The sequence below is a fragment of the Virgisporangium aliadipatigenens genome, from assembly GCF_016863615.1.
Taxonomy (GTDB): Bacteria; Actinomycetota; Actinomycetes; order Mycobacteriales; family Micromonosporaceae; genus Virgisporangium; species Virgisporangium aliadipatigenens.
Window position 1 is genome coordinate 1 of sequence record NZ_BOPF01000047.1, and the last position, 57,671, is coordinate 57,671.

Below are 57,671 nucleotides of genomic sequence, written 5' to 3' on the forward strand. Positions count from 1 at the left end.
GGTGCGGCTCACCGACCACGACGTCGGCGAAGCCGCGCTGCGGGTCGCGCAAGGCGGCGAGCAGCAGACTTGCTTGTGGGCGGCGTTGCCACGGCAGCGAACGGCTTTGCCCGACGTCGAAGAACTCGGCCACGATCCGGCCGTCGTGCGGCTGGATCAGGGCGGTGGCGCGGTTGAGCTGCCACCGCCGCGACGACTCCGGATCCTGATTGTCCTCAGTGGACACACGGCCGTAGAAGGAGAAGCTGGGACCTGTTGGCTGGTTGGTCATGCGGTGTCCTCATCAGAACGGCGCCGGTCGAGGGTGTGCGACGCCTCGATCAGCACGGCCAGCAACGCCCGCGCCGCACGTGGCCCGAGCTCCGGCGGTCCACTCGGCACGATCACGCGCGGCATCGACGTGACGGCCGTGTCGGATCGCGACGACGTTGTCGATGAACGCTCCACTCGCGGCTCAAGGTCAAGCCCATCAGCACGAGGCGACGCCTCCACCGCGTCGACGCGCGACGGAGCGCCGCGGTCTTCGTCTCCGGTCGGCCGGTCAGCCATACGTCGCCACCCCACCAGCGACATCGGTCGGACAACGCCCGCCGGCCTGGAACCGGGAACCGAGGACCGCCGAACTCGGATCGATCGCCGGACACGTGCCGACGTTACGGGTGGAACGACAAGGCAGAACAAGGAATTGGGTAGTCAAGATCTTCTCTTCTTCCGTTTCAGGAGTACACAAAGAAGGCCGGACCGCCCTCACGGGCGGTCCGGCCTAACGGTTTTTGAATTTATGGTCGCTCGCTCGCGGCAATCAGCGGACGATGCGGCTACGCATCAATGGCAGAGGAAACTGTATAAGCGGGGAACGCATTACCGACCCGAGTGGTATTTTCGTTGAGACCGGCCAGTGAACGACGCATGGCACACCGATCAAACATGTCGATGTTCCAAAAATCGCGGTCGCCAGCCGTCCGGTTCGACGGGCCCCACTCCCAACGCTGGCGTCTGATCCGTAGTCAGCTACTTTCACCCGTTGTGAGGAAGGCGCGGAAGTGGCTGCGAGCGTACTGTTTCGCGCCACTTCATGATGGTGAACACGGTTAGCGTATCCGCTGGTCTACGGCTTGGGCAACCGAAAGTCGCTCAAAGGTGCATTCCCCGGTTGGGTCAACGTGCTGGAGCGGTTCGGGTAGTGCTCGTAGATTGCGCTACGTCCGATCACATTCGGAGCACGCGCCGGCTGCCACGTGTGGCCTCACGTGTCGGCACCCCCGTGGCCCGACCCGCAGACAGGGGGCGAGTCCGCGCTGCTCCGCCTGGGCATCGGAGAGCGGGACCTGGCGAAACGAACCGGGGATCAGCCAGTCCCACATCCCGAGCGATTAGCCGTTCAGAAGATCTAGGACCGCGAGACGCAGCGGCCCTTCCCATTCGGTGAATGGATTGTCCACGACGATGTCCGGTGAGATGGACGTCAGAGTTTGCACCACAGCGGCGGCTTCGTGGTGTGGCAGCGCTCCCGCTTGCCGTAGGGCGAGGGCGAAGAGGTGGGCCCGTTGCCTCGGCGCCATGTCCGGCCACTGCAGGGCGATGGGATCCTCTTCGATCTTGAACAGAGGAGTTTGGTGCGCGATACCCATGGGTTCGCGCACGGCGGTCTTGAAAGCTTCGACTCCGATCGCGTCCCGGCGCAGGCGCCGCATCAGGGGGTTGAGCAGGGTGGGGAGGAGATGCGTCATTCTGGAATGGCGGAAGCGTTCATGGACACGGAGGAAAATCACAGGAAGGTCCTGCGAAGGAGCAAGCGCGAGCGCCAACGCCAACGTGTCGTCCCACTCTCGAGGCGCGCGGTGGGCCTCGTCGTCGTCCCTGAACCATGCTTCGAGGTCGCGGAACGCGGTGCCGGAAACCGCATCGTCCGGGAAGAGCTCCGCGTAGGCGGCGAGCTTGGCCCCGTTGTACCACCGAGCGCCGGATGAGTCGGTGTGCTCGTCGTCGGTGAGCACCGCCTTGAAGGTGTCGTCGGGCACGGCCCAACTGTCTCTGTCGAGCACTGCTTCATGCACCTGGTTCGCCCAGCTCTGCCTGGTGGCACCCAGCTTGCCGGCCAGGGCACGGAGAACGTTTTCGTCGCCGCGGTTCTCCTGCTTGGCCCAAAGCAGAAAGTTCGGGTCTTCACGGAGATTCGGATCAGTGTCGGCCTCGTGGCGCAGGATCTCGGCGATGACCGGGAACCGGGCAGCTGTCGTCGCCAAGGCCGCCATGACGTCGTGCCGGCTTTCCGCAACACTCCTGGGGCGGTCGCTGGGGCTTCGGTCGAGGCGTTGGTACAGGTCGTCGCCGAAGTGCTCGCGTAGAAGGTCCCAATGTTCGGCGATGAGGTCGACCAAGATCTGGTCGATGTCGCCTTCGGGGAGTTTGGTGAGCTTGACGGCGACCGGCCGGGACTCGCCGATCCACTCGGTGATGCCGTCGATGAGGGTGATGTCACCGAGCATCAGCATGCCGGTCCATGCCAGCTGCCGTAGGTCGTCGAGGTCGGGGCCGTAAGCGCAGAGGTTAGTTTTGATCTTCTGTACCAACCACTGCATGTGGTTGGTGGTCACGTCCGTGCCTGCCGTCTGGTCGTGCGCTTTCTGGTGGCGCTTGATCGCTTGCACCAGACCGATGAAGGCAATGCGGCGGACTTCGGAGTCGGGCTCCTTCTCCCACTCGGAGAGCATCTCGACGAGTTCGTCAAGGGTGAGCGCGCTGCGGGTCAGTTCGAACGTCAGCACTTCGCGTAGTTCCGGTTCCACGTGCCCGAGTTGGGCCCATACCTTGGCGCAGAGGTCCCGTGACCTTGCGTCGTCTCGGGTGCAGTAGCTGCGGAGAATGGCGACCGGGATGGTGTCCGGGATGCCGGAGGTGAGTGGTCGGATATCGGCGATGAGCTGTCCGGCGAAGTCCTGTACAGCGGGCTGGGACGGCCATGCTTTGATAGCAGCGTCCACATGCCAGGTCAGCGGGTGGGCTTCGCCAGCTGTGCACAAGGCGGCCAGTTCGGCCGGGTCGTAGTCGGCGATGACAGGCGGCGGTGCTCCGGAGCCGAGTTCATCCTCGGCCGCCGTCAGACGGATCCATGCCTCGGCGACGGCTGCGGCAACAACGACGCGTTCCTCGCGGCGTCCGTCCTCGGCCGAGTGGCGCAGCAGCGAGACGAGGACAGCGAATCCTTCTTCGGGACCGAGCACATCAACGGCGACGCCGGCCAGGGGCGCCGCCTGCTTGTAGGGGCCGCGCAGCCTACCGGTCAGCGCCTCGCGGACGGTCTGGTCGTCGCTGTACTTATCGGCCAGGACGCGGGCCGCCCCGTACGGGCGCAAACCATCCAAGCCTCGCAGCAGCACCTTCGTGGCCTGCTCGGGCGGAAGCGCGGTGGCCAAACCAGCGCTGCCGAAAGCGGCAAGTTTCGTCAGGTCTTCTTGGACGCGCAGACGTAGGGCTTGGGCGAGGACCGGGTCGTCACTCCACTGCTTGGGGATCGCGCCGAGGTTGTAGAGGATCAGGCTGTGCTCGTCCTCGCTGGCCAGCTGTTCGGCGACCCAGCCTTTGAAGCGGGCATCATCGGCGAAGACCGTGCAGGCCAGATGCCACGCCAGACCACGATCACCCCGGGTCCTCCCATTAGTTTTGAGGGTTTCCAGCGCGAAGTCGGCGGCCTCGGTGTTCCCAGCGGCGCAGGCGGCGACCAGATCCGCGACTGTCCAAGGCCCCGAACTGAAGTCCTCGTGGTAGAGCATGGAGAGCAGCCAGGCACGCTCCTCCGTCCGGAACGCGGAGCTGTCTCGTGGCTCAGCGGCCTTGAAGACCAAGTTCAGCGCCACCAGCCGCAGCGCAGTGGACGGTTGGTGGCGGCCCCACTCGATCAGGCGCTGGGTGTTCGGATCATCCGGCCATCCTTCGCCAAGAGCATGGATAGCTGCCGCCTGGGTGGACGAGCTGGGCCCGGTCTCGGTGAGTGCTACCAGCGGCGGGACGAGGTGTGGCTGCCCACCGAGTCGTCGAGCGAGAGCTCCAGCCGCGTTGAGTTTCACCTCGTCGCTGGGATGCCGTAAGCCCCAGAGAAGATGCTTGGCGGCTTCTTCGTCGGCGATGGGCAGATCGCGCAGCGCCCACATGGTCGCAGATGGCTCGGGACGCGGCGCGGTGAGCCACCGTTTCATGACAGGCAACAACTGGCTACTAACGACGGGGCTCGCGAGCGTTGCGACCAGCGCGGTGATCAGATTGACTCTGTGCCAGATAGAGGGATGATTCTCCACCCGCTCCACGAGGTCCTTGGTGTGGGCGGCCTGAACGCGGGGGGTGAGTCTGACGCCGGCGGCCAGCGCCTCGGCCAGCAGCTCGTATCCATCGAGGTCCGCCCAGACGTGATCATCGACGTTCAGTGCCGCCGCGAGCAAGGGTTCGGTGGTGTGCGGGCTGACCTGAGCGCTGAGCAGGGCGAGCAACACGTCGCGCCAGGCAGGATCGTGAACGAACCGCCGGATAGCGTCGAGCTGGTCGTCGGGCGTCAGCATCGCCAGGTGCTGGCCGGCCAGGTGGTCGAGTACGACGCGGTGCAGGAATCCGTAGGAGCCGGCGCCGTGCGAGACGATCAGGCCGAATTCTTCTTCGGCCATCGCGAGGACTGCGTCGGCCATTCGTCGGGCTTCGGCAGGCTGGTATCCGAGGACCTCGTCATCGACCATTGACTCGACGATGAGCTTCCGCATGTCCTGTTTTGTGGCGACGCCAGCTGCGTCCTTGAGGCGCAGCCGGTAGGCGACTGCGGCGAACAGTTTGCTGGCGTCGGTGGCGGGGAGCGGGCCGCCGCGAGCGTGCGAGGCCCGCTGTCGCATCTGGGGATGCTTCTCGATCAGCAGCTCGACGAGACGAGTATAGATCTTGAATCTTTCACGGGGTAACGGCTCGCCCTGCCAGGTCGTCGCGAGCAGCGTGAGGAACAGCGGCGACCGTGACAGCTGAGCGAGGTCGGCGGAAACTTCGAGCTGGGCTAGGAATGCCTCCACGCCGGCGCCCCCGTGCAGCCATGGCTCTAGGTCAACCTCAGAAGCTGTGCCTCGCTGCAGAACCCCCGCAGCGATACTGCGGCGTTGCCCATCGGTCAGCGGCGTGATCTGGGCGTGGGCCCACGGACGCTGCCAATTGAGCCGGTCGACGGCGTAGGGGCGGGTGGAGAGGACTGCGGCGGCGTTCGAGCGACCCAAGAACGCCTCGAGGACGCCGAGGGCACGTTCGGCTGAGCTGACATCGCTCCACTCATCGATGCCGTCGACGAACAGCATCAGCCGGTCGTCGTGCAGCGCCCGCTTGGCCAGCGGCCAGAGATCGGCGGCGCTTTGCGATGACAGCCACGCTTCGACGGCAGAGACCAGCGAATTCTCTGTCGAAGCGTCGAGGTGCCGGCACAGGAACCCGAAGGGAAGCCAGACGGGAAGGTCACCGCCGTGCTCGCGCTGCAGCGCAATCGACTGCGGCCGTTCGGCGAGCAGGTCGGCCGCCGCGAACCGCAGCAAGCTCGACTTGCCCACGCCAGGGCCGCCGATGACGAGCCGATACTTGCCTTCGGCCAGCCACTCGTCAGCCGGCACGGCACCCTGTGCACTCGGTCCGTCCGCCGTAGCAGCGATAAGCTGCTGGGCGGACCGGAACGACTGGCGGCGAGCGCCCAGGCGCGAGGAAACGTAGGTGAAGCCGTCCTCCGGATACTCCGATCCGATCGAACTTTCGGTGTTCGGCTGCTCAATGCCCACGACGCCGCGCTGTTGGGGCCGCGGGTCAACATTCACAACTACGAACTGCTGCTCGGCGACAGGGTCCTCTGTCTGCTGTATGCCGCCTTGGGCGGAGAACACCGCCTGATAGAGCTGCCGCAACCGCGTACGCAGCTCCCTGCTCTCCAACGCGGGCAGGTTATTCGCCAACGCCAGGGCTGCTTCAGGACCGCAGAAGGCCTCGACCCAGCTCCTCCCGAAGAAGTCATCGACGATGCGAGGATGGCCCTTTAGCAGCGCTGATACCTCCTGCACGCCCCAAGGGACGAAAGTCACCCCGAGCGCGGCCAGACGATCGCCTTGTGTCCGGAGCTCCTCGTCGAGTTTGGTGTCTTGCAGGTCGTATGAAGTCGCGTAGTAGAAGGTGCGGGTCCTGTCCGACCAGTCGCCCTTCAGGAAGTCGTCCACCGCCTTCTTGATCTTGGCGGCGGTCAGCGTCTGCACCCGACGCGACTGAAGCGCGATGTGGTCCCTGCCGGTGGCATCGGCAGCTGCCAGATCCAGGGGCAAGCGTGCATACGCGTCGATGCCCTGTTGCCCCTGACCGGGAGTACCGAACAACTTCGCGTATGTGACCGGCCGAACAGTCTGCAGAAGACGGAGGAATAGCTTCTCGGCGTCAGGCCAGGTCAACTGATGGAGAGGCAGTATTTGGAGGTTGGTCTCAACTGGCGGCTCAGGCAGCGGTCCGGCCGGCGCAGCCCAGAGGACCGCCTCGGCCTGATCAGGAACCTCGGACTCGCTTGCGATCTCCACCGTCGTACCTCCCCGACCGCCGACGCACTCAACTTTATGCACCCAGCGACGGGCTGGCAGGTACGACACCACCGAAGTGGCGTCGGCGGCCCAAGCTAGGCGGGGCGATACTGCCGCCGCAGGGCGGACCGATGGCCAGGTCTCCGGTCGGCGTTCGTCGACATCGTGTCGCCTGCGGCGGGCATCGCACCTGGTCTGATTCAATATTGCGGTGAGGTGGACGTGACCGTTCTGGATTGCGAAAGGTTCGACACCGCACTGCGGTCGGTCGCGGACGCGATCACTCGGCCGACATCGACGTTGCTGAACCTTCTTCGTCGCTTCGACCCAGCCTCCGCTGCTGGCCCTCGCCGCCCTCAGGATGTCGTTCGCCCGCCGCAGCTCGGCGTTCTCCGCCCGCAACCGCCGTAGTTCGTCCCGTTCGACAGTGGACAACTGGTCGGACCACTCGCCGCGGTCGACCTCGTCCTGACGGACCCAGTTCCGGAGAGCTTCCGGGTGCACACCAAGATCCCGCGCGACGCGCTACAGCGGCCGGTCGGACTCACGAGCGAGCCGCACCGCCCGATCACGGAGTTCCTGCGGGTACTTCCTCGGAGCAGCCATCGACTGTTCTCCCTTCCACCAAAAAGATCATCCTGGTATCAGGGCCTCCATTGCTCCCGGGGTGGCTCAAACCTTCACATGACGCATTAACAGTGCGCTGCCCCTAGAGCGCACGCTCACGGTGATACCGACGCCCCACCGGGAGCGAGACCGCGGCCTGGACATCCGACGTAACGCAGGGCCCAGGGTCTCGTCGACCATTTGGACGCCGAGGTCGCCGGCGGCCCGCAGCGCACGTTCGCGCTGCTGTTTGGTCATGAACTCGCTGTGCTCCTTGTGGTGGCCGCAGTAAACGCACCACAAGGCGACGTTGTCGGGCTACTGCCGGCCGAAGAAGCCGTCGCCGTCGGTCGGGATGCTGACCTGCATCCTGATCGCCTCGCCGCGCCGACTGACGATGCGCGCGCCGTCGGGCATCCGGTACCCGCCGCTGTTGGTCCACACGACCGTCTGGTACGTCCAGCCTGGCGTGGAATGCGGCCGTCGCACCAGCCAACGCGGCGGATGTGCGTCGTCGGAATGCCAGAACTGCACGAGCCACCGGTCGCTGCCATCATCGCCTGACCGGCGATACACCCATTGCGGGTTATTGATCCACATCGGAGTGCGCTACCTTCTGGCGATGACTAATCCAGATCTACCGCACAATCGCCCGAATGCGGGGATATCCTGGCAATGGGCGGTCGAAGCGGGCCTTGGTGCTGGCGCTGTAGCGTTTCTTTACTGGTGCCTCCAGGCGGGATTCTATGGGGCGTTTGCTATCACGCCGGCGATGGCCGGATTGGACGCCGCATCTCCCACAGAGATTGCTGTCGGGTTTGCTCATGTCGGCGCCGTGTTCAGCCTTCTATTGCTGTTGTCGTTAGGCCTATTGTGGATAATTCAACTGATTCGTCGAGGCGTCGTGCGGGCGTGGCGAAACCTTCGCGGGGTGCAACCTGCGCATCTGCCTTCATCTAATCCTGCCCATGGTTCGCTGTTACGATCGCGAGCGATACCTATCATTGTCGGCGCCGTGCTCATTGTCGGACTGGGCGGGCAGGCTGTCTGGGATCATCGCATCACAACACGAACCTGGTATCCCGTAGTTGGCGTTCTCGTTGGTACTGCATTGACGCTCACGGCGGGTCGCGCTACTGCTAGCCGCGCCGCAGCGACAGACTCATCTTCCAAAGGTGAGCCCACCATTGGGTGGGCATTTGCAGTTCTCGTCCTAGCCGTTGCTGGATTCACTCTCAACACTTGGGGATACAATCTAGGCATAGCGTTTCGTTCCAACAACCCAAGCCACCTAACCTTTCTTGCAGGCCATACGCCCCCGTGCGCCGACGTAACGTGGCTTGATCCAGAGGCCATACCTGACGGATTCGCCGTAAACGAGGTGTACCTGCTGATAGTGCTCGCCAACAGGAACGACGAATACCTATTTTATGAGCGTGGCGGCGACGCGGACTGCGGCGGCGGCCGGTGTGTGGGCTATGCCGACACCGAAACCCCACCTCGTCAGGAGTGTATGAATCGAGCCATGGACCGCGTTTACAAAGCCGCTGCGGATAAGGTGACTGTGGTGCGGCACCCAAAGGACTAGCTCGTCGTCGCTGCGCTTCATCGCGAAACGGGTCTGATTCGCCAGCGGCAAGCGTTGGTGCAGTTGAGCTGGGCGCGCAGGCTTTCGGTGAAGGAGTGGATCGCTGCTTTGGTGGCACTGTAGGTCGGTGTCATCGGTAGCGGTACGTACGCCAGGCCGGATGACACGGTGATGACGGTGGCGTGTTCCTGGCGTAGCAGGGCTGGCAGGTAGGCGGCGATCAGGCGTAGCGGTCCGAGCAGGTTGGTGGTCACCGTGCTTTCGGCGGTGGTCAGGAACGCGGGGTCGAGTAGATTTTCGGGCTGCATGATGCCGGCCATGGCGACCAGGCCGTTGAGGTTGGGGTGCCGGTCGAGCACTTCGTCGGCTGCGGCAGCGGTGGAGGCCGGGTCGGCCGTGTCGATGATTACGGTGTCGATGTCCGGGTGCTTGGCGCGGATGCCGGCGAGCCGGTCGGCACGCCTGCCGCCGACGATGACGGTGTTGCCCCGTTGCCGGAGTCGCAGGGCGAGGCCGAGTCCGATGCCGGAGGTGGCGCCAGCGATGAATATGGTGTTGCCGCTGATTTTCATCGGCCTGGTGCCGTTCAGTGGCCGGTGGAGTAGAGGTTGATGAGGTTGCCGTCGGGGTCGCGGAAGAGCATTGACCGGTAGCCCCACGGCTGGGTGGTGGGTTCCTGAACCCAGTCGATGACCTGGTTGCCCAGGCGGGCGCGTTCGGCGTCCACGTCGTCGACCTCGAATTCGAGGATCGCGGATCGATTGGCGGCGGCCTCGGCGGCGTTGTTGTTGTAACGCTCGACCGCGGCGCTGGTGGCCAGCGCGATGATGCTGCCCTTGGTGTGCAGTTCGGCGTAGTCGCCGGGCCCGAAGGGGGTCACCGGTTCGGTGTTGGTGAGGGCGGAGTAGAAAGCGGTTAGTGCGGGCAGGTCATCGGTGATGAGGCGTACTGAGGCGAGCTTCATGGCATTCTCCCAGCGTGTCGACGGGCCGGACCGTCCGGCCCCCGGAAACAGTACGGTACAGTACCGTACTGTTTCTGCGAAGAAGAGATACGGAGATCACAGCGTGGCCCGATCCGGGGACTCCATCGACGTCCGCGTCCAGCGGTCCAAAGCGGCGGTGCTCGCCCAGACGTACGAGTTGCTGTCGGCGGGTGGCATCGGCGGGGTCAGCATCGACGAGGTGTCGCGACGTTCGGGCGTGTCCAAGACCACGATCTACCGCCACTGGCCGTCGCGGGCCGCGCTGCTGGTCGAGGCATGTTCGACTATCGGGTCGGCGCCCCCGGTTCCCGATACGGGCAGCTTCGGCGGGGATCTTGCCGCTTTGACCGAGGAGTTGGCCGAGCAGCTGCGAAGTGCCCGGTGGGCGGCGGTTCTTCCGTCCATCGTGGATGCTGCGGAGCGGGAACCCGAGTTGGCCGGCCTTCATGCGGATCTGCATGCCCGGTTGATGGCTCCGTTCGGTGTGGTGACCGAACGCGCGCGTGCCAGGGGTGAGCTTGCCGCGGATCGTAGGCAGGACGACGTCAGCGCCGCCGTCGCCGGTCCGCTGTTCTACCGTCGCTGGTATTCCCGGGAGCCTCTCGACTCTGCTTTCGTCCGACGTGTCGTCGAGGACGCCCTTGTCCGACTTCGATGAGGTGACCGCTGGGAGTTGCGCGGGTAGCAGCGCGCCCTGCAGTCCCTTCGGGCGAGCGACAGCAAGCGCAACGGCTACAAACCCGGGGAGGCGGTCAGCCCAGGCATGCCGCACCCAAGATCATGATTGTGCGGAGAAGCATCCGATCTTGCAACAGCGTGAACGACGGGCGGCCGCCGGCGTCCAGCGCGACGAGTTCGCCGTCGAGTACGGCCTTGCGGCCCTGCACCCGGCCGGGCAGGTCAGCTAGCTTGACGCCACCCGTCGCCTTTGAACCCAGATTTAAATAGAACGTATGTACGATCCATTCCATGACCGGTTGGCGGCAACGCTTCTTTCTCCGAAGGACGCTGAGCCATCCGGACGGTCGGGAGATCGTGGTGTACGAGGACACGGGCCAAGGCGTGTGGATCGTGGAGGCGCGGCCGACGGACAGGTCCGCGCACCGGACGCGTTGGACGGCCGGCTCTGAGTCGGGGGCGGTGCGGTGCGTCGCCTGGCTGTGTCGGGGCGATCCGCAGTGGCGCGAGGGCCGGGACGGGTTGTGGGGTCAGGGCCGGCGTCGGCCTTGAATGCGAGGTCCGGTTGGACGACCGACGCCAGCCTCGTTCAGTGTATGAGCGCCGGGGTTTCTCCTGGCCTCGTGCCTGCATGACACAGCGTCCCAGCTTTGGCCCGTTGCCGCGGCCGGTCTGCGAGGTGCCGGTCAAGCGTGACCGGTTCGTCCGTAGGGCCACGGTGGGGTCTTGTAGAACTCGGCCGTGATGGGTGGCTGTTTGCCTGCGACGGTCCGTGTGATCGCGGAGACGATCATGGCACGTGCGCGGGGATGGACTCGTTCGCCGAGAGTGCCGATCCCGATGGGGGTGCCGGTGGCGAGGGAGTACACAGCGCGGAGGACAGCCACCTCGGTGCGGTCCTCTTCGGCGGCGGTGATGGTGGGTGTCGGTTTGGATAGGTAGGTCCATTCGTCGAGGTATGGCCACATCCGCATCGGCGGGTTGAGGAATCGCATAGCGTGGAGCAGCTCGGTGGTGACGCCGAGTGCGTGCGCGACAGTCTTCCAGTGGACGAAGACGGTCAGGTCGCCGTCGGCGTTCCACAGCCCTTTGAGCGTGCGGCGAAGGCGCGTATCGGACAGCCAAGTGCCGTGCGCGATCAGCAGCTCGATGGCCTCGTCGTCTCGTCCGCGGACCTCGGCGCGCAGCGCAGCGGCGAGTTGTCGGGTACTCAGTCGCGGGATCAGCGGGGCGGATTGCTCATACATGTGCCGGCGCAGCGCAGGCCACGCCATCTGCTCCGCGGGTGCCGTCCCAGCGGCTCCGCAGCTGCAGCTCCACGTCTCGGGTCTGGCCCGCATGTCCCATTCCCAGCGGTGGGCAGGGGCGGCCAACTACTAACACGGGCTCGCAGCCCATCGAGCAAGAACGGCCTGCCCATACGTGTTCCCCGAAGGCCCCTGTTCCGGACGGTCACACCGTATGCCCAACATCAACTCGACGCCAACGCTGAGCCAGCGAAACACCACGCGGGCCTCCAAGCCCTTTCATACCGGGTACGAACGCGATCGAGTCCGTGAACGCCCGGATCCGCCGCGCTGTCCGGGCCCGAGGCCACTTCCCGAACGAAGCAGCCGCGCTGAAATGCGTCTACCTCGCCATCATGAGCCTCGACCCGACCGGCCAAGGACGACGCCGCTGGACCATGCGCTGGAAACCAGCGCTGAACGCCTTCGAGATGACCTTCGAAGGCCGACTCACTGCGACCCCCAAGTAGTTCTCAACGACCCGAGTTACACCGTTCGATTGACAGACCCGTCGAGAGCGACGATGCGGAGGTCTGTGTGGTATCCGCTCGGCTTCGTGCGCCGCCTCCCAGGTCATGGAGACTGCCTTGGTGGATCTTTGATAGACGTCCGTCCGCCGGTTCATCCGGTGCTGGGCGTAGAGCATCGGTAGGCCGACCAGCGCACCGGCGACAGAGCTGGATATCGCGCCGACGAGTACTTCCGTCATGGCGATACTCGTCTTCTATCAGGACGTCGGATGCGGGGCCATCACCGATTGCGGCGCGATCGGAGGCTGCGGGCCGAATGTCGCTTGCAGCAGAACCGCCAGGTGGCGCGTCCTTGGTTAGGACGAGAGGACAGTGTATGTCTGGCACGGATCCCGCGTTCGTGAAGTTCGTGCAGGAACGGTCGGCGGCGTTGCTGCGCTACGGCTATGTGTTGACGGGAGATCCGCACGATGCGGCCGACCTGACCCAGGAAGCGCTGTCACGGCTCGGGTCCAGTTGGTCGCGGGTACGCAGTCAGGACGACCCCGAGGGTTACGTACGTACGGTAATGGCGCGGCTGCACATCAGTTGGTGGCGGCGACGCAGACGAGAACGGTCGTTCGGCTCGGTACCCGAACAGGCCTACACCGACGTCGGGTTCGCTCGTACCGAAGCGGCCGCCGGCCTGTGGCGGGCCTTGGCCGGGCTGCCCCCACGACAGCGGGCGGTGCTGGTGCTGCGCTACTACGAGAGCCTCGCCGACCAGGAGATCGCGACCCTGCTGAACATCTCCAGCACGACGGTGCGCAGCCAGGCGGCCCGTGGACTGGCGAAACTCCGCGAGCGGTGGGCGCACGAGCGCACCAACGTGTCGACCACGATCGGAAGGCCGAGATGAACAATCTGATGGAAGACACTCTGGTCGAACTGCTGTCGGACTCGGAGACCGGTGCGCCGCAACCCGGTGCGGACTTCGTGGCCACGGTGCAGCGGCGGTGTCGCCGCCGGCAACGACGCAAGGCCGGCCTCGTCATGAGCGCCGTGGTGTTGGTGATGTCCGCATCGGTCTTCGCGTTCTGGCCCGATGCGCCCGGCACGAGGGTGACGGAGCCGAACGGCGCCTGGAACGGCAAGGTGCCCGACTTCGCCGCGGCGAGATCCCCGCAGGAGGTCTGGCCGAAAGCGGTCCAACGGCTACCGGCAAAGCTGCCCGACGGCACCAGGTATCGGGTCGTGACCGTGCTCGGCGATCAGCGGTACCTCGTCATGCGGGATGGCCCGAACTACAACGGCACGAAGGCGCCTGAGGTCTTCGACGTTCGGACCGGAACGACCACCCCGCTGGGCAGGCCGGACCTGTACGAGGACGCGCGAACGTACTCCGTTCTCGAGGTCGCCGCCGTGGGCGAGAGGGCCATCTGGATGACGGTCATCCTGCGCCCCTCCGGCCAATCCACCGAACTGTGGTCGGCCGCACTGGACGGGGCGGACGGCCCGCAACGCGTCACCGTGATGTCGACGAGGCTGCCGCCCGATGACCTGAAAACCTGGGAGCCCACCGTCGACATCGGCCGGTTCGGGCTCGGCGGGGGGATGGTCTACTGGCAACAGATCACGGGCGACAAGGGCGAACAGCCGCGCTGGTACCGCATTCCGGTCTCGGGCGGCCACATCGAGGTCGTCGACGGCAGTGACCGGTTCTCGGAGGCCTTTCCTTCCCCCTGGCTGCAGAAGTGGGACTCCGGCGCCTCGGGGGGAGTCGGGCAACTGTGGAATCCGGCCACCGGAGCGAGGGTGGACCTCCGCGCACCCAAGTACGAGCACGTCTACTGCGATCCGTTCGCATGCAGCGGGGGCACCGACGAACACCGGCTGTTCGTGTCCCGGCACGACGGGACCGGACTGAAGGTGCTGCCCGGCGCGGACAGCCGCGAGGTCCTGCTCGTCCCTGCCGTCGAGGGCCGGTTCGCGTTGCTGATGCTCCACACCGACGACGGCTACCGACTGGTCCTGTGGGACCGGGTGGGCAACACGGCTGCGGTGATCGCGGGTCCCGGCGGTGCTCGTGGGGCGCCGCAACGCAATCCCTATGACGACATCGGCATGGGCTTCAACAACGACGCGGTGAGTTGGCCCGGCGCCCAGGACGAGATGCTGCTGTTGGACCTGACGGCGATCGGCTGAGAAGTGACGCCGTGGACCCGGTTCCGGGCCGGGTCCAAGGCGCTCAGTGTCGCTGCGCCGCAGCAGGCCGATGCCGCGGCGCCGAGGCTGAGCAAGCTCATCGGTCGTCGTCGGGCTGGCGGTGGGCTCCCGCGCCGACACTGCCGCAACCGGCGAAGCCGACGGAAGGCGTCGCCGGCCAGCCCGGTTCGCCGACTTCAGCGTAACGATGTAGGCGTCCTTGATGGCACCCGCTGCGTTCGCGATCGTGCCCTCGGCCGGGGCGGCCTGCGCGGAACCAGCACCGATGAACAGGGGGGCGATGGCGCCGGCACCGGCGACGATGACGAACTTGGCGGCGAAGGAAGCAGCACGGTAAAGCGTGGCGAGAAGACTGCAGGCGGGGTGGAGCGCGGCCGGGACCGAGACGGGTGCCGGCCGGGTGCCTCAACCCGGAACCCGCCGAAACCCGCGCTGACCTGCAAAACGCGATGGTCGCCGAGACGGCGCGAACGCCAGGTCGGCTTCCACGTCCTGCCGCGTCGCAGGGTGGCCGAGCGCACCATCGCCTGGATCAACCGCTGCCGGCGCACCGTCCGCGACTACGAAGCCCTGCCCGAGCATCACGCCGCCATGGTCCAGTGGGCCATGGTCACCATCATGACCCGACGCCTTGCACGCCACCGAACGCGCCAGCACCACACCTGGGTTTGTTCGTGAGTTCCGGGTTCTGGCGAGAACTGTGTGATCGGTGGCGGCCGATGGGTCGTTGTTTGCCGGTGTGATGCCATCAAGAAGTTGCTGCCTCATCTGGCCGGGGTCGAGATCGACGAGGTGGTCCGCTCTGGTTCTGAGTTGGTCGTTGTGGCGCGGGTTCGTGCTGTCGAAAGCCGCTGTCCGACGTGTTCGATGCCCTCGTCGAGGGTCCATGCCCGCTATCGCCGCCAACTGGCTGACGCGCCGGTCGCGGGTCGATTGACCCGGCTGTGGCTGCGGGTGCGTCGCTTCGTCTGCCAGAACGTGGCCTGTTCCGCCAAGACGTTCGTGGAGCAGGTCGAAGGGCTGACCCGTCGCTGGGCGCGCACCAGCGAGACGTTGCGGCGGATGCTGACCGCCATCGGTCTCGCCCTGGCCGGACGAGCCGGAGCGCGTCTGGCTGCAGCATTGGGAATGCCGGCGAGCCGAGATCGCCTGATCAGGCTCGTGCGAGCCCTGCCCGACCCGCCGATCGTGCCGGTCACGGTCCTGGGAGTGGACGACTTCGCTGTCAGACGCGGCCACTACTACGGCACGGTCCTGATCGACTGCGAGACCCGCCGGGTCGTGGACATGCTGCCCGGACGCGACGCCGCACCCCTCGCTGCCTGGCTCGACGGGCATCCAGCGCCGAAGGTCATCTGCCGCGACCGAGCGAGTTCCTATGCCGAGGCCGCCTGCACCGGCGCTCCCGATGCGGTCCAGGTCGCCGACCGATTCCATCTCTGGCAGAACCTGGCCGTCGCGGTCGAACGCTGCACCACTCAACACAAGAGCTGCCTTGACGAGCCCGCCGCGAACGCCGGGACACCCGCACCGGCCGGGGAAGCGGCCGAGCCGACCGGGGCGATGGCCGAACGCCGCCGCGCGAACCACGCCCTCGTGCACGAACTCGTCGCCCAAGGCGCCGGGTTCCGGCAGATCGCCCGGCATCTCGGCTGGAACCACCGCACCGTCTCCCAATACGCCCGCGCAGCGACGTGGCAGGAACTGATGGTCGAACAGAAACGCCGGCCGAGCCTCGTGGATCCGTTCAAGCCCTACCTAATCCGGCGAATCGGTGAGGGCTGCCTCAACGCCACCGTGCTGCGTCGGGAGATCACCGCCCAAGGCTTCGCCGGCAGCTACGGAATCGTCCGCAAGTTCGTCGAGCAGTACCGCACCAGACCCGAACTGGCATCAACGATCCGGCCACCAACGGTGCGGCAGGTGACCGGCTGGATCTGCCGCCATCCCGACAACCTCGGCGACCGTGACACCCAGCGGCTGCAAGGGATCCTCGACCGCTGCCCCGCGTTGCGCACAGCCGCGGAACTGGTCCGCGCGTTCGCCGACATGATGACCCACCTTCGCGGCGAACGGCTCGCTGCGTGGATCGACACCGCGCAACAAGCTGCCCTGCCTGGCCTCGCCAGATTCGCGACCGGTCTGACCGCTGACCTCGACGCGGTCACCGCCGGCCTGACGCTGCACCACAGCTCCGGCCCCGTCGAGGGCAACATCAACCGCATCAAGATGTTGAAACGACAGATGTACGGGCGCGCGGGCCTCGACCTGCTTCGTAAACGCACCCTGCTCGCACGTTGATGGCACCGCCATCACAATGATGCGCCAGAACCAACTCTCGCGCTATATGTCGCTGCGCACCGGCATTCACCTAACGCAGCATCTCCTCGGCACACCGCACAGAACTACGCAAGTTGTCCCTAAACTTTGGTCATGCCGCTCGAAGTAGACCTCGCACGCCTCGAAGCCTTGCTCGCGCTACGTGCCCCTACGACGCTGTCAACGCTTTCCCGCCCGGCGACTGACGCTGACATCGGATCGCTGGAAACGAGCTTCGGAGCGGATCTGCGTCCTGAGGTGCAGACCTTGCTTCGCTGGCACAACGGATGCGAACAGCGGATCGAGGGACTCCAGCTCTGGCCCGGCTTCTACTTCATCGGCACCGAACGAATACTGAGCGAATGGACATCAAGAAATGAGGTACTGCAGGACTATCCGGAGAGCGGATGGAATCCACGATGGCTACCAATCGCATCGGACTGGTGTGGAGGACATCTGGTCGTTGACCATACACCGGGCAATGGCGGTGGTGATGTGTTCGCCGCGTTCCTGATCGACGGCCGTCGGGGGCTACCGATCGAAGGTGGGCACATCGCCAACCTTCAGGATTTGATCGGCGAAGTGCTGGCGTCGCTGGAAAACGGTAGGACAGTCGATGCGCACAATCCTCGGATTGTCGACGGCTACGTCAGCTGGGTTCTCGACCCTTCGCTATAGATCTAATCGCTGGCTTGCTTTATGGCGGACGGCGCAGTAACGCCTACCCTAACCGTGCCTGGATCGCCGCCTACACCACCCCTCACCGGCGCCAGATCCTTGCCGTGCACGCTCGCATCGCCGAAATCCCCGAACCCGACCAGGCGTCGCCGCACTCGAACACGCCGTCGACCTCGACCCGGTCAGTGGGGAACTACACAAGGGCGCATCCACGGCCGCGCCGACCGGCCCGAGGCCGTACAGCGCTCGCACGATGACGGGACCACACCACAAGATCAATCACAATGATTGCGCCAGAACCGAGATTGGGCGCCAGATGTTTGCGACTTTCGGCGCCAGGTTGGCGGCGCGGCGTGCCGAGATGTTCGTGAGAACCGGCACCACTGTTTGATCTCGACGGATAGATCGCCTCAGAGCTGATAGCCAGACAGCGAGCAGGGCGGTCCAGACCGCGAAACTCACCGACGCGGCAGTCTCAGCCCGGGCGCCGAAGGCGGAAGGTTCGACGGCGGCACCGACCAGTCTCCGACATCGGTGAAGTCGACTTCCCCGCCGCTGAACTGTGCATCGGTGAAGTCGATGTCACCGCCACTGAACTCGGCTCCGGCGAAATCGACCCCGCCACCCACGAAGTGGGTCCGGTTGAACAGCACCTCGGCTCCGATGAACCTGGAGCGTTTGAACGACACGTCTGCCGAGAAGACCGCTACTTCGGCGCCGTCATCCGTGTCGACCGAACGGAAGTCGATCTTTCCTCCGCTGAAGGTGCTGTCGCCGAAACCGACATGACCGCCGGTGAACTGGCAGCCCTGAAAGAGCACCTCACCCCCGGCGAAGTCGACCCGCCAAAAGTTGGCGACTCCTCCCGTAAACTTCGAGCCCTGGAACTCGGTGACTCCGTCGACGAACTTCGCGTCGAGGAAGTTCAGCGAGCAGCCCTTGGGTACTTCGATGTAAGCGAAGACGCCTCCGTCGAAGACCGCACCTCGAAAGTCGAAGTGGCAGTCGTGCCACAGGGCGCCTCCCACGTGCGGGTTGAGGTGATCCCGGACGACCCTGATCACCGCGTGCCGCACCTCCCGGTTGCGCCTGAACGCAACCCGTGCGGCCGCAGACGCGTCAGGGCCGGGATCCGGCTCATACGGCATTCTCAAGTAGCCGCAAAGGACGTTTACGCAGGTCTGGCGCTGTTCCGGCCAGTCGTCCGCGAGCGCCGCCATGGCGTAGACGCCGGCCAGCTGCACCATCGGCTGGTCGCTGCCGATCTGACCAGCCGCAGCGCCGAATCGCTCGTTCAGGATCCGGACCCGCTCTCGTTCCTCCTTCGCGTGTTCGAGTTCCGCACTCGCCTCCGCCAAGCGCTGCCTACGGTAGGCCACGACCAACGCGATGATCCCGCCAATCCCGGCGATCGCGGCGAACGCAAGCTTGATCACGTCGAGCAGCGTTGCCAGCGGCAGCGTTCCGAACGGCTGCAGCGACGGAAACCCAAGTACGGACAGGGCGATGACGACGAGGCCGCCCGCGGTAGCTACGCCGACCAACAAGGCGCCGGCGAGCGCCGGTCCAATCGGAACGAGCCTGATGCCGTTGACGTCGTGCTCCGCAACTCGGTCGGGGGCAGGCGAAGGCGAGCGCCAGCGTCGTCGGTGCACGAACCTGAGTATCGACGGCCGGCTGCGGCGCGGCTACGGCAACGCGGCCGGTGAGATCGGCGCCCTCAAGCCGGTCCGCTGGCTGAACGCCCCCAGCACCTGGAACGCTGCCCCGGCGTGCCCGACACGGTCGACCCGGACGCCGCCGCGGCCTGGGTCTTCAGCGCCGCCCGCGACGGCAACCGCGAGGCCCGCGCGGCGGTCGGCCGCTACGTCAAGGACCTCGCGGTCGGCACGGCCGCGCTGGTGCTCACGCTCGACCCGCAACTGGTGGTCTTCGGCGGCGGCTTCTCCCGCTCGGCCGACCTGGTGCTCGACCGGCTGCGCCGCGAGCTGGAGAAGCTCTGCCTGCGGGTGCCGGACGTGCGCGCGTCGACCCTCGGGGCGGACAGCGTGGCGCTGGGCGCACTGCGCTTCGCCCTGAACGAGGTCGACCACCGGCTCTTCACGGCCGGCCTGAGCGCCCCGGTGGCGCCCCGCCGCGACTGACCCACGTCGACCGACCGTCGGGCTCAGGTCCACAGTGGACCGCGTCCCGTCCAGGAGACGACGAGTGCGATGTCGGTCAGCCCACCGCCGTCGAACACCTCGTCCGCGCCGTCGTCGAGCTCGAGGCGCCACTCGCCGGTCGGGGCGGTACCGACGATCGGCACCCAGGTGGGCGCGTTGCCCCGCCGCGTGCCGGCGGTGCCGTTCGTCGCGGTCGCCGCACCGCCCGCGCCGGCGTGCCGCACCGACACCACTGTGTCCGGCAGTTGCTCCGGCCCGGCGAGCCGGACCGTCACCGCGGCGGTGGTCAGTTCCTCGATACCGAGCGGAAAGTCGGTGTCGCGCAACGGTACCGTGACCGCGCGTGGTGCGCCTTCGGCCGGGTTGTTGAGGTCGTACCACTGGTCCGGGAAGTCGCGGGCGAGGCTGAACACCACGTCGGCGCCGCGTTCCCGGTTCGCGTTGAGCCGTGTGACCACCTGGTCGCGGTGGTTCTCGTCGTGCAGGGCGGTGTAGTCGATCGTCAGCACCACGTCGAAGATGCTGGCGTAGTCGAACGGGTTCGCCGCCGGTGGCAGCCGTAGTTCCCAGGTCGTGTCCACCCCGGAGGACTCGAACGGCAGCAGCATGTCCGACTGGGCGTCCAGTTCGAACACACCGCTGGCATTGACCGGCGAGGTCAGCGCGACGACGGTCGGGTCGTGGCGCACGACGACGTCGCTGAAGGCGCCGTCACGGCCGGCAACCACCCGGGAGATCCCGTTGGAGTACAGGGTCGCCCGGATGCCGCGTTCCGGTGGTACGAGCGCGGCGACACTGACCCTCACCGACCGGATCAGTCTGAGGTAGTGCCCCGGGAAGTCGTTGTCGAACAACGACATCGGTGTGGCGAAGGCCAGCGTTCCGGTGCGGCGGAATTCCAGGAACTCCATCGGCATCAGCCGTGACAGGGAGAACGACTGGGTCAGGTTGAGTCGGCGCCGTTCCGAGTGGTGGGCGTAGTCGTCGAGGCGGGCGAGGTCGGCGGCCAGTTGTTCGGCGCCGGTGAGGCCGCGCCGGTCGACCCGGGTGCCGTCCGGGCGTGAGGTCTCCTCCAGTCGCCAGTAGTCACCACGGACGAGGCCCTGGTCGGGTTCGGCGCGTTCGAACGCGAGTTGTGCCTGGGCGAGTTGAGCCGTGGCGGTGGCCTGCTGCAGGAAGTGCCGGTAGACGCCGCCGAGGGTGTTGCTCATCCACAGGTACAGGTCCGCGTTGGTGAACTGCCCGTTGAGGAACTTCACCAGCGCGACGGACTGGGCGTGCTGCGTGGCCGCGAGGACTCGTTCCTGCTCGGCCAGCCGGGCACGGTCCTCGGCGACGGTGACCTGCGCCCGAGCGACGAGCGCCTCCTGTTCGGCGCCGACCTGCTGGACCCGCCATTCGGCGCGCCGCTGTTCGATGCCGGCGCGTAGCGCATTCGCCTGCGACTGCGACTCGACGTCGTTGAGCAGGACCTGCAGGCCGCCACGGACGGTCGCCGCGGCGGAGGCGATGGAGACGGCGGCCACCTGGGCGCCGAGGCTCGTGATCGCGTCCAAGGCGTTGACCTGGGTGGCCGCCTGGGCGATCTCGAACGACATGCTGGCGGCGGCGATGCCGTCGCGCAGGTCGCGCATCCGGTCGTAATCGTCGAGGAGCCGGTTCTCGTATCGGTTCGGCGGGGCGGCGATCAGGTCGGCGTAGGTGTCGGCCATGGCCAGCGCCCGGTCGTGCTGGGCAGCCGCGGCGCGCACCTCGTCCGCGGCGACCGTGATCCGCGCTTCGGCGAGGGTCACCTGTGCCGCGCTGAGGTCGACGCCCTTGAGCGCGTCGAACAGCCGCAGGCCGCGCTCGTCGTACTTCTCCAGTGCCGCGAGGTAGCCCGCCTCGATCTGGGCCGCCTGGGTGGCGAGCTGGCGGGCGCGTTCCAGAAGGACCTTGTACCGGAACGGCGTCGGCTGGCGCACGGTGTCCCGCGCGGTGACCACCTGGGTGCGGCGCAGCCCGGCGATGTTGCGTCCCTGGCGCAGCTTGGACAGTTGTACCGACACGCGGGAGCGCAGCACCTGCAGGTCCGGGATCGGCAGTGCCGGTTCCCCGTCGTTGCGTGGCTCCTGCGGCTCCAGGAACGGGTGGGTGAGCAGCCGGCGGGCGGTGGTGTACAGCACCCGCGCGTTGGCCACGGAGTCGTCGGTCTCGCGGGTGAACTCCGCGTCGGCGTGGTCGAGGTGGCAGCGCGCGATCGCCAGCAGCGTGTAGCGCGTGTACGGGGTGGACCGGTGCCCGACCAGTTCGAAGGGATCCAGCGCCTCCGTCCACTGTGGAGGGAAGGTGAGGTCGGGCCGCAGCGGCCGCTCGGCGTTGATCCGGCCGTACAGCGACACCGGCGCCGCATCGTCGTACGGGTACACGATCCGGTACCAGTCAAGGGCGCCCCGGAAGTCGCCGGCGGACTGCAATCGCTGGGCCAGCAGCATCGGCACCGCCCACTGCGCCTCCCGGGCCGGGTTCTCCCCCGGGGGCGGCGAGGAGAGCAGGAACTGCCGATACGAGGCCGGTTCGACGACGGCGTCGACCGGCTGGTCCGACAGCGCGTCCAGATAACTTCCCGCCGCCCGGGCGGCGTCGGTGCCGTTGAACGGCCCGACGCCCCGGATCGCCGCGAAGAACGCGTCGAGCCGTGGCGACGGCGTGCGGCCGTTGCCGACGAGCAGGCTCGGGTCGAGGTGGCGTTCGGGGAAAAGGAATGCCAGTGTCGCGGACTGCCAGTTGCTCCAGTCGCCCATCCAGACCCACGCCCGGCTGAACTCCTCCGGGTCGGCTATCCGCCAACCGTGAACGGGATGGCCGGGGGCGAAGCCACCGGACCGCCTCGTCGACAGCAGGAGTTGCACGGTCTCGATGGCCTGCCGGATACGGGTGGTTCGCAGCGCGCCGGCCGCGGCGACGTCGACCAGGAACCGCGCCGACAGTTCCTCGCCGGGGTCGCCCTCGACAGTGGGGGCAAGGTCGGCCAGCAGCGCGTCGCGCAGCAACGGCAGGCTCGCCTGTTCGGTCGCGGCGACGGCGTGGGCGTTGGCCTCCACGAGGTCGGTGCGCTGAACGATCCGGGTGCGCAGCACCGACTGCCAGTCCGTGCGGGCCTGCGCGGCGACCCGGAACGGGTTCACCACCGGTGCGGCGGCACCCGGCACGAACAGGTCGGGTGAGAGCACGTACGGGCCCTCCTGGGTCCGCCACCGCGGCGTCAGCGTGTGTTTGTGGACGGCGGTGAGTACGCAGACGGCGTCGGTCCACTCGGCCGCCGTCAGGTCGCCGGTGTCGGCGAGCAGAGCCAGCCGCCGCAGCGCCCGGAAGCCGGCTCGGGTCAGCCCGGCCGCCACGAGGTCGTCGGCGATGTCCTCGCCGCGCTCGTCGCGTTCCTCCAGCGCGGCGAGGTCGGTCTGCGGCAGCGCGTGCGTGACCATTCGGTCGAGGGCCCGCGCCGCGGTGGTGCCGGCCCGAAACGTGTCGAGGTGGGCCGCGTACGCCGTGAGCGCTTGCGCGCGGGCGGCCAGCAGGTCGCGAATTGCCGTGCGGTGGGTCCCCGGGGCGACGTCGTCGGCGCCGACCACGTCCGGGTCCAGTAGCACGCCGAACGCGCGCGGTGGCTTCGGGTCGCGGTCCTGGTCGGCCCAGACCTCTGCGAGCGCCGCGAGGCGCCAGGTCACCAGCAGCGGCACCGTCGGCGCGCGCAGCACGTCGGGGGCGGTGCTGTCGGTCAGGCCGAACAGCCGTTCCAGCGCGGGCTCCGTGAGCCGGTCACCGTCGAGGGTGAGCTGGTCGAGTTCGTCGGGAACGGCCTGCGACAGCCGGATGCCCAGCCGTGCGGCGAGCGCTCGGCGGCGTTCGGGCGGGGCTCCGCGATGCAGCCGCAGTTCGGTGTGTGAGGTGCCGGCGGCGGCGAGCAGGGTGGCGTAGGCGGTGCTCCGGTAGGCGGCCTCCCCCGTGGCGCCGGGCGCGGTGTCGACACCGTCGGCCGCGATGCGGGCGCGCAGCAGTTCGATCGGCACCCGAAGCTGACTGATCTCGCGGGACCCGCGGTCGGCGGCGGCCGACAGCGGCTGGCTGAGCTTGTCGACCGGCTGGCCGAGCACGCTCACGAGGGTGCGGGTGTCCAGCGGCGCCTCTGGCGGGCCGGGCACCACCACCTGTTCCCGGGCGAAGCTCAGCAGCGCCTCCAGGTACTCGCGCGCGTCGAGGCGCTCGTCCAATGTGGACGGCACGTAGGAGCTGATGACGGTGATGCCGTGGTTGAGCGGCGCGCGCGTGGTGTTGCCGTCGCGGTCGGTCGCCCATACCGATACGGTGTGCGAGCCGAAGCCGGACAGCGGCACGTTCGCCGTCCAGTTGCGGAAGTCGCCGCCCGGCCCACCGACGGCCCGGGTCCGGGTGCCGCCGGTCGAGAGCGCCCATTCCACCTTCGCCTGGCCGCCGATCATCGAGCTCTGCGGGTCGGAGGCGGTGCCGGTCATCGCGACGACGACCGTTCCGTCGACATCGCCGAGGATGTCGGCCGCCGCCGGCGGGAAGGTGACGACCGGGACCGGCGGGGTGACGTCGCGTGCTGTCACGATGCGCGTCACCGGCGCCGCCGCGGCGTCGAGGTTGCTGACCGTCACCGTGATCGAGCGGTTCCCCAGGGGCATCGACGCGAGGGGGATCCTCTTGCGGAACTCCCGTCCGGAGTGCACGGTGTCGACGTGGTTCGCGGTGTCCCACGAGGTGCGCACGCTCAGTGGGTAGAACTGCTCGGGGCCGAACGTCAGCACGAGGTCGACGTCGGTTCCACCCTCCGCCAGATCCACCACCATCCCCTGCACCGGCGCATCCACGGTGAACTGCGGCGCCGGCGACACCACGACCCGCACCCGGACGGGAATCATCTCGGTGAACGGCTGCGGAGGGCCGCTCACGGGCTCCTCCGGGGTCCCCTCGTTGAAGACGTGCCGTCCGTGCAGCGTGGCCGTGACGAGAATGTCGGAGCCGCCGCCGACGTGCGGAGCGAGCGTGCCCGTGCAGGACCACGCGCCACCTGAGACGGTGGCGTTGAGCACCGGCGCGCCGGGACCGAACTGGACCCGCACCTCGTCGACGAAGATGAGCATCAGGTCCCCGCTGGGCGCGTCGAGCACGTCGCAGCGACCTGAGGCGGTGAAGGTCCGCGCGACGGTGGTGTTGGCCGCGGGCGCGGTGAACGTGAAGGCGAGCAGTGGCACGAATCCTTCTCTTTCTCTGTCAGGGCGCGATGACGCCGACTTGTCTCATGGCTCCGTTGATCCAGGACCAGCGCATCTCGTGCAGCTTCTGTTGGGTGACCTCGACGTTCTTCGCCGCCACGTAGCCGACCGCCGCGCCCACCGCGACGGCCGCGCAGACCTTGAAGGCGTACAGGCACAGCAGCGGGATCACGGTGTCGTTGTGGTCCTGGGCGGTGGCGAGTCCGACCACCGGGACCCGGGACTCCGCCGCCGCCAGCACCGCGTCGCCGACGCTCGGGAGTTCCCCCGTGGTGAGGTACTGGAAGACGGCCAGCGCCCCGATCGCGGCGGTCGCGGCCATCACGCCGCTGCGGACCGCACCACCCCGCACACCCGGACCGCGGGATTCGTCGGCGCCGGAAAGGGCACGGTACGGGTTGGGCCGGCTGGAGCCCGATATCTCCGCGGTGAGGTCGCCGCCGGCCTTGAGCTTGAACAGCGGCTTGTCGATCTTCCGGAAGAGCGCGATCTGGCGCTTCCTGAGTTTGGCGTCGCCGGTCTTGTAGTCGATCCCGGCGACGAGGGCGTCCTTCGCCTTCATCCCGACGATGGGCCCTTCGCTGGAAAGCCCTTTGCGCAGGATCGCGATGTCGACGGTGACCGCGTACTTCGGTGAGCCGCCCGGTTTCCCGGCGAACGCGATGATGACGCCCTTCTCGTCGATCACGACCTCGGTGAGGATCCGGTTGGCGGCCACTCCGGGGGCGTTGAAGGGGGCACTCTCCACGACGGCTTGGAGGATCGTGTGCAGGCGGGTGCCGAACGGGCTCGGTTTCTCTCCGGGAAGGCGCCGCAGCGCCGGTTCGAGGTATTCGTCGGCGAGTTCCTGGACGAAGTCGGTGATCTGCCGGACCTGCTGGTCCTTGAGCCCGGGTGTGGCCGTGGCCGCCCGCTCGTCGGTGCCGGCGGGGTCGACGTAGCGCATCGGGTTGGCCGCCGCGAAGCGGTACATGTTCGGGTGCGCCCGGAGTCCGACCGGGTCGGGCGAGACCCACCGGCCGAGCGCCGGGTGCAGGTAGCGGGCCTCGTGGTAGTTCAGGCCGCTCTCCTCGTCGCGTTCCATGCCGTGGAAGCGGTAGCGCTTGCGGGTGAAGCCGCCGAACGTCGTCTCCCCGTAAGGGGTGTATTCCTCGCGGTTGGTCACCGCGCCCGTGCCGTCGACCACGACCGCGCAGCTGCCGAGGTGGTCGCGGAGGTGGTATGCGACAGCCGGCCCGCCGCCGGCAGGGTGCGCCGCACCGGCGCGCAGGATCGCCACCCGTTCCTGGCCGTCGCTGACGTGCAGGTGGTTGTTGGCACCCGGGGAGGTGCCGCTCCAGCGGTGGTGCTCGAAGGTGCCGTTCACGTAGTGGACCACCTCCACGGCACCGCCCTGTCGGCGCACCAGCTTCTTGGCGCGGGCGCCCGCGGCGTCGTACAGGTAGTGGGCGTGCACCGACGGTTCCGCGCCCGGTGTGCGTGTTTCGAACGTCGCCAACTGGTCGAGATGGTTCCAGGCGAAGCGGCGCGTTGTGGTCTCGGCGACGAGGTTGCCGTTGGGGTCGTACGCGTAGTCGTACCCGGTGCCGCCGACGGTCAGCCGGTTCAGTCGGTTGCTGCCGCCGTCGAGGGTGTACCGGCGGTCGAACCCGCCCGCGCTCCGGTGCGCCAGCCGCGTCAGACTGCCCAGGGTGTCGTACTCGTAGGACTCGCTGTATGCCTGCGCGCGCGTCGGGTCGGTGCCGCGCGGCTGGTCGTTCCACGGTCCCCCGGGCGGCGGAGCCTGATGCTCGCGTCCGGTGGCGTTCACCAGCCGGTAGATCGGGTCGTAGCCGAACCGGCGGTCGAGCGCGTCACCGCCGGCGATCAGGGCACGCAGCACCGGGTCGGTGACGCCGAGCGCGTCCGGGTTGCCGGGGATACCGCTGCCCGGCGTGCGCTCGCGCACGGCGACGACGTTGCCGGCGAGGTCGTGAACATAGCCGATGTCCTGCACCGGCGCACCGGTCGGCCGGTAGGTGGCCGGGGCCGGGGCGGTGAACCGCTCGGTGCGGGTGCGCACCGGCCGGAACGTCTGCGGATCGTAGGCGTAGCGGGTCATCAACCCGTTGCCGAACGCGACCAGTACCCGCTGGCCCTTGGCGTCGTAGGCGATGCGTTCCACATGTGCGGTGCCGTCGACCGTCACCGACTCCAGCGCCCCCGCGCGGTTGAACCCGCAGCGCAGCTCGCGCCGGTGTCCGTCCACATCGGACGGTAGGAGCTGGCGCGTCGCGCGGTCGAGCGCGTCGTAGCGCGTATTCGTGGTGTAGCCGGCGGCTTCCAGGAGTTCGGCGTCACGGTCGGCCGCGGTACGGCCCGGTGCCGGGGTCCAGTCCACCCGAAACGGTGCCACCTCCCATCCGTTCGCCGCGGCCCGCTCGTAGGTCGCGAGGACGGGCGCGTCGGCGATGACGCGGCGGGTCGACTCCAGCACGTTGCCACTGAGGTCGGCCGCGGCGACGACCGACATGCCCGCCTCGTCGCGGTGCCGCGACCAGCGGCCGAGCAGGTTCGCGGCGCGGGCGGCGGCCCGTTCGGCGGCCGGCTGGTCGGGGCGGCCGCCGTCGCCGTAGCTGACGACCTGGCGCAGGGTGGTCGGCTGTCCCGGCGCGTCGCGGGCCCAGATCCGGTCCGGCCGGTTGAGCGCGTCGAAGGTGCCCAGGTGCAGGGCGCCCCGCGCGTCGCGGCCCTCGACCGGATTGCCGAACACGTCCGGGATGTTGTCGCGGCGCCCACCGTCCACACCGTCGGTGCGCCACCGCCGTCCCGCGAGGTCGTAGATGTATCGGAACGCCACGCGCCCGGCCGGATCGGTCAGGCTCAGCAGGTTCCCCCGGATGTCGTAGACGCTGCGCGTGACGAATCCGTCGGCGCCGGTCGGGCCGAAACCGGCGACGGACTCCACGGTTCGGCCCAGCGCGTCGATGCGCACGCGGTCCGGAGTGTTCCAGTGCGCGCGATACCCGGCGGCCGCCTCGGCATGGGTGCGACCGGCGTTGTCGTTGGCGTCGTAGGTGTAGGTCTCCCACGGGGTGGGCGCGAAGCGATCCGGATCGGCGAGGTCGAACGGCACACCCGACACGACGCGCTCCTCGCTGCCGTCGGGGTGCACGGTGCGCACCGCCTGCCCGAGCGCGTCGTAGAACGTCGTCACCCGCCGGCCGAACTGCGCCTCGCCGGGTGCGTCGAAGTCGAACCCGGTACTGAAGAACGGCTCGTACCGGTACACCGGGCGGCCCTTGTTGTCGAAGACCTGCCATCCGGAGACCACCACGTTCTCCGGCTCGGACGCGGCCCGCGTGCGCCCGACGGTTTCCGTCACGGGTGCGAGGTCGCCGCCGGGCAGCACTCCGCCGCCGAACGCCGGATCGCCGAAGCGGGTCTCCTCGGCCTGTGCCCGGGTCTGCACGACCCGCCCGAACCCGTCGGAGTACTCGACCGCCACGAGCACGTCGTCGCGGTGCGCGGCGGGCGCATCGGGATCGGTGTCGTGGTAGACGCGCCGGGTGGTGCGCACCGACGCCGGCTCGCCGCGCTCGACGAACGCGAACAGGTCGTGGGTGAGGCGCACGCTCGGCGCCGCGGCGTCGCCGGTGCCGTCACTCCCCCGCACGAACCGCGCCGTCACCAGCCCGGCCGGGGAGAGAACGACGCTGGTGCGGTTGCCGTTCACGTCGGTGACGGTGTGCGGGCACAGCACCCGCAGGTCGTGCTCGGCGGTCACCTCCAGGCCGGCGGCGTCGACCGTGCGCACCGGCAAGAAGTCGTGGACGTCGTACGCGAACCGGGTCGGCGCACCGAACGGGTCGAGCGAGGACAGGCGCAGCCCGCGCGGCGCCCGCTCCGGTTCGTGGACGTCGTAGCGGTGCCGGGCGACGGCGACGTAGTACCCGGCCGGGGAACCCGGCACCGCGTCCTCGCCGCGGTACACGTAGCCGGCCAGCGGCGGTAGCGCCGCGCGGAACTCCTGCGGATACTCGTTCGGCCACGGGGATCTGCCGGCGGGGTCGAGGAAGACCGGCCTCGGCGTGATCGCGTCGGGGTCGTCCGGGTCGAAGACGGTGTCGAGGAAGTCGTCCGTGAATACCAGCGTCTCCACCCGCACCGGCAGCCCGTGCGCGCCCAGCGTGCCGACCGGCAGCCCCTCGAAGGCGTCGCCGTCGTAGTGGTTGCGCGTGTGGCCGAGCAGTCGCAGCGACACGCCGTCGCGGTTCCCGCCGCCCGCCGCGGCCACGACCGCCGACGGCAACGCCGCGACGGCCGCCGTCCCGTCGTTGACGACCTCGTACGTCGTGACCCGCGCGATCCGGTCCACAAGGTATCCGGTGGCGTCGTCGCGACGGGCGTACTCGGTGGCGGTGTACGTGGCCAGGTACGGCTCGGCCGCGTTCCGGTCGGTGATGCGCGGATCCCGGCCACGGGGCACGGAGACGGCGAGTTGCCCGGTCGGCAGGCCGTACCGGTCGAGGCCGGTCGTGAACGCGAGCTGGGTCAACGGGTCGTCGCCGCGCAGCCAGTGCGTGGTGCGCCCGGCGACGGTGAACGGGAAGAACACCCGGCGGTGCCCCGGTTCGCCCGCCGGCGCGGGCTCCTCCCGCACCCCGACGACCGTCTCCGACACCGTGTACGGGCGCTCGACCGCGGCGGAGCCGTCGAGGGCGTACAACTCGGTGCGCACGACGTTCCCCCGCAACGCCCTGAGGGCGTCGCGTCGCGCGGCGCGCGGCAACGCGGCGAGCGCGGCCACCTGATCGTCCGGACGCGACAGCAACGACGGGTCCCCCCGCCAGTACCCGTCGCTGAGGTCCAGCTCGACCCAGTCGCCGTCCGCGTCCGCGACCGGCCCCACGTGGAACCAGGTCCGTGCCAGCGTCGGCGGCGCGAAGTGCCCGTCCGGCGCCCACCCCGGTGCGGCGAACTCCTCGCTGTCGAACCGGTCGACGGCGGCGAAGCCCCGGAACTCCCGTTCGACCCCGTCCCAGTAGCCGTGGTGGTAGGCGTACCGGGTGGTCAGCCGCACGCCCGAGATGGCGTCGGTCACCACGATCCGGGTGACGACCTGCACCGGAAACGGCAGCGTGGTCCGCCAGCGGGTCGCCGGATCGACCCGGTCGCGCAGATACTCGGCGGTCGAGGACGCGTAGGTGATGCGGGTCCGGGCACCGAGGTGGTTCTCGACATCGGTCAGCAGATACGGCTTGGTCCCGCCGGTCAGGTCGAGGAAGCGCACGCTCGTGCGGCCGGCGCGGTCGGCGGTGCGGCCGAACAGCACCCCCGCGGTCCCGGTGCCGTGCAGGTCGCACAACTGCACCGAGTCCACATCGGTGACGTCGGGCGTGCCGGTGATGACGACCGGCGCCGGTGTCCATCCGTTGCCGGAACGGTTGCCCCACACCAGCACCCGGCCGCGGCCGAGGTACACGAGGTCCGCGGCACCGTCACCGTCGACGTCACCGAGCAGCAACCGCCGCGGGTCGAACCCGTCGGGTAGCCGCGGCGCGTCGCGCATCACCACCCGGGAACCCCATCGGTTGTGGCCGAGGCTCGGCCAGTAGGTGACGTTCCCGTTGTGCAGCAACACAATGTCCTGCAGGCCGTCGCCGGTCATGTCGGCCAGGCGCACCCGCGGATCGGCCAGGTCGACCGGCGGCGTGTCGCCGGCCCCGGGTGCGAAGCGACCCCAGGCCAGCCGCGGGTCGGGATCGTTGAACCACGCCGACAAGCGCGTGCCCGAACGCAGCACGTCCGTCAGCCCGTCACCGTCGAGGTCGACAAGGCGCACCTCCGGCGCGTCGAACGCGACCGGAGGGGCCTGCCGGAAGCGCCGGAACCCGCGCGGCGACCAACCGGCGCCCGACGTCGGGTAGTAGCCCGCAGTGCCGCCCGGCACGACCGGTGCGAACAGGTCGGCGCGGCCGTTGCCATCGGCGTCGGCGAACACCACGCCGGGCTCCGCGAGGGATAGCGGCGGCGACGGCGACAGCGCCCGCGGGTGTTCGAGCCGCCCGCCGCCGGCGTTGAACCAGACCCGCCCGGTGACGCCGAGTTCCACCACGTCGGGCAGGCCGACCCCACGTACGTCCACGAGAGCAACGCCCGGATCGTCGAGCGCGACGGCCGGCAGCCCGGCCGAGGTGACCGGGGCGAACCGCTGCCGCTGGGGTCTGAACTCCGAATACGCGAAGGTCAGCGGCGGCAACCGTTCCTGGTCCGCACCGTCGATGCCGAGCGGTTCGACGCTCTCCAGCAACGACAGGCCGTTGAACGGCGCCGTGCGGTAGCCGAGCCGCAGCTCCAGCAGCGCGCGCTCGATCCCGTCGGCGGCGTGGGTGCTGACCTTCACCGCCCGGCAGCGCAGCGTGGTCCGCACCTCGAACCCGGAACGATGGTCGGAGAACGGGTCGGGCCGCTCCTCGTAGTCGAACGCGACGCGCACGAGATAGGCGGGGTCGGCCGGGTCTCCGTAGTCGGCGTAGCGGAAGGCGGCGAGTAGCGGCTGGTCCCAGTTGTGGCCCGGCTGCGTCCCGGCGTCGCGCCGGTACTCGTAGACGATCGCGTTGCCGAGCGGGTCGCGCACCTCGGAGATCAACCAGCCGAACACCCGCGACGGGTCGGCCGGATCGGCGACCACCGCCGGGTCGCGCCAGTGCGCGGGCGCGGCCGGCGGCCGGGGCGTACCGAAGCGGGTGCACCGGCCGTCGCGCTCACGCACCTCCCAGAAGTCGTGCCCGTCGCCGTGCACGTGCTCGATGCGGGCGAAGCCGCTGTCGACCCGCGGTCGGTAGCGGGTTCGGCCCGCTGCGACCGCGACGGCGACGAGGTCCTCGGCCCCCGACAGCAGGAACACGTCGGGCTCCTCGCCGGCCCCGTAGCGGGGCACGCCGCGCGATGTTCGCCGCGTCACGCCGGGCAGATCCAACTGCCAACCGAGACCGAACGGCCCGTTTCCGTGCCCGCTGCCGTAGCGCAGCGCAAGTGCCGGCGTCATCCCGGCCCGGCCCTGTGGCACGGACAACGGCACGGTCAGGGTTCCGGTGCCGGTGAACGGATCGGCGGCGAACGTCTCGCCCATCCCGCCGATCGCGCCGCCACCCTTGGGCAGCGAGATCGGTGAGCCCGCCGCAGCCGGGTCCGCCCCCGTCAACGGTCGGTCCTGTGGAACTGTGGTGTCGCGTGCACTCCGGCTCTCCCCTTGTCCCGATCACCGCCGTGAACCGGCCGATGATCAAAGGGCGTTCCACGGTGTTCCATCGGCACGGGTACGTTCCGGGAAGGGACGTTGTGCTGTCTCCGCGCGGGAATGCCTTCGCGGGCACCGAGTTCCAAACCGATGGTGGCGAGGGGAGGCCGTGCTTCTGTGGTGGCGTCGCGACGCGACGGCATTGTGGGTGTGGGACGGCTGTCGCATGATAGTTCGACGTTCCGCGACGGGGGAGTTACGCCTTGCCTCGAACGCTCAACTACACCGACGCCGTCCGGATCCTCGGCGGCGGGGACAGCGCCACCATCACCGCCCTCGACCGGATCAGCCGCGGCCTCATGCTCGGCGCCGCACCGACCGTGGGAGCCGTGCTCGGCTGGCTGGATGCGCGGGTCGAGTTCGTGCGGCTCTGCCACGACCTGGTGCGCGGCGTGTCCGAACGACGCTCCGGGCTGGACCGGCTGGACCGCACGCAGCGGCTGACCGCGGCGCACACCGTGATCGTGGTGACCGCCTACTTCGAAGCGCTCGCCGAGGCGCCGCTGCCGTTCGCGCTCGAGGACGTCGCGACGACCCGCGCGGAGCAGCTCGCGCTCGCAGGCGGTCAGCTGCCTGCCCGGGACTTCGTCTCCGGCGTGCGTGCGACGGAGGTCGCCGTACCGCCGCCACACGGTTCCCACGAGGAGTACGAGGACGCGCTCGGCCGCTACTACGGCGAGCTGTCGGAGCGTCTACGAACGTTCGTGGCCGGTCTGTCGATCCGCGACCGGGTGTCACAGACGCAGTGGGACCGCTTCACCCACGCACTGTCGGAGATCCGGTCCGACGCGCTCGGGCGTCATGGCGAGCTGATGCGCGCCCTGTGCGGCGACTTCCCCGAGGTGGCGCACTGGGTCGGCCTGCGCGAGCACCGCGCCACCCGCGAGGAGATCCGGACGCTCGATCCGTCGCTGCGGCGGATGGCGACGCTGTTGGACGAGATCGCCTCCGACCGGGCACCCGACGACCGCCGTGCCGCGCTCGTCCGGGCGCATCAGGCCTGGCTGATCCGGCCGATCCTGCCCTCCGGCGACCTTCCGGCCGGGATCCGCGTCCCGACACTCGACGCGGCCTACGTCCCGCCGTCGTTTCGCGTGCTGGAGCCCGGCACGACCACGGACGCCGGTAACGAGGCCCTGTGGCACGGCGTCGACCCACGCGAGGACTTCGACGGCTTCCTGGCCGGCTACCTGACCTCGCCGGTGGCGACCGAGGCGCCGCTGCTGGTGCTCGGCCAGCCCGGCGCAGGCAAGTCGGTCCTCAGCCGGGTCCTCGCCGCCCGGCTACCGCCGACCGACTTCCTGCCGGTTCTGGTCAGCCTTCGGGAGGTGGCCGCCACGACCGACGTCCAGGACCAGATCGAGCAGGCCGTCCGCGCGGCCACGTCCGAGCGCATCGACTGGCCGGACCTCGCCCGTTCCGCCGACGGCGCGCTGCCGGTGGTGCTGCTGGACGGCTTCGACGAACTCCTGCAAGCCACCGGCGTCAGCCAGAGCGACTATCTGGAGCGGGTGGCCGAGTTCCAACGGCGCGAGTCCGAGCAGGGGCGCGCCGTAGCGGTCGTGGTGACCAGCCGGGTCAGCGTTGCCGGCCGCGCCCGCACCCCGGTGGGCACCGTGCTGCTGCGGCTGGAGCCGTTCGACCGCCGACGTATCGAGGCCTGGCTGCTGCCGTGGAACGCGGCCAACAGCGACCACTTCGACGACCACGATCTGCGCCCGCTCGACGCGACGACGGTGTGCCGCTATCCCGACCTCGCCGGCCAGCCGCTGCTGTTGCTGATGCTGGCGCTCTACGACGCCGACGGCAATGCGCTGCAACGCCTCGAGGCCGGTCCGCTCAGCCTCGGCGACCTCTACGAGCGGCTGCTGCGCCGCTTCGCCGCCCGCGAGGTGACCAAACACCGGGCGGATCTCGCCGGCTCCGCGCTCGATCGCGCCACCGACGAGGAACTGCGTCGGCTGTCCGTCGTGGCGTTCGCCATGTTCAACCGTTCCAGTCAATGGGTCACGCAGGACGACCTCGAACGCGACCTCACCGCGCTGCTCGGCGCACCGGCGGCTGCACCGGTCGGGACACGGGCCCGGCTGGGACAGGCGGAGGTCGTCCTCGGCCGCTTCTTCTTCGTGCACCGGGCACAGGCGGTGCGCGACGACGCGGTCGTCGGGACGTACGAGTTCCTGCACTCGACATTCGGGGAGTATCTCGTCGCGCGACTGACCTGGCAGGTGCTCGGCGACGCGGTGGCCCGCGCCGGTGCCACCACGCTGTCGTTCGGCCCGACGGATCACAGCCTGCTGCACGCATTGCTCTCCTTCGCCACGCTGACCGTCCGCACCGCCACCGTGCCGTTCCTACGCGGCATGGCCGCCGCCCTCGACGCCACAGCCCGGACCGCGCACACCGACCTGATGCTGCGACTGTTCACCACGGCCGGCCATCCCCCGCGCCACGACGCCGTCGCCGCCTACGAACCGCGGCGACTCACCGCCGCCGCCCGCCAGGCCCAGTACTCTGCCAACCTCCTCGTGCTGATCCTTGTCACCGGCGAAACGGTCGACGCCGGACGGCTCTTTCCCGGCTCGCGCGCACCGGTCGAGGCGTGGCACGACGAATGCCTGCTATGGCACTCACAGCTCGACGACGAGGAATGGGACAGCCTTCTGCAATCCTTGACGGTCGAACGGATCGGCGCCCCGACCGGGCCGCCCGGCGCCGACACCCGCGACGTGCGGGTCCGCCTCGGCGACGGCACGGCGCAGGTCCCGCCGCCCGATCCGTTCTGGTCGTGGAACATCACCTCACCCCCGTACGGCGCCTTCACGTCGAGTGAGTCACTCGACTACTTCCTGCGGCGCAGCCATATTCAGTGCGGCGGCCGAGACGACGAGGTGGCGCTCGCGCTGCTGCCGCTCGCGCGAAGCACGCTCGCCCCGGCCGCGGTGACCTTCGCCGGCTGGCTCGGGCCGCCGCACCAGTCAGTCGCCCAGGCACTGCTCGAGGTCTGGCTGCTGCCGGTGCGCCATGACCTGACACCCGCCGAACGGGAGGACACCTACCGGCGGTGTGCCGTGATCGTTTCCTGCAACTATGCTCCGTGGTCGTCGCAGACCAGAGCGGCGGCGATGACGCTACTCGTGCACGCGCTGATGCGCGACGACGCGGCACCCGTCACCGACGTGCTGACCGAACTGGCAACCGCGACCCCACCGCCCGAGTCTTCGGTCACCACCCTGATGATGCGCTGCGGGCAACAGGCTCTGGCCCGCACGCCGACGGAGTCCCCGGAATACACCCGTCTCACCGACCTGCTCGGCGGGATATCGCTGTAGCGGCCGACATCGTCGCACTACTCGGGCATGTCCGGACCGCGTTCCGGCATGGCCCCTGAGGATCGGGCGCACCGAACGGTTGAGCCGGTGGACCGGCGCCGCGTGCCGGTCGTAGGTTGATCCCGTGCGCATCGCAGTGGCCGGCGCGACCGGCAACGTCGGATCACTCACGGTCGAGGCCCTCACGCGCGGCGGCCACGAAGCGGTGGGTCTCAGCCGATCGCTCGGCGTCGACCTGGCCACCGGCGCGGGGCTGGACGCGGCCCTGGCCGGGGTCGAGGCGGTCGTTGACGCCACTAACTACCCGGCCGGGTCCGCGGCGGAGGCGGTGGCCCTCTTCGGCACCGCCACCGGCAACCTTCTGACCGCAGGGCAGGCGGCCGGGGTGCGTCACCACGTGCTGCTGTCGATCGCGGCGCTCGGGCGCATCGAGGGCAACGCGCACTACGCCGGCAAGCGCGAGCAGGAGCGGCTGGTCGCTTCCGGCCCACTGCCGTGGACCATCGTGCCGGCCACCCAGTTCCATGACTTCGCGGCGACGGTGGTCGGCTGGACCGAGCGGGACAGGGTCGCCCCGATCCCGCCGCTGCTCGTGCAGCCAGTCGCCCCGGCGGACGTCGCAGCGGTCCTCGCCGAGGTCGCCGTGGGCCCGCCGCAGGGACGTTATCGCGACGTCGCCGGCCCGGAGCCGCAGGACCTCGTGGACATGGCACGACGCACGAACGATGCGCGTGGCCGCCACGTCAAGCTCGTGCCGACCTGGTCGTCGCTGTTCGGCCCGGACTGGGCCGGCGACGTGCTGCTCCCCGGTGCCGACGCCCACATCGCGCCGACCACCTTCGACGAGTGGCTTGAGCAGCAACGCTAATCCCACCTGCTGCCGGACCGAGAAGAGTTGATCGAACGGGCATTCACGCGACCGCCGGTCCGACATCGCCCGAAGCGGGCTGGTCAAAGTCGTGCGTCATGTCCTCGCCGACCTGGCATACCGCCCGATCGCCCTGTGACGACGGCACCAAGCTGACGAAAGCCGGCCACCCCGCGACAGTGCACAACAATGCGGTCGGGTGTGGACGGTCTCGCACACCGACAATCAGCGGCGGCCCGTCGGCAAGGACTCGGCCCGCGCCTTCAGGGCCTGGTTGAAGGCGGTGAAACCCTCGTCAGCGCCGCGTGGGCCTTCCTTGACGAGCCGGGCCAGCAACCCGCCGAAATGCTCGCGATGGGTAAGCCGCGTCCCGCCGTCGGCAACGGCGCTCAGCACGAACTCGTGCACGCCGGTGTAGATGGCCCGCGGCAGCCAGCCCGCACCGGGGATCACGGCAGCCCACGCCAGCCGCGCGCCGGGAGTGGCCTCGAGGACAGGCGCATGAACGACGTACGGCCGCCGGCCCGGCGGCCCCAGGACCACCTTGAGCCGGCTGCCGACCACGGGTCGCCCTTCGAGCCGCTGGATGTACGTGGTCCACAGCGGATACTTCGGAAAATCGGTCAGCACGTCCCACACCTTCCGTGGGGTGGCTGCGATGGCCGTGACGGCTTCGATCGTTCGCACGGGTGGAAACATAGGACAAACTTTACACTGGGTTCAATATTGAATCCCGTACAAAATCGTCACCGGTGACGGCTAGACTCGCGCCATGCTCTCGGAGACCGGCCGCCCGCAAAAGGTGGGACTCCGCGCCCGCAAGAGGGAGCAGACCTGGCTGGGCATACACGCGGCGGCGCTGTCATTGTTCGCGGAGCACGGGTTCGACGCCGTCAGCATCGACCAGATCGCCGCGGCGGCGAACGTCGCACGCGGCACGTTCTTCAACTACTTCGACAGCAAGGAGGAGCTGGTCGTCACCTACGGCCCGCACGAGCAGGAGTTCCAGCGCCGCCTGATGGAGCAACGGCCCGACGGCGAGCCGCTTTGGCAGTCCTTGGTGGAGATCATCGTCCGGTACCTCGAGGAGTTCGAGTCACAGATCGTCGTACACCTGCGCCTCAAGGCCGGATCGCCCGCACTGTCTCGCTCCGCCCGGCCGATGACCGAACGACTCGTGGCCGACCTGCGTGTCTGGGCGCGGGACCGCCATCCACACCTCGCCGAGGCGGAGATCATGCTGATCATCAACGTCGCCGTCGCCGTACTTGGCACCGCTGTCCACTACTGGCAGGTCGACCGGCCGGCCGCCGAACGGATCCGCACCGTCCGCACCATGCTCGACCGCGCCGGCTCGGGTCTGGCAACACCCCTGAACGCGTCGACCTAGAACCGTACGCCCGGCCGCCGTAGCCGCCGTACGGTTCATCCACGCCCGACCCTCTGGCGCAATGTTCTCGGCAGTTCCGGGAAGCCGGACGGCGAGAGCGTCGATCACCATCGGTGCCAGGTGGCGACCTGGCCGTGCGCGCCGACCGCGGCAGATCGCGGAACTCAAGGAGCTGATGACGCAGCCGCCACAGACGGTCGCCGGGCTGCGCCACCTAGAGTCGGCGTTCTTCACGTACGGGAACGAGGCCGCCGGTCCGCACGTCGACCGGTTCTGGGAACTGGTCACCGCGGAAAGCCTGCCCTTCGAGCGCAAGAACGTTCTCGGTGACGTGCTGCGTCGCGGCCGGATCAACGACGCCGGCGAGTACGAGGTCGTCGTCGATCTGCTCGTCGTCGCGGAGCAGGAAGGCAGGATCACCGCTGAAGAGGCCGCCCGCCTGAGCAATTACATCGGCCGTTACGAGCGTCGCGGCTCCCGCCGCTGACCTCTGTCAGGCCCGGCGCAACGCCGTCCGACCGCCGAATCAAATGGCGATCGATGCGATATCGTCGCCGTCGATGGAGCTGAGCCGGCGGGAACGGGAGCGTCAGGCCGAGACACTCGGGCTGCAGGCTGTCGAGCTACGGCTGCGGGGCAGGGCCGCCGATGCGAAAGAGCACGCCGATGCCGGCATAGAACTGCTGGGCGGGCTGCTTGCGCAGTGGCCCGACGACCAGCCGACCCGGTATGTGCTGGCCGGGCAGCTCTACAACCGGGCCGCGATCTTCGAAGATCTGGGCCGGCCTTCGGCCGGCATCCCGGACGCACGCCGATCGGTGGACCTGTACCAGGAGCTGGCCGAGGTCATGCCCGCGGCGGTGAACCAGGGCGCCGACGCACAGCTGCGCCTGGCTCGGCTGATGGCCCACGACACCGCCGCGGGTCTCATGAGGGATGTGCCCTACGACCTCGACGCGCGGCCGGCGACGGCGGACGACGTTGTCCGGACGGGGTCGGCTGCCCTCGACACCTACGAACTGCGGGCGCAGGCGGGCCAGGCGTCGCCTTCGGACCTGGCCCGGGCGCGATGGTCCTGGGCCGAAGTGCTGCGGCTGCTCACCACCACGCCGCGGCTCGACGTCCTGCACGCCTACGTGCTGTCGCTGGAGGCCAGTTACATCATCGGCGCCGAACTGACCGCCGAGGACCGGCGTCGCCGCGCCCAGGCACTGTCGGCAGCCGTCCGCCTGCAGCGCACACTCGACGACGAGATCATCGATCTGCGTTCGGCCGCCAACGCGGCGGTCGAGGAATGGTGGACACTGACCGCCGAGGGACACAACACCCACGCGCCGTGCCTGGCCGCCGTCTACGACCTGGCCATGCTCGCCCGCGAGAACGGCGCCGAAGACGTGCGCGACGTCCTGCTGATGGGCCGGACCGTACTCGATGCGATGTCACGACCGCTGGATCCCGAGTCGGCTGCCATCGCCGTCGCCATCGCCGATCTCCTTCACGAGGTCTGAGCCGGTGGCGTTCCGCGCGGCCTGCCGGCCCGGCGCGCCGCCGGCCACCACCCGCGCGCAGCCGAGAATCCTTTGTAGGCACTCGTAAGAATGTCAATGTGTCGCCCCGGCGGCGCGACGTCGATTCGGCGGAGGTGCGACGTGGGCTCCCGGTACCCACGCCTCGGCGAGGCGATCCGTGTCGTCTGCTGGACAGGGCTGATCGCCGGAATGTTCTGCGCCTTGTTCAGCAGCCTCGCCGGGGGTGGGGCAGCATGGGCGGCACTATGGACCGGCGTGGTTCTCGCCGCCGCCTGGTTCTACGTCGCCGATCGACGCGGATGGCCGTTCAGGCACACGACGAGCGTGCAGGCCGCGCTCGTCGGTGTCGGACTGGCCGCGACGCTGGCGGTGGCCGGCGCCGGCAGGCGGTATCCGCTGATCGTGCTCGGGTTCACCGGCTTCCTCGCGGCGACGGCCTGGTTCAGCGACGACGGTTCCGACGCCGATCTGGGCGGACCCGTCGACTGACGGAACCCGGCCGACGGACCGGGCGCACTCGGTTCGAACCGGCCGGAGGTCCCGTCGCAAGTCGGTAGGTACGCACCTTCCGCCTCGTCGGCGCCAGTCCTCCGATGGACCCATGAAGGTCGGCCGTGAGGCGCGTCAAGGGCATCGTCCGCCCGTCCCCCGCGTGGATCGCCACCGCCGCATCGACGACGGCGGGCAACCCGCGGATGGACGTAGGGACGGGGCAACCACCATTCGTACCGGGACGAGAGCGCCGGCACGAGGACGTCACACCGCCTTCTGCCGACCCGGCCATCCCTTCACGGATCCTCGCAGGAGCGCGCTGATGTCGGCGTGAGGATCAGCAGTGAGCCGGCGCAGAGCAGGACCTGGTCGGTGCCCCACTGGCCCTGGAAGGCGTCGAGGGCACCGGCCATCGTGCGTTCGGTGGCGTCGACGAGGGCGATGGCCAGCAGGAACTCTCATCTCCGGGAGCGGTGGTGTCAGATCCGGCGAGCCGGCCGTCGTCATCCGTCGCTCTCGAACAGCTCGTCCAGCACCCGCTCGGCGACCAGCATGGCGCCGCGAGCGTTCGGCACCCCGGCGTACGCCGCCGAGTGCAGCAGAACCTCCGAGATCTCCCCGGGAGCCAGGGTGATGCAGCTGCGGGTCCCACGATCCAGCCCGTCACGGCCCCAGACGGAACTCGTCACGTAATCGAAGAAGGCGCATTGAACAGGGTGGACCTAGCGATCGATGCGTCCACCTCGGCGTCGCCGACCGCCTCCCGACGCACCTGCATACCGCGCTCGCGCTCCGCGTCGACGTCGACACCGAACGTGACCTTGGAGCCGGTCACAAGGCGCCCCCACAAGGCGTGTCCCGTGACGATGTCGAGGAGGTGCTCGATCTGGGCCGGCAGTTCGTCTCCCCGCCACGCGACGTGGTGGTCGGAGCGGACCAAGGCTGCACGACGCTCGTACATGCCCAGCAGCGACTCGCGATCCACCTCGTCCGGCCTGAAGATCTCGATGGGAATGCCACGCGCCTGGGCCCGCTTCAGCAGCTCTGTCGCATCGATACCGCCTGGGTCGAGCAGGGTGAAGCCGAGCCCGAAGTGGTCGTAGAGCGAGCTTCCGTCGCCAGCCACAGGTGAGGGGCGCGGGAGCTGGGCGCGGCGCACGGGGTGTAGTCGGCACAGGTCGCGCTCGGTGCCGTCGCGCACGATCAGCGGCGAGGCCGAGTAGCGGTAGCCGAGCTGGCCGCCCATCCGCTTGGACTGCACCAGCTTGCGCTCGAGGATGTCCTGCTTGACCGCCTCGCCCTCGGGCCCTCTGCCTCGAGGCCGTCCCGGACCAGCTCGATAGCGCCAAGGGCGTGGTTGGCCTCTGAGCCCAGCTGGATGAAGCGGACCGCCTCTCGCCGGTCGATCGAGTACGACGGTATGAGCGCCGGCCCGCCCCAGCCCTGAATGAGCGCGGCAAGCTTCCAACCGAGGTCGGCGGCGTCGCCGATGCCGGAGTTCATGCCGAAGCCGCCCTGGGGCGAGACCATGTGGGGCCGCGTCGCCGGCGAGCATGATCCGGCCGAGGTCGAGGCGGGGGACGAGCAGGGAGTTCTCCGCGAAGGCGCCACCGGAAAGAGGCTCGACGTCGATCTCCTGCCCGACCGCATTGAAGATGAGCTCCTTGACCTGCTCCCAGTCGTCACCGCCGACGCCCGCGGGCGTCGGGCCGGCGAAGTACTGCCAGGTCTCGGGGCCCTGCGCGGTGATCAGGTCGCTGCCGCGGTCCTCGTTGTAGAAGTAGACCATCGAGACCGCCGGTCCCGCGCTCCAAAGCTCCTTGAGCTGCTTGGATCGGAAGTGCCACGACAGGCTCATCGCCAGGGTGCGGCCCTCGTGACGCACGTTGAGAATCCGGCGCAGGTTACCGCGCGAGCCGTCGCAGAGCACCAGGTAGTCGCCGCGGATCGTGTACGGCGTGCCGTCCGGGCCCTTGACCTCGACGCTGACCCCGTCGTCGTCCTGAGCGAAGGTGGCGACCTCGTTCTCGTTGCGGTGGTCGATCAGCGGCAGCTCGGCGACCCGGCCCCACATCGTCTTCTCGATGCCCTCGTTGGGCGCCCACTCGGCAACCTCGGAGGCGAAGGGCAGCGGCTCGCTCCACTCGTAGGTGCGCGGCAGGTTGAGGATCAGGTGGCCGTTGAGGCGGGTCACGAACGAGACGTCGCGCCGGATGTCCTCCGGGACCGGGTCGTTCTTGCGCAGTGCGTCCGCCATGCCCCACCGGCGGAAATGCTCCATTGAGCGAACGTTGGTCATGTTCGTGCGCAGATGGAAGGGCTTTCCCCGCTCGCGTCGCTCGAGCACGATGCTCGGCACACCGCGCAGCGCCAGGTCGATCGCCAACGACGAGCCGACGGGGCCTGCGATAGCCCGAACGGGCAACTCGCCGACCGTCGGCATACTCCTGCCCCAATGCCGTATGCGTCGGAACGAACCGAGGGCGCGGAGTCCGGTCGGGCCCGGGCACGCCCATTGGTTGCGGGGGCACGGCTCCACCCGCGGCGACGGAAGCGGAAGCGGGCCATACGATCGTCGAGGTCCCCACCGATGTCGAGTGGCACCGTGTCGTAGCGGCGATATGTGCGGCCATCGAACCCGTCACGGCGCCGTTCACGCGCCTCCGGCCGGACCGGGCGCTGTCGTCACGAGCGTCGTTTCGGCGCGAACCTTCCGCCGTTTCCCTACGCCCGTTTGTGCGGGTGCGGCGATTTCACCGACACGGTTCCGACCGCGTCCGCCGACTGTCGGCCGACGCTGCGTTAATCACACAAAGAATCCCCGATCGCGGAGATCGTCGTACTCGTCGACCTCCATGAGGCGGCACCGCCCTGTTTCCAGATCCACCATGATCGGCCAGTTTCCGGCCAACTCGCCCTCTTCGTCGCCGTGGTCGAGCAGAGCCGCCGAATTCCAGGGAACGACCAGGAACTTGCCGTCCTTGAAGGTGTACTCAGGAGCGGTGCGCACAGCGTTTCGGCCGGGCGACTCTCCGGACTGCCGAAAGTAGGCGTCGAGCCAAGTGGCGGCGATGGCGGCCGCAGTGGAATCGTCGATCATCTCAGTGGTCCGCCTCTGTCGCAGAGGTCCCGGCCTCGCACGGTTCCGTGCCCGTCAAGGACAATGACATTACCCTTCCTGTCGACGTCGACGAAGCGGCCGACACCGCCGCCGCCCGGACGGACGCTCTCACCTCGTCGGTCAGGTCGCTCTCGTCGTCGAACCGTTCGAACGTTCCGCTGCCGCGATGTCGTGTCACCGCAATGATCGAACCCGCGGCCGCCGGCCGGTTGCATGCCGCGTGCCGGTACGCCGGCCTCGTCCGGGTGTTGCCCTCTCTGCTGGCTCATCTGCGCACCGCTCATGACGCCGCGCACGGCAGCCGGCGGGAGACGTTCGCTATCTATCCGGGGTTGCGCAGGTAATTCGCGCGCTCCTCTGGTGTGAAGTCTCGAAGGTGCGTTGTGCGGCCAGCGCGAGTACCTCACCGATCGGTCCGCATACCTGGCACGGGGTGACGCGAAGGTGAGTTTTGTAGCGTGTGACGAGTTGTCGCCCGTCGGCGCTGAAGGCGAGTTGTTCGGCGTCGGCGGGGTGGCTGAAGGTGAGGGCTTCGCCGGTGCCGTCGGTCGTCTACGCCGGCTGCTCGACCCAACGCACGCAGGTCGGCCTGACACCTGTCTCGACGAACTCGCGTGCGGCCTCGCGCGCACTCGACGGACCAACCCGTGCGCGGTCCGCGCCGGCGAACACCGGGTCGCCGGCGTAGTCGAACGCGATGTCCGCGACACCCTGCGGCCACGGCGGCAGGTCGTCGTCGACACCGATCCCGCCGTCGGCAGCCAGCCAGAGCACAAAGGCGCGGTCGGGGTGCCCGGCGCCGATCTGCAGTGCCGGCGGAGCGGGTTCGTCCCACGGCGAGGCGTCGCCGGCGAAGTGTTCGGGTGGATAGATCCCGACGACCCGCGGAGTTCCGGAATCCGTGGCTTCGTCAAGGGCGGCGTCCAGTTCCTGGACGGTCGAGACCGTGCGGCGGTTGTCTCGTCCCCAGGTGACGATGTAGCTCACGCGATTTCCTTCCCCGTGCCCTCGTAGGTACCGAGCAACCGCACACCAGCCGTTGTTTCCGGGTCACGGATGTAGATCGTCAGCCGGCTTCCCTGCGGGATGATGTGCCGCGCCACCCGGTCACAACCGTACGGGTCGCCGACGCAGGGCTCGTTGTTCGACACCAGGACCACCTCCCGCGGCGCATTGGGCTTACGCATCTCCTGCGCCACGATCGCCTCGAGATGATCCGTCAACGTCCACGGGAACCCCTTCGGACCGGGCAACGGCCGCAACCCACTCGTCGAGGCGACGTTACGGCCGCTGCTCCACGGCTGCGCCGACAACGCTCGACCGGACACGTCGAACGCGAGGCCGCTCGTCGGTCCCTCGTTCGGCCGCTGCGGGAGGCGGCGCGCGGCCTGACGCACCCAACCCGGCGGACCGGACGTCGGTGACCGCTTACCGGGTACAGCGACACCCGCAGTCCGTTTCCCGAGACACCGGCTCGAAGCGCCTCCTCCAGCACCGGCTCGACATCGCCCATCGTGGCGTTGATCCGTGCGACCACCTCGAGCAGAGTCCGATGGACCGCACCGATCCGCGCCAGCAACGGCCCCGGCTGCCCGCCCCGCAGCGCCGCCGCGGAAACCGTGCTCGCGTCATTGACCTTTTCGATCACGGCACCCAGTCCTCGATGCGCCTCCGCCATCCTCACCGCGACCGGGACGAGCGCGTCCATCGCCTGCTGCGGCGACGGCCGTCGCGGCACGCCCGCGAGGGCCGCCAGCACAGTGGCCACGAGTTGGGCGACCGCAACGACACCCGAGCGAACCTCCCGGAGACCGTCGCGAACGCGGTCTACATCGCGTAGTCGCTATCCGCTCATCCCCAACGGTGACGGCGGGCGACGCTTGCCAACGTCCGATCATGCCGAGAAGCGTGCGGCCCATTCGGTGTCGGCTGAGGCTGCGCGCGTTCTAGATTCTTGCCGTGAACGGGTCGTGGGCAAGGATCGATTGGGATGCGGCGCGGCCGGACGAGCAAGCGGTCCGGCGGGCCCGGGCACGGCTGCGCTATCAGGCGAAGGCGCTTCCTGCGGCTGGCGTTGATGAGCTCGTCCTGGCCTTGCGCCGTACCCACGTCAACGGCGGTGCGCTGGTGGCTGGTTTCCGCGTCGTCGATGACGACGTGACCGGCTGGTTCGCCGCGCGCAACCGCTTCAGTGAGTTCGGCTTCTTCTCGCACTTCCTGGGCTCAGCCGCCGTCCGGGAGGCGTTGCCCGAACTGCAGATCCCCGAGTCGCTCGAGGATGACCTGAGATTTGAGGAGTCGTGGTCGGGCACGCTCAGCCTCGGTGGCGAGCTAGCGGCAATGCTGGTGCACGGCGGAGCGTACGAGGCGTTCCCCGGGTCACCGATGGAGGCCAAGCGGCTGGGTGATGCCTTCGTTGAAGCGATTGTCGGCGAGCGCCACGATCGTTTCCACGTCTACCGGTCGCATCGGCGGTGGTGCTCATGGTTCTTCGACATCGCGTGGGACTCGACATCCATCCTGATCGACCGTGAGCACGCGGAAATCGTGCTGTTGTGCATTACCGACACCGATTAACGGCCGCCAGCGCGCTCATCTGCCGCGGACAGCGCGGCCGTGCTGATTAGCTGCGGACAGCGCGGCCTTGCTGATCTAGCTTGATCTTTAACGTCGGTGGCGGGATCAGTGGCCCCTGGTTGATCACGGCGACGGCTCTTGGTTGATCATTCTTCTTGTCTAGGGAAGAGATCAACAACCAAGAGCCGTCTGGTGGTCAGTGTGCATGATCCGGTTCGGGGCAAAGCGTTCGGGGACCTGCGGAGATTCCGGCAGGAGTTTTACGGCTGCCTGACATCGCGGGCGGACGCGATGTTCGAGCTGACCGACGCGGTGCTGTGTGCCGACGGGCCGGTCCGGTCGCTGGCCGAGTTGTCTTTGGTCGGCGAGCATCGCAGGGGTCACGGATCGGCGTACGCGGCGCTCGCCGATGGGCGGATCGATGTGGAGCGGCTGCGCACGGTGCTGGCCGGGGTGCCGCTGCCCAGAGCTGTCGACGGGCGACTCGTGCTGGCCGTCGATATCACCTGCTGGCTGCGGCCGGAAGCGCACACGTCACCGGAGCGGATCCTGTGTCACACCTACGGCCGGGGCAAAGGTCAGGCGATCATGATTCCGGGCTGGCCGTACTCGGTGATCGCCGCGCTGGAACCGGGCCGATCGTCGTGGACAGCGCCGTTGGACATCCAACGGCTCACCCCGGGTATGGACGCCGCGACGATCACCGCGGTGCAGTTGCGTCAGCTCCTGCAACGGCTGATCGCTGCCGGACAGTGGCAGCCGGGCGATCCCGACGTCCTGGTCATCGCCGACGCCGGATACGACGGGCCGCGTCTGGCATGGCTACTGCGCGACCTGCCGGTCCAGGTCCTGGCCCGGCTGCGCTCGGACCGGGTACTGCGCCGTGAGCCACCACCGTGGGTGCCCCGCGAACACGGCGGCCGCAAACCCCGCCATGGCAGCGAGTTCGTCTTCGCCGACCCGGCAACCTGGGGCGACCCAGACGTGTCCACCACAACCGAAACTCGTCTCTACGGCACCGCCACCGCGACAGCGTGGGACCGGCTCCATCCCCGGCTCACCCGCCGCGCCGCCTGGACCGGATCAGGCGACCTACCGATCATCGCCGGCACCCTCATCCATCTACGCGTCGGCCGCCTCCCCTCCGGCGCGATCCCGAAACCGGTCTGGCTGTGGTACTCCGGCGTCCACGACACCGACCCAACCAGCCCGGCCGACATCGACCGGCTCTGGCAGGCATTCCTACGCCGCTTCGACATCGAGCACACATTCCGGATGCTGAAACAAACCCTCGGCTGGACCTGCCCGAAAACCCGCGACCCCGCCGCAGCCGACCGATGGACCTGGCTCATCCTCGCCGCCTACACCCAACTGCGCCTCGCCCGGCCCCTCGCCGCCGACCTGCGCCGCCCGTGGGAGAAACCCGCCGAACCCGACCGGCTCAGCCCCGCCCGCGTCCGGCGAGGATTCCGTCACCTCCGCACAAAGACCGCCTGCCCCGCAGCCGCACCGAAACCCACCCGGCCAGGACCCGGACGACCAGCCGGCCACCCCAACCAGCGCCCCGCCCAACGCCACGACGTCCACATCGTCACAGCATCAACCAGCACAAAAACATCGAAGAACAAGAAGCCCACAACGACACCACGACCCCGACGACGAGGTTAAAGATCAAGCTAGCCAACGTGGGGACGGGCGACTACTGGTGTTTTCCGGTCACCGCCGGGCGCTGTCACGAGCAGGTCTGGTGCCACTTCCATGACCAGAACGATCGTGAGCAGGTCGCTTCGGATTTTCTTGAGTTCGTCGCCCAGTACGGGCTGAAGAGCTCCACCGACCGGACGCTTGAACGCCGAGCTCGGTGAGCGCGGCCCGGATCAGACTGCGCACTTCTCGACAACCGTGGGCGCGGATCGCGGCCATGAGCGGATGGCGTGGCCGTGTGAGCGGGCGGTTCTGCGTGCGGCGATGATGTGAGCATGACTGACTACGGCCCTGTGCTGGCTCGGATCGCGGCGAGGGCCGCCGAGGACGAGCCGATGCTGCCGCTGGTACGCCGGCCCGCTCCGTTGGGCGCCGCGGAACTGGACCTGGCCGAGCGCACCCTGGGATTCCCGCTGCATCCGTTGCGCGGAGGCGGAGAACGCGGCGTTGCGCAGGCGGGTCCGTGAGCTGGAGGAAGAGCGGGACATACTTCGGAAGGCAGCCCGGTATTTCGCCGGGGAGACGCGCTGGTGAACCGCTTCCAGTTCGTCGCCGACCACTCCACGCGCTTCGGCGTGAAGCGGTTGTGCCGGGTCCTCGGGATCGCCCGGTCGTCGTTCTATCACTGGAAGGCCGCCACACCGGCGCGGGCAGCACGCCAGGCCGCTGATGCACGGTTGGCGGTGCGGATCCGGGCCGTGCACACCGCCTCCGACGGCACCTACGGCGTTCCAAGAGTCACCGCCGAACTCCGGGATCCCGGCAGCCGCCACGGCGGGCAGGAGCGGGTCAATCACAAGCGCGTCGCCCGCGTCATGCGTGATATCGGTCTGGCCGGTCTCCGGCTGCGTCGCCGGCGGCGCACCACCATCGCCGACCCGAACGCGGTGAAGGCGCCGGACCTGATCGGTCGGGCCTTCACCGCGGCGGCGCCGAACGCCCGTTACGTCGGCGACATCACCTACCTGCCGGTCGGCGAACGCGGATTCCTCTACCTGGCAACGGTTATCGATCTGCACTCGCGTCGGCTGGCCGGCTGGGCGATCGCCGACCATATGCGGACCGACTTGGTCCTCGACGCCTTGGCCGCCGCTCAGCGGACCCGCGGCAGTCTGCACGGGGCGATTCTGCATACCGACCACGGCGCCCAGTACACCTCTCGGGCCTTCGCTGCCGCCTGCGCCGCAGCCGGGGTCCGACAGTCCATGTCCGCGGTCGGCAACTCCGCCGACAACGCCCTGGCCGAATCGTTCAACGCCACCTTCAAACGCGAGACGCTGCAAGGCCGTCGCGCGTTCACCGACGAACGCGACGCCCGCCTGACCTCGTTCCGATGGCTGCACCGCTACAACACCGTCCGCCGTCATTCCCGACTCGGACACCGATCCCCGATCAACTACGAGAACAGCGTCCGAACGACGCCAGCTACGCTGTCCCCGGCCGCATAACCCCCGTGTCCAAGATCAGGGGGTAAGCCCCGGTAAGCTCGGGTTATTGGTTTGTGTAGATCATCCCAACCCTGATTGTCTCGCATCCGGCGTGAGTGCTGACCGCCGTACGCGCCATGCCCGTGCTTGGCTGCGGTCTCGTTGTCGGCCGTCGTTCGGCTGGCAGCCCTATCCGGCGTCGAGGGCGGTCCAACCGCCGCCTACGTCGGCACGAACTGGTGTCGCTCTTGCGCGTGATGAGCGGTCGTTCCGAACATCGCCATGCTGAGCCGCGGGATGGATCGACGCACGGCGGCGGAAGTGCGATCGAGCAAGGGTGTGATCGTCAAACGGTGTGAATGCCGGGACACCGCTGCGCGCGCCCGTTACCGCACGATGCTGACGGCAGCACATTCCCTCGCACCGGTTCGGCACAATGTGGCTCCATGGAGGAGGACCGGTACGTCGTGCGCCACGACCGATGGCGGACCGTCGTGTGGATCTGGCTGTGCGGTGGCGTGTTCACGGCGGTCGTGATGGCCGCCGTCCTGGTCGCTGGCGACAACGTCCCGAGCCCCGTGGTCGCGATCATCGGCGGCGGCATGACACTGACCGTGCTGGTGCTGAGCGGCGTCGTGCTCATGGACCGCGACGTCGACACCGACGGCGTCGAGCTCACGCTCGGCAGGGATGGTGTGTATCTGGGGGGCCGGCCGGGGCGCCGGCTGTCCTGGCCGCAGGTGCGACGGATGACCGTGTACGTCGGACCGGACCACGTCGAAGCGGGAACGGAGTTCTGGAGCAGTCCGCGGCCGGCCGGCGAGTGTTGTGTGGAGTTCGACGACGGCACCGGACCAGTACAAGGCCGGCACCGGGTGGTCCGCGGGCTGCGTCGGGAGTTTCCCGACGCCGACGCGATCGTGGAGCTGCGCAACGCTCTCCTGCGCTACGCGCCACGTCGTGTCATGACCGGCCACAGGCCGGGTCGCCCGCAGGCCCAGGATGCCGGCAGCGACGCAGAGCACACCGATGAGGGGTAACACGATCAGTAGAGCGACGTAGAACCTGTGCCATGCGGTATCTCGGTGCACGACCTCGTCGATGGTCAGGGTGGTCACTCCGCACGGCGACCGCCAGCCGGTGTCCAACACGACGCCGTCCTGGGCCGCGGAGGGCCGGCGGCCGGTGGACATCATGAAGCCGGCTCCCGGCAGGAACCACGGTCCCTTCTCGACAACCCTTGTCGGGATGTTGCGGAGCGCGTCCGTGCGATGCGGCCTGCCGACCGCGAAGACCGTGAGGCCAGGGGGGATTACCGCCTCCTGCCACGCGGTTTCACCGTCGAACCCGGCAGCAGTGATCGTGACGATGTCCGGTCCCGCCAGCATGGTGCGGGCCAGGCGGGGGGTGAGGAACACAGTGCCGGACCGGTCGGCGACCGCGATCAGCTCCGCGTCGGGGTGCAGTTCGATCCACCGGTCGACGCGGTCGCCGTCACTGGGGCTTCGGGCATACTCGACCTGGTACCACACGCATTCGGTGCCCGAGCGCGGTGCCCGGAGTAGACCCGGCCGGCCGGTGGTGATCCGGCCGGCGACGGCCGCTCTGTGCGGCAGTTTCGCACCGCGATCGAGACGGCCGTCCTCCATCTGGCTGATCAGCCGACGCAGCCTGCGCAGGCTTCGCCACGAGCCCCACACCACGAACACGATCACTGCGGTTGAGGACACGAGCAGAAGACCCGCCAGCATGAGAAGTTCTGCCGCCACCCTCACACGGTGATGGTAGACGGACACACTGATCGACGGGGATCAGAGCACAACGGGCAACGTCGACATCGATGTCCCACCGCGCGCCGCCGATCCGCGTCTCGTCGAGGACACCCCGCCGTCAGGCAGCTCCGCCACCCATTCGCCGATCGCGGTGTAGGAGCGGTACCCGGCCATCACCGCGCAGACCCCCGGATACCTCGCGGCCACCGGCACCGCGACGCAGTCCGCCGAGGTCTTCCGGTGGCAGAGCCCGGTCGGTGGCGCGTTGGCAGCGCCCGGGACCGTCGACGCCGCCGCCTCGCACATCACTACGGCCCCGGCCGGCCGGGCACACGGCCGGCGGTTCCCGTATGCGCAAATCGACGCCGCCACCGGTGAGTTCGCCGGCACGACGTCGCTGACCGATGTCGACCCGGTGCGGCGGTCGGTGACGATCGGCTATACGTGGCTCGGGCAACGGTGGTGGGGCACCGGGGTCGACGCCGAGGCGAAGCTGCTGTTGATGACGTATGCGTTCGACACACTCGGCAGCGTACGGGTCGTGTGGGTCACCGACATCCGCAACAGCCGTGCGCAGCGATCGAACGCCTCGGCGCAGTCCGAGAGGGCGTGCTGCGCAAGCATCGCCGCCGCGCCGACGGTTCCTGGCGCGACACTGTCGTCTACTCGCTGCTCGACGACGACTGGCCCACCGCGAAACAGGCGCTTCAGGCCCCCATCGCTCAATCGACCGACCGCTGACGATATTCGACATGCCCCGACGGGTGCACTCAATTCGGCAGTTCAGGATGCCGAACGGCGAGGGCGTCGGTCACGAGCTGTGAGAGGTGGCGGCCAGGCCGGTGCGCACCGACAGCGGCAGACCCGTGCGTTTCCCGTCCGAGGACTCGCGGCTTCTCAGCGATCATCTCGGCATGCCTCTTGCTGTACAGCGGTCAACAGGAACGTATCCAGCTTGTCGCCCCAGTCCTCCTCGTCGGCTGCCGCCCAGTACAGATCAGTGAGTCCGACAAGCGCCTCGCCGCTCGGTAAGCCCTCGTACGGACGTACCACCGCGTGGGGCAGGCCAAGCACCGCACGCTGCGCCGCCCACTGTTCGTTTTCTGCATCCACCGACTGTCGGGCACGCATGAGTACGTCGGCCATCTGGACGGCTCCGATGTCGCGCAGCGCCTGCTCCGCCAGCGCAGCGTGCCTGCCATGAGAGTTGTAGAAGTAGGCAAGCAACGATCCATGGGTGACTTCGAAGTCGAGCCAGCTCAACAACCACATGACGCGAAGAGGTGCCGGTAGCCCGGCGAGCCGATCATCCTCTTGGTGCTCTGAGAGCCCGCCCATCAGGTTGTCCAGCTCTGCGAGCAGCACCCGTTGAAGCTGGGCCGGGTCAAAACCACACACTGCCTGCCAGTCGATGACCACGAGCCATGGTGCCACGAACTGGAGTTCCCCTGAGGCGTGGACGCCCTGAGACTGCAGGTCGGTCCGGGCCCTCGGTATCCGCTATTCGGCACGAGCGGAAGGCCAAGGGCGCCGCCGCCGGTAACGTTCGGTAGCCCCCCGGATAGATACGTGAACGCCCGGACAGCGGCCAGATGAGCATGTGTTCAGAGGTCAGAGGCGGGTCACGCAGTCGGCCTGCGGGCCTCGGTCGCTCTGACGCACCGTGTACCGGACCCGGTCGCCCTGCTGCAGCGGTTCCGACCCGGCGACCACGGACACGTGGACGAACAGGTCTACATACATGCCCGGACGGCGGCATGACAGGAAGCTCGACTATCTGGGGTGGCAGTCGCGGTAGTAGGAGTTCACGGCCGGTTGGCCGGTGTGATTGGGCCGGCGCGGTGGTCGGCGCCGGCGTAGGTGTAGGGCAGGTCGACCTCGCGGCGACCGGTGCAGCTGATGCGGCGTCGCCGTCGGTCGTAGGTGAACCGAGCGGCTCGGAGCCGGGCGGTCAGGCGGCGCCCGGCGGGTGCTCCGTCGACGAGCCGGATGCTGGACAGGTCGAGGTCGGCGACGAATCGTCGGGCCCGGGGTCAGCCAGCCTGCGGCGCGGCTCAGCAGGGCGAGTTTTGTCGCTCAGGTAGTGCATCCCGTGCACGCTGGTGATCAGATCGAACGATCGGGTGGGCGTCCACACCAGCGCCGGCGCGCAGATCAGCCGCAGCCCCGGCCCGGACGGTGCCGGGTCGAAAGCGTCGACGAGGTCCACGCCAATCAGCTCGATCGCGTCGGCCAGCCCGGAAATGGCGGCCCCACGTCGTGTTCGCACCCCAGCCCGAAATGCTTCGTCAGCCGCGCTCGAAGCACCTCGGTCCGGGTCTTCGCGATCAGGTCCCATGCGGTCCTGGATCTCCCGACCTTCGTCAGCGGATCGAGATCGGGACGCGTGAGAAGCACGTCGTACAGCGGTGCGCGGCGAGTCCCAACGGCTTCGCGAAGCGAGTACCGGCAACGCGATACCTGAAAGCGCTGACCCGCCTGGCGCGCGGTTCGTACTCTCACGATCATGAGTGCCGAGCTTGTCACCTTCCCCGACCGCGGCCTGCACCTCGCGGTCGTCGGGGCATTGCTGGAGAACGGCGTCCTGAGCCGGGCCGACATCGCGGTCGGGATCGGCAATCCGCCCGGCGAGGGCTGGGACAAACTGTCACCGGCCGTGAACGGGTTGCACGCACTGGCGTTACCGGCCGACGCGGTCGCGAGGGTCGAGGTCATCCAGTTCGACGGCGGCAGCGACATCTACATGCTCATCGAGGAGATCCTCGACGCCTACACGGGAGGCGAGTCCGACGACTACGAACTCCGGTCGCTGGCCGGTATCGACGCGCTGGCGGCGATGCGAGAACTCAGCCTCGACGGCCACGGATACCACCCCGATCCGCTCGACCTGAGCCCGCTGCGGGGCCATCCGGTACTGGCGTCGGTCGTCCTCACCGGCGAGTGCCATGCCGCGTCCGTGCTGGAGACGCTGCCCGCCCTGGCGTCGCTGGACGTCGGGCTGGCCCGGCTCGACGATCCGGACGTTCTCGTACGCCTCGCCGCCCGCGGCGTCGAGATCACCGACTGAGCGGATCCAACGGACGGTCCAGAAGACGTTCCCCGGCATAAGAGACCGGCCGTGACCGGTCCAGCAGCTCGATGAACGACTTGCACTCCGACGCAGAACCTTCTCCAGAGCCGGAAGGAGCGCCTCGTCCTGGGACCTGACCGTCCAACGATGCCGGCTCCGTACCCGGCGACGACCAGGACGTCAGCAACCCTGGCCAAGACCCGCGCCCGCACCCTCTCGCCGTCACCTCCGCCAGCCGCGCGGGGGCCACCAGCATCACACCTCGTTGCGCACGGAGCGCGGCTAGATCAGCAAGGCCGCGCTGTCCGCAGCGGATCAGCACGGCCGCGCTGTCCGCGGCATGAGCGGACGTTCAGCTCCGATGCGCGTCGGCTGCGGTGACAGCCTCAGCCGGCGTTATCGTTCAGGGCTCTGGTGTGGACGGAGATCCATGCGGTGTCTCGCCGGTAGAGGTCGACGTGGCTGCGTAGCTCATCTTGGCCGCCGTCTGCGCGAGCTTGGGTGAAGTGGGCGAGGTCATGCAGCCGCTGAACCGTGGCAGGAAGGACAGCCGCCGGGCCCACCTCGTGGCCGTGGTCGCGGCTGTAGGCGTCACAGAGCAGGCGTAGGCGTCGGGCTCGCTGGCTTACGTTGCTGTCCAGGCCGTCACCGTTGGCCGGATCGGTCAGGGGCACCAGCCGGTAGGCGAGGTAGGCCAGGTCCCAGACCCGCGGGCCAGGAGAGGCGGTGTCCCAGTCAATGACCCCGGTGAGCCGACCATCGACGAAGACCATGTTGTAGGGGGCGAAGTCGTTGTGGCAGATGACCTCGACCGGCTCGTGGACAGGGATCTGCCAGCTCGCATCGGTGGTGTCGAACTCCGCGCTCGCTGCGTGCAACTGGGCCAGGCGCCGGGCCGCGTCCGCAAGGATGTCTTCGCTCCAGATCCAGTCCGGCAGCGGGTACTGCGGCACTTCACCGGCCAGGTAAGAGACGCTGTCGCGGCCGTCCTGATCGCGCCCGAGGGGCTCAGGAACCCAGTACAAGCCATGCTGTCTGAGGTGCCGTAGGAGTCGCTGGATCGTCGGGCTCCAGGCACCGGCACAGCGGCGCACGCTGACACCCACGCGCACGGCCCCGCCCATATTGCCGCCCGCCAGTATCTGCTCCTGCTCGTTCGCTCCTCGGGCGTCGTGATCACTCATGCACAGCATTCTCAGCCGAGTGATGGCGCCAGACCTACTGACTTGCCGTCTTCAAAGACGCACCCAACTCGGCGGTTCAGGAAGCTGGGCGACGAGGGCGCCGGTTACCGACCGTGACAAGCGGCGACCGGGCGGCGCGCACCGGCAGCGGCATCAGCGGACACGTGTGTGATCGAGCGGCGCTGTGAGGCAGATGGGTGTTGTCTGTCTGCGGCCGCGCGGTCCAGGGCTGCGTATGGTGACATATCGGCTATGTCTACCGGCATACCGCCGACTCGCCGTCCGCCGCTGGTATCTGCTGGAGCCAGCCGAAATTCGGTCATGCGCCCCGCATCGCGCTCTACTGCTCCTAGCCTGCACTTATGCCCTTGACTGCAGACCTTGAGTGGCTGGACGGGTGGATGACACGGACCACCATCGAGACGTTGTCGATGCTTCGCGCTCCAGCCACCGATGCTGAGATTTCTGCCCTGGAGGATAGCGTCGGAGCGAGTTTGCATTCGGACCTCGTTGAGCTGCTGCGCTGACACAACGGATCCGAACAAACGCTAGAAGGATTCCGGCTGTGGCCAAGTTTCTACTTCTTAGGTACGATTGGGATTTTGCGCGAATGGAACTCTAGGAACGAGTTGGAGCAGGACCTTCCGTCCGGCGGGGAATGGGACCCGCTGTGGATTCCCCTCTCTTCAGGCTGGGGCGGAAGCAATTTGGTTGTCGATCACACTCCCGGCCGGAACTGCGGGGCGGTCTTCCTTGCGACACTGGATGCTGGTATTCGACCGTTGAGCATCGAACCCGTGACGGTACGCGGCCTGAGTGACTTGATCGGAGCAATTGTGCTGTCGCTCCAGGGCGGAAATGTTTCGTTCGGTTCGTACGTGCCTCGTCCTGTCTCCGGACACATTGATTGGATTACAGAGACAGGTCGTAGGATAGGTCGACCAACCTTCGGTGATTCAGTTGGGGGAAGATAGGGCATGCGCTCATCGACACGAGCGGAGGATCGACGGCACCGCCGGTGACGTTCGGTAGCTTCGGGATCGCATCGGACCGTCCGGCGCCGCCCGACTCATCGGCGACATCGGCGATATCCGCCGCTTCGCCAGCCGCGGGCACTTCGCCTCCTGGAACGGCACCGCACCCTGGACGCCTCCTCCGGCGACCAGCAACGCCACCGCCTGTCCCGAACTGGGAACCCGGCGCATCAACCGCGTCCTGCACATAATGGCCAGCGTCCAACTCCGCCACGACACCCCCGGCCGCGCCTACTACCGCCGTCGCCTCGCCGAGGGAAAGACCGCGATGGAAGCCATCCGAGCGTTGAAACGCCGCCTGTCCGACGCTGTCTACCGGCAGATGACCCGCGATATCGAACGATCCCGGACCGGCCCGAGAGGACAACCGGGGGCGACTCTGCAATCCAGCGCAACTGACCCAAACCCCGAGGTCAACAGTTCGGAACAGTCACTTGCCGGACCCACCGACCACCACCCTAGAACACCAAACACCAACCCCGCTTGACAAAGAGGGGTGCCATGAGAGTGCGCCTTCCGTCGTGCGGCTGCCTTCGGTCAGCGGAACAGGTGAGCGTTTTCGACGGCCCATTCGTCGTATGTGCGTGGTGGGCGGCCGATGATATCGGTGACGGAGGGGCGTTGCCTGAGCGTCCACTCGGTCAGTTCGGCCAGGCGCGCACCGTATTCCTGAAGGGCGTACAGCGTTACGTCGATGGCACCGTCGGGCCAGCCGTTGCGTTGCCAGACTGCCCGGCTCTCGGTGGACGTCAACTCGATGCCGCGGATATCGCGGCCGATGGCCTCAGCGATGCTGCGCACTCGTGCCCGGGTTGACAGGGGCAGGCCCACCGCCTCGAGGATGGAGCCGATGTAGCGGTCCGTGCGCATTGCCGCCGCTGCTACGGCCGCCAGATCGTCCTCATGGATGAACGGGTAGTGCCCGTTGTCCAGAAAGGCTTCCCGGACGACGCCCTCGGTGCGGATCGAGTCGGCCCAGTCCGAGCCGGTCGCGGGATACGTACCGCTGATGACCGAGCCCATCACGGCCGATGGTCGGATGTGCGTCCACGCGATGCCGCAATGTTCCACAGCCCTTTCGATGGCGAGCCAATACCATGTCTCCGGCGGGTTCCACTGCTCGTACTCCGGTCCGTGGGAGGACAGCAGCACGACCCGCCGAACACCGGCGTCACGAGCCAACGCGAGCGTCGCTTCGACGGTCGCAGGATGCGCACCGGCCAGGAACATCGCGTCGACACCGGCGAAGATCCCGCCGAAGGCCAACGGTTTACTGACGGAGCCTGTCACCAGGTGCACGTCGTCCGGCCAGCCGCTGCATTCCTCCGGCTCCGCAAACGCCCGGACCGGGTCACCGACCGCGAGCAACTGCTGGGCCAGGCGTCGCCCGACGAGACCTGTGGGGCTGCTGCCCTCGCCCTTGCTCGGGGCAACAACGGTGATGAGCTTGACGCCCTCAGAGATCGGCTGGCTCGGAGGCAGGTGAGACGTATCCATGCAAGACCCTCCAAGTGTCGGCGGGGATCTTGCGCGTGATCGGTGAGCTGTCGCGGGTGGACGTCCCGGTGCTCCAGGATCAACGTTGCGGATCCAACTCCGCCGACCTTACTGGTGCTGGCCGCCAGATGTCACGCCGGAGGCGATGGGCGCAACCCGACGACCGCTGGGGAACGGACGATCCGAGACCAAGTCGCCGGCCATAGAGGTCAGGACGGCTAGCTAGTGCGGCGCCCTGTACTCGGCATGACCGCGTGTCGAACATGGACGACGCTCGTGACCCTCAGTTGGGGGCGGTTCGCGGCCAGATCCGTAAGCGTGATCTTGGCGATGTGTGGGCCTTTTTCTCTGTCTCGAACCGCCTTGGCCGGGTTACCTCATCCTCGACGTGCTGCACGACGACATCGTGCACATCGAGGTCCTCTACCGAACGCCACTGAACTGACCCACCGACCCGAGCGGTTGCTGGCCGGCCAACGAGCCCTCACGATGCGCAACCTGCGGCCAGATCCGGATGCTGCTGGCCCCGTCGGTCACGGCATCACGCGCCAAGTCTTCCGGCCCCTGCCG

43 protein-coding genes and 7 pseudogenes are annotated in these 57,671 nt (G+C 68.4%); 24 read left to right on the plus strand and 26 right to left on the minus strand.

Annotation, left to right across the window (positions count from 1 at the left end; all coding sequences use genetic code 11):
• From Val02_RS41045 to Val02_RS41065, 7 genes and pseudogenes are all read right to left on the minus strand, one after another.
• A partial coding sequence (locus Val02_RS41045) for a recombinase family protein (RefSeq protein WP_203904759.1) occupies window positions 1-271 on the minus strand: 271 nt, incomplete at its 3' end.
• Complete coding sequence (locus Val02_RS48460; protein WP_275415665.1) at window positions 268-396, minus strand: hypothetical protein; 129 nt, start codon at window positions 394-396, stop codon at window positions 268-270. The genes Val02_RS41045 and Val02_RS48460, both read right to left, overlap by 4 nt.
• A gap of 977 nt (window positions 397-1,373) precedes the next feature.
• Window positions 1,374-6,566 carry an NACHT domain-containing protein gene (locus tag Val02_RS41050; protein ID WP_239153720.1) on the minus strand — a complete coding sequence of 1,731 codons (5,193 nt, stop codon included), beginning with the start codon at window positions 6,564-6,566 and terminating at the stop codon, window positions 1,374-1,376.
• A 381-nt stretch (window positions 6,567-6,947) separates the two neighbouring features.
• Window positions 6,948-7,079: pseudogene (locus tag Val02_RS48780) on the minus strand (transposase); the annotation flags it as partial.
• 411 nt (window positions 7,080-7,490) lie between these two features.
• Entirely contained in the window at window positions 7,491-7,772 is a 282-nt protein-coding gene (locus Val02_RS41055) for a hypothetical protein (protein ID WP_203904761.1), read from the minus strand.
• 1,005 nt (window positions 7,773-8,777) lie between these two features.
• Window positions 8,778-9,332 carry an SDR family oxidoreductase gene (locus tag Val02_RS41060; protein ID WP_203904762.1) on the minus strand — a complete coding sequence of 185 codons (555 nt, stop codon included), beginning with the start codon at window positions 9,330-9,332 and terminating at the stop codon, window positions 8,778-8,780.
• Window positions 9,333-9,346: 14 nt separating this feature from the next.
• A complete protein-coding gene (locus Val02_RS41065) occupies window positions 9,347-9,724 on the minus strand; it encodes a VOC family protein (RefSeq protein ID WP_203904763.1) in 378 nt (125 codons plus the stop codon).
• On the opposite strand from Val02_RS41065, the gene Val02_RS41070 reads away from it, so the two are divergent.
• Window positions 9,723-10,403 (plus strand): TetR/AcrR family transcriptional regulator, encoded by a 681-nt coding sequence (locus Val02_RS41070; RefSeq protein WP_203904764.1) that lies wholly within the window; start codon window positions 9,723-9,725, stop codon window positions 10,401-10,403. The genes Val02_RS41065 and Val02_RS41070 overlap by 2 nt on opposite strands.
• 94 nt (window positions 10,404-10,497) lie before the next feature.
• Here the strand turns inward: Val02_RS41070 and Val02_RS41075 are convergent, their stop codons facing one another.
• Both Val02_RS41075 and Val02_RS41080 read right to left on the minus strand, forming a co-directional pair.
• Complete coding sequence (locus Val02_RS41075; protein ID WP_203904765.1) at window positions 10,498-10,716, minus strand: DNA ligase-like domain-containing protein; 219 nt, start codon at window positions 10,714-10,716, stop codon at window positions 10,498-10,500.
• A gap of 393 nt (window positions 10,717-11,109) precedes the next feature.
• A complete protein-coding gene (locus Val02_RS41080) occupies window positions 11,110-11,697 on the minus strand; it encodes a hypothetical protein (RefSeq protein WP_203904766.1) in 588 nt (195 codons plus the stop codon).
• A 263-nt stretch (window positions 11,698-11,960) separates the two neighbouring features.
• Between Val02_RS41080 and Val02_RS41085 the strand changes: the two are divergent.
• From Val02_RS41085 to Val02_RS41110, 6 genes and pseudogenes are all read left to right on the plus strand, one after another.
• Window positions 11,961-12,179: pseudogene (locus tag Val02_RS41085) on the plus strand (transposase); the annotation flags it as partial.
• Between the two features lie 376 nt (window positions 12,180-12,555).
• Entirely contained in the window at window positions 12,556-13,077 is a 522-nt protein-coding gene (locus Val02_RS41090) for a SigE family RNA polymerase sigma factor (protein ID WP_203904767.1), read from the plus strand.
• Between the two features lie 8 nt (window positions 13,078-13,085).
• Window positions 13,086-14,363 carry a hypothetical protein gene (locus tag Val02_RS41095; protein ID WP_203904768.1) on the plus strand — a complete coding sequence of 426 codons (1,278 nt, stop codon included), beginning with the start codon at window positions 13,086-13,088 and terminating at the stop codon, window positions 14,361-14,363.
• Window positions 14,364-14,891: 528 nt separating this feature from the next.
• Complete coding sequence (locus tag Val02_RS47910) at window positions 14,892-15,062, plus strand: hypothetical protein (RefSeq protein ID WP_239153721.1); 171 nt, start codon at window positions 14,892-14,894, stop codon at window positions 15,060-15,062.
• A 78-nt stretch (window positions 15,063-15,140) separates the two neighbouring features.
• Window positions 15,141-16,685: an ISL3 family transposase gene (locus Val02_RS41105; RefSeq protein ID WP_203904770.1), complete on the plus strand. Its 1,545-nt coding sequence runs from the start codon at window positions 15,141-15,143 to the stop codon at window positions 16,683-16,685.
• 132 nt (window positions 16,686-16,817) lie between these two features.
• Window positions 16,818-17,381, plus strand: coding sequence for an SMI1/KNR4 family protein (locus Val02_RS41110; RefSeq protein ID WP_203904771.1), 564 nt, complete (start codon window positions 16,818-16,820; stop codon window positions 17,379-17,381).
• 458 nt (window positions 17,382-17,839) lie between these two features.
• On the opposite strand, the gene Val02_RS41115 is transcribed toward Val02_RS41110, so the two are convergent.
• Window positions 17,840-19,036, minus strand: a complete 1,197-nt coding sequence (locus tag Val02_RS41115) for a pentapeptide repeat-containing protein (RefSeq protein ID WP_203904772.1) — start codon at window positions 19,034-19,036, stop codon at window positions 17,840-17,842.
• Between the two features lie 117 nt (window positions 19,037-19,153).
• On the opposite strand from Val02_RS41115, the gene Val02_RS41120 reads away from it, so the two are divergent.
• A complete protein-coding gene (locus Val02_RS41120) occupies window positions 19,154-19,525 on the plus strand; it encodes an ROK family protein (protein ID WP_203904773.1) in 372 nt (123 codons plus the stop codon).
• 23 nt (window positions 19,526-19,548) lie between these two features.
• On the opposite strand, the gene Val02_RS41125 is transcribed toward Val02_RS41120, so the two are convergent.
• Both Val02_RS41125 and Val02_RS41130 read right to left on the minus strand, forming a co-directional pair.
• The gene (locus Val02_RS41125; protein ID WP_203904774.1) at window positions 19,549-24,801 is read right to left on the minus strand and encodes a Tc toxin subunit A-related protein; all 5,253 of its coding nucleotides are present in this window, start codon (window positions 24,799-24,801) and stop codon (window positions 19,549-19,551) included.
• A 19-nt stretch (window positions 24,802-24,820) separates the two neighbouring features.
• The gene (locus tag Val02_RS41130) at window positions 24,821-32,008 is read right to left on the minus strand and encodes a SpvB/TcaC N-terminal domain-containing protein (protein WP_203904775.1); all 7,188 of its coding nucleotides are present in this window, start codon (window positions 32,006-32,008) and stop codon (window positions 24,821-24,823) included.
• A gap of 299 nt (window positions 32,009-32,307) precedes the next feature.
• Here Val02_RS41130 and Val02_RS41135 point away from each other — a divergent pair, with 299 nt between their 5' ends.
• Together Val02_RS41135 and Val02_RS41140 are read left to right on the plus strand one after the other, a co-directional pair.
• Complete coding sequence (locus Val02_RS41135) at window positions 32,308-35,436, plus strand: NACHT domain-containing protein (RefSeq protein WP_203904776.1); 3,129 nt, start codon at window positions 32,308-32,310, stop codon at window positions 35,434-35,436.
• 124 nt (window positions 35,437-35,560) lie between these two features.
• On the plus strand, window positions 35,561-36,304 hold the full coding sequence (locus tag Val02_RS41140; RefSeq protein WP_203904777.1) for an SDR family oxidoreductase: 744 nt from the start codon (window positions 35,561-35,563) through the stop codon (window positions 36,302-36,304).
• A 225-nt stretch (window positions 36,305-36,529) separates the two neighbouring features.
• On the opposite strand, the gene Val02_RS41145 is transcribed toward Val02_RS41140, so the two are convergent.
• The gene (locus Val02_RS41145) at window positions 36,530-36,991 is read right to left on the minus strand and encodes an SRPBCC domain-containing protein (protein WP_203904778.1); all 462 of its coding nucleotides are present in this window, start codon (window positions 36,989-36,991) and stop codon (window positions 36,530-36,532) included.
• An 85-nt stretch (window positions 36,992-37,076) separates the two neighbouring features.
• Between Val02_RS41145 and Val02_RS41150 the strand changes: the two genes are divergently transcribed.
• The 4 genes from Val02_RS41150 (at window position 37,077) to Val02_RS41165 (ending at window position 39,712) form a co-directional block, all read left to right on the plus strand.
• Window positions 37,077-37,694 (plus strand): TetR/AcrR family transcriptional regulator, encoded by a 618-nt coding sequence (locus tag Val02_RS41150; RefSeq protein ID WP_203904779.1) that lies wholly within the window; start codon window positions 37,077-37,079, stop codon window positions 37,692-37,694.
• A gap of 175 nt (window positions 37,695-37,869) precedes the next feature.
• Window positions 37,870-38,181, plus strand: coding sequence for a hypothetical protein (locus Val02_RS41155; RefSeq protein ID WP_203904780.1), 312 nt, complete (start codon window positions 37,870-37,872; stop codon window positions 38,179-38,181).
• Between the two features lie 43 nt (window positions 38,182-38,224).
• A complete protein-coding gene (locus tag Val02_RS41160) occupies window positions 38,225-39,202 on the plus strand; it encodes a hypothetical protein (protein WP_203904781.1) in 978 nt (325 codons plus the stop codon).
• A gap of 141 nt (window positions 39,203-39,343) precedes the next feature.
• Complete coding sequence (locus Val02_RS41165; protein ID WP_203904782.1) at window positions 39,344-39,712, plus strand: hypothetical protein; 369 nt, start codon at window positions 39,344-39,346, stop codon at window positions 39,710-39,712.
• A 506-nt stretch (window positions 39,713-40,218) separates the two neighbouring features.
• Here Val02_RS41165 and Val02_RS41170 read toward each other — a convergent pair.
• The 4 genes and pseudogenes from Val02_RS41170 to Val02_RS41185 all read right to left on the minus strand — a co-directional run bounded on the left by Val02_RS41170 (window position 40,219) and on the right by Val02_RS41185 (window position 42,815).
• Window positions 40,219-40,404, minus strand: a complete 186-nt coding sequence (locus tag Val02_RS41170; protein ID WP_239153722.1) for a carboxymuconolactone decarboxylase family protein — start codon at window positions 40,402-40,404, stop codon at window positions 40,219-40,221.
• A gap of 514 nt (window positions 40,405-40,918) precedes the next feature.
• Window positions 40,919-41,365, minus strand: coding sequence for an FAD-dependent monooxygenase (locus tag Val02_RS48785; RefSeq protein WP_203904808.1), 447 nt, complete (start codon window positions 41,363-41,365; stop codon window positions 40,919-40,921).
• Window positions 41,262-42,158: pseudogene (locus Val02_RS48790) on the minus strand (FAD-dependent monooxygenase); the annotation flags it as partial. The gene Val02_RS48785 and the pseudogene Val02_RS48790, both read right to left, overlap by 104 nt.
• Before the next feature lie 363 nt (window positions 42,159-42,521).
• Window positions 42,522-42,815, minus strand: a complete 294-nt coding sequence (locus tag Val02_RS41185; RefSeq protein ID WP_203904783.1) for a hypothetical protein — start codon at window positions 42,813-42,815, stop codon at window positions 42,522-42,524.
• A gap of 47 nt (window positions 42,816-42,862) precedes the next feature.
• On the opposite strand from Val02_RS41185, the gene Val02_RS41190 reads away from it, so the two are divergent.
• Complete coding sequence (locus tag Val02_RS41190) at window positions 42,863-43,180, plus strand: hypothetical protein (RefSeq protein WP_203904784.1); 318 nt, start codon at window positions 42,863-42,865, stop codon at window positions 43,178-43,180.
• A gap of 208 nt (window positions 43,181-43,388) precedes the next feature.
• On the opposite strand, the gene Val02_RS41195 is transcribed toward Val02_RS41190, so the two are convergent.
• The 3 genes and pseudogenes from Val02_RS41195 to Val02_RS48795 form a co-directional block, all read right to left on the minus strand.
• Window positions 43,389-43,823, minus strand: a complete 435-nt coding sequence (locus tag Val02_RS41195) for an Imm1 family immunity protein (protein WP_203904785.1) — start codon at window positions 43,821-43,823, stop codon at window positions 43,389-43,391.
• Window positions 43,820-44,239, minus strand: a pseudogene (locus Val02_RS41200) (DddA-like double-stranded DNA deaminase toxin); the annotation flags it as partial. The gene Val02_RS41195 and the pseudogene Val02_RS41200, both read right to left, overlap by 4 nt.
• 131 nt (window positions 44,240-44,370) lie before the next feature.
• Window positions 44,371-44,544, minus strand: a pseudogene (locus Val02_RS48795) (DUF6244 family protein); the annotation flags it as partial.
• A gap of 251 nt (window positions 44,545-44,795) precedes the next feature.
• Between Val02_RS48795 and Val02_RS41210 the strand changes: the two are divergent.
• The 5 genes and pseudogenes from Val02_RS41210 to Val02_RS41230 all read left to right on the plus strand — a co-directional run.
• Complete coding sequence (locus tag Val02_RS41210) at window positions 44,796-45,413, plus strand: hypothetical protein (protein WP_203904788.1); 618 nt, start codon at window positions 44,796-44,798, stop codon at window positions 45,411-45,413.
• A gap of 192 nt (window positions 45,414-45,605) precedes the next feature.
• Window positions 45,606-47,081, plus strand: a complete 1,476-nt coding sequence (locus Val02_RS41215) for an NF041680 family putative transposase (RefSeq protein WP_203904809.1) — start codon at window positions 45,606-45,608, stop codon at window positions 47,079-47,081.
• Window positions 47,082-47,098: 17 nt separating this feature from the next.
• Window positions 47,099-47,278 carry an SMI1/KNR4 family protein gene (locus Val02_RS41220; RefSeq protein ID WP_203904789.1) on the plus strand — a complete coding sequence of 60 codons (180 nt, stop codon included), beginning with the start codon at window positions 47,099-47,101 and terminating at the stop codon, window positions 47,276-47,278.
• Window positions 47,279-47,392: 114 nt separating this feature from the next.
• Window positions 47,393-47,584, plus strand: a complete 192-nt coding sequence (locus tag Val02_RS41225; RefSeq protein ID WP_203904790.1) for a hypothetical protein — start codon at window positions 47,393-47,395, stop codon at window positions 47,582-47,584.
• A pseudogene (locus tag Val02_RS41230) lies at window positions 47,547-48,565 on the plus strand (IS3 family transposase); the annotation flags it as partial. The gene Val02_RS41225 and the pseudogene Val02_RS41230, both read left to right, overlap by 38 nt.
• Window positions 48,566-48,930: 365 nt before the next feature.
• Here Val02_RS41230 and Val02_RS41235 read toward each other — a convergent pair.
• A complete protein-coding gene (locus Val02_RS41235) occupies window positions 48,931-50,313 on the minus strand; it encodes a hypothetical protein (RefSeq protein ID WP_203904792.1) in 1,383 nt (460 codons plus the stop codon).
• Window positions 50,314-50,581: 268 nt separating this feature from the next.
• On the opposite strand from Val02_RS41235, the pseudogene Val02_RS47920 reads away from it, so the two are divergent.
• Together Val02_RS47920 and Val02_RS48465 are read left to right on the plus strand one after the other, a co-directional pair.
• Window positions 50,582-50,836, plus strand: a pseudogene (locus Val02_RS47920) (GNAT family N-acetyltransferase); the annotation flags it as partial.
• Window positions 50,837-50,925: 89 nt separating this feature from the next.
• Window positions 50,926-51,057, plus strand: coding sequence for a hypothetical protein (locus Val02_RS48465; protein ID WP_275415667.1), 132 nt, complete (start codon window positions 50,926-50,928; stop codon window positions 51,055-51,057).
• A gap of 156 nt (window positions 51,058-51,213) precedes the next feature.
• On the opposite strand, the gene Val02_RS41245 is transcribed toward Val02_RS48465, so the two are convergent.
• The 3 genes from Val02_RS41245 to Val02_RS41255 form a co-directional block, all read right to left on the minus strand.
• Window positions 51,214-51,735 carry a DMP19 family protein gene (locus tag Val02_RS41245; RefSeq protein WP_203904793.1) on the minus strand — a complete coding sequence of 174 codons (522 nt, stop codon included), beginning with the start codon at window positions 51,733-51,735 and terminating at the stop codon, window positions 51,214-51,216.
• Between the two features lie 192 nt (window positions 51,736-51,927).
• Window positions 51,928-52,059 (minus strand): cold-shock protein, encoded by a 132-nt coding sequence (locus Val02_RS41250; protein ID WP_203904794.1) that lies wholly within the window; start codon window positions 52,057-52,059, stop codon window positions 51,928-51,930.
• A 208-nt stretch (window positions 52,060-52,267) separates the two neighbouring features.
• Window positions 52,268-52,525 carry a class I SAM-dependent methyltransferase gene (locus tag Val02_RS41255; RefSeq protein ID WP_203904795.1) on the minus strand — a complete coding sequence of 86 codons (258 nt, stop codon included), beginning with the start codon at window positions 52,523-52,525 and terminating at the stop codon, window positions 52,268-52,270.
• 297 nt (window positions 52,526-52,822) lie between these two features.
• Here Val02_RS41255 and Val02_RS41260 point away from each other — a divergent pair, with 297 nt between their 5' ends.
• Window positions 52,823-53,383, plus strand: coding sequence for a DUF6892 domain-containing protein (locus Val02_RS41260; RefSeq protein ID WP_203904796.1), 561 nt, complete (start codon window positions 52,823-52,825; stop codon window positions 53,381-53,383).
• A 389-nt stretch (window positions 53,384-53,772) separates the two neighbouring features.
• Here the strand turns inward: Val02_RS41260 and Val02_RS41265 are convergent, their stop codons facing one another.
• Window positions 53,773-54,570, minus strand: a complete 798-nt coding sequence (locus Val02_RS41265; RefSeq protein ID WP_203904797.1) for a phosphotransferase enzyme family protein — start codon at window positions 54,568-54,570, stop codon at window positions 53,773-53,775.
• A gap of 1,044 nt (window positions 54,571-55,614) precedes the next feature.
• Here Val02_RS41265 and Val02_RS48800 point away from each other — a divergent pair.
• On the plus strand, window positions 55,615-56,091 hold the full coding sequence (locus Val02_RS48800) for a transposase (RefSeq protein WP_203904810.1): 477 nt from the start codon (window positions 55,615-55,617) through the stop codon (window positions 56,089-56,091).
• A 50-nt stretch (window positions 56,092-56,141) separates the two neighbouring features.
• On the opposite strand, the gene Val02_RS41275 is transcribed toward Val02_RS48800, so the two are convergent.
• Window positions 56,142-57,101, minus strand: coding sequence for an SDR family oxidoreductase (locus tag Val02_RS41275; protein ID WP_203904798.1), 960 nt, complete (start codon window positions 57,099-57,101; stop codon window positions 56,142-56,144).
• Window positions 57,102-57,671 lie beyond the last annotated feature (570 nt).

Coding starts and splice junctions, on each gene's coding strand:
- Val02_RS41095 (WP_203904768.1), top strand. CDS start 13,086: ATGGAAGACACTCTGGTCGAACTGCTGTCGGACTCGGAGACCGGTGCG.
- Val02_RS41275 (WP_203904798.1), bottom strand. CDS start 57,101: ATGGATACGTCTCACCTGCCTCCGAGCCAGCCGATCTCTGAGGGCGTC.
- Val02_RS41065 (WP_203904763.1), bottom strand. CDS start 9,724: ATGAAGCTCGCCTCAGTACGCCTCATCACCGATGACCTGCCCGCACTA.
- Val02_RS41060 (WP_203904762.1), bottom strand. CDS start 9,332: ATGAAAATCAGCGGCAACACCATATTCATCGCTGGCGCCACCTCCGGC.
- Val02_RS41265 (WP_203904797.1), bottom strand. CDS start 54,570: ATGAGTGATCACGACGCCCGAGGAGCGAACGAGCAGGAGCAGATACTG.
- Val02_RS41110 (WP_203904771.1), top strand. CDS start 16,818: ATGCCGCTCGAAGTAGACCTCGCACGCCTCGAAGCCTTGCTCGCGCTA.
- Val02_RS41250 (WP_203904794.1), bottom strand. CDS start 52,059: ATGTATGTAGACCTGTTCGTCCACGTGTCCGTGGTCGCCGGGTCGGAA.
- Val02_RS41090 (WP_203904767.1), top strand. CDS start 12,556: ATGTCTGGCACGGATCCCGCGTTCGTGAAGTTCGTGCAGGAACGGTCG.
- Val02_RS41225 (WP_203904790.1), top strand. CDS start 47,393: ATGACTGACTACGGCCCTGTGCTGGCTCGGATCGCGGCGAGGGCCGCC.
- Val02_RS48460 (WP_275415665.1), bottom strand. CDS start 396: ATGCCGCGCGTGATCGTGCCGAGTGGACCGCCGGAGCTCGGGCCACGT.
- Val02_RS41075 (WP_203904765.1), bottom strand. CDS start 10,716: ATGGAATGGATCGTACATACGTTCTATTTAAATCTGGGTTCAAAGGCG.
- Val02_RS41070 (WP_203904764.1), top strand. CDS start 9,723: ATGGCATTCTCCCAGCGTGTCGACGGGCCGGACCGTCCGGCCCCCGGA.
- Val02_RS41260 (WP_203904796.1), top strand. CDS start 52,823: ATGAGTGCCGAGCTTGTCACCTTCCCCGACCGCGGCCTGCACCTCGCG.
- Val02_RS41155 (WP_203904780.1), top strand. CDS start 37,870: ATGACGCAGCCGCCACAGACGGTCGCCGGGCTGCGCCACCTAGAGTCG.
- Val02_RS41055 (WP_203904761.1), bottom strand. CDS start 7,772: ATGTGGATCAATAACCCGCAATGGGTGTATCGCCGGTCAGGCGATGAT.
- Val02_RS41185 (WP_203904783.1), bottom strand. CDS start 42,815: ATGATCGACGATTCCACTGCGGCCGCCATCGCCGCCACTTGGCTCGAC.
- Val02_RS41150 (WP_203904779.1), top strand. CDS start 37,077: ATGCTCTCGGAGACCGGCCGCCCGCAAAAGGTGGGACTCCGCGCCCGC.
- Val02_RS41080 (WP_203904766.1), bottom strand. CDS start 11,697: ATGGCGTGGCCTGCGCTGCGCCGGCACATGTATGAGCAATCCGCCCCG.
- Val02_RS41160 (WP_203904781.1), top strand. CDS start 38,225: ATGGCGATCGATGCGATATCGTCGCCGTCGATGGAGCTGAGCCGGCGG.
- Val02_RS48785 (WP_203904808.1), bottom strand. CDS start 41,365: ATGCGGTCGGGCAGGAGATCGACGTCGAGCCTCTTTCCGGTGGCGCCT.